This window comes from Flexivirga oryzae (assembly GCF_014190805.1).
GTDB classification, from domain to species: domain Bacteria; phylum Actinomycetota; class Actinomycetes; order Actinomycetales; family Dermatophilaceae; genus Flexivirga; species Flexivirga oryzae.
The window spans coordinates 1-55784 of record NZ_JACHVQ010000006.1 but is presented as its reverse complement, the minus strand read 5'-3'; the positions used below and the strand labels follow the sequence as shown (position 1 = coordinate 55784).

The following is a 55784-nucleotide window of genomic DNA, read 5'->3' as shown; positions in this document are numbered from 1 at the left end:
GTCGGCTTCCGCGCACCGTGCGCCGATGACGAGTTGCTCGATGGTGCCGTACTTCACGCACAACAGCTACGTGCGCACGCACCCGAAGCAGAACGCGACCCACCTCGGGCTCGCGTATGCCGGCGACCGCTTCTACTACAAGAACAAGGCGAAGAACGGCTTCTTCTACGGCCGGGACGGCCGCGCGGGCGGCAAGACCGGTTGGGTGCCCGCCGGCAACGTCCAGTGGCGCAAGATCTGCGGCATCTGATCCCGCTCCGGTCGGCCGTCGCTCCCCGGTGGGTGCGGCGGTCGTTCGGCGCCGCGGTGTCACAGCTCTGGCCTAGCGTGGAGAACACGGCTACCACGGTGGAGGGTGACAGGGATGCACGACGTGCAGGAGTGGCTGATGGAGGGCGATCCGTCGATCAGGTGGCAGGTGATGCGCGACCTGACCGATACCGGTCCCGACGAGGTGGCGGCGGAACGCGCCAAGGTCGCCACGGAGGGTCACGGCGCACGGTTGCTCGATCGGTATGCCGACGGCGCGTGGGCGGGAGGCGCCTGCTTCCCGGGCAAGGACTGGCGGCCACCGGACGGCCCGATCGGCGACCCCGACGGGCAACCGTGGACTGCAACGCTGCCGACATTGCGGCTGTTGCGCGAATTCGGTGTGGATCCTACTGATCCGCGGGTGGTGGCGGCGCTCGACGGGGTGAGGGACAGCTGTCGCTGGGAGTACGACGGCTCGCGGTTCTTCGACGGCGAGGTGGAGCCGTGCATCAACGGCGGCACCGTCTCGGTCGGCGCCTACTTCGGGCAGGACGTCGACCGGCTCGTGCAACGCCTGCTCGGCGAGCAGCTGCAGGACGGCGGCTGGAACTGCGAGGCCGAGAACGGCTCGACGCGGTCCTCGTTCCACACGACGATCTGCGTGCTGGAGGGGCTGCGCGACTACGAGCAGACCGGCGGTGGACCCGACGTCGCCGCCGCCCGTCGGCGCGGCGAGGAGTACCTGCTGCACCGCAAACTGTCCCGGCGGGCGAGCACCGGAGAGGTGGCCGACGCCGACTGGTTGCAGTTCTCGTTCCCGGTGCAGTGGCACTACGACGTGCTGCGCGGGCTCGACTACTTCCGGTCCGTGGGCGGCACACCCGACCCGCGCCTCGCCGAGGCCGTCGACCACGTGCGCTCCAAACAGCAGGCGCTCGGCACCTGGGCACTGGAGAACACCCACCCCGGCCTCGTCCACTTCGAGCTCGAGGACGGCGACGGCACACCGAGCCGCTGGAACACGTTGCGTGCCCTGCGGGTGCTGCGCTGGTACGACGACGCCGCTCGGTGACGCCGCCGGTGGCGTCACTGCGGAGGTAGCACCGACTGCTGGCTCGGCAGCTGGTCCTGACGGAGCAGACCGACCGGGCAGGTCAGCCCGTTGGGCCGGTGGTTTGCATAATGTACCCTAAGAGTTGTGAGCGGGACAACAGATATCTACGCGCGGCTGAGTTTGGACCGCGCCGGCGACGAACTGGGCGTGCAACGACAGGTTGCGGCCTGTCGGAAGTTCGCCGCCGAGCATGGCTGGACCGTGCGGAAAGTGTTGGTGGACAACGACACCAGCGCCACGAGCGGAAAGGTCCGACCTGCGTTCGAGGAGCTGTTGAAGTCAGACCCCGAGCGCATGGTCGTCTGGCACGTCGACCGCCTCGTGCGACTGACCCCCGACTTGGAGCGCATCATCAAGCTGGGCGTCAACGTCCACGCGGTGACCGCCGGACACCTGGACCTGTCCAACCCCGCGGGTCGCGCAGTGGCCCGCACTGTGACCGCGTGGGCCACATATGAGGGCGAGCAGAAGGCGCTGCGGCAGCGCGCGAAGAACGACCAGCTGGCCGAGACTGGCAAGCCCTACAAGTGTCAGCGCGCGTTTGGATTCGAGCGAGACGGCATGACGATCCGCGACACTGAGGCTGCCGAATTGCGCAAGGCCGCTGACGGGGTGCTCGCGGGTCGGTCGCTCAATGCGCTGTCCAAGGATCTGAACCAGCGCGGCATCCGCACGGCAACCGGGAAGACGTGGCGCACAACGACACTCAAGGCCGCGCTGTTGTCCCCACGGAACGCCGGTCTACGCCGCCACCGTGGGCAGGTGATCGGCCCGGCCGCGTGGCCCGCGATCCTCGATGAGACGACGGCGACAGCCTTGAGGGCGATCCTGACCGACCCGTCACGGTCCAAGCGCGGACCTGACCGGCGTTACCTGCTATCAGGTGTGATGACGTGCGGGAAGTGCAGCGGCCCCGTCGTGGGCGCGTTCGTGAAGGACGGCAACAAGGGCGAGACCTACCGGTGCCAGAAGATCCACGTCACGCGCAAGGCGGCACCGATCGATGAGTATGTGCTCGGTCTTGTCGCGCGTCGTCTCGCCGAGCCGGATGCTGCGGACCTGTTCGCCGCCGCAGATCACGGTGACGAGCTGGCCGAGCTGCGGGACGAACTCACCGGCGCTCGGTCACGCCTCGATGGTCTGGCCGAGGCATTCGCGGCCGGGGATATCGACCGGCAGGCGCTCGCCGCCGGAAGCCGCCGCCTACGGGATCGCATCGCCACGCTGGAGGCGATGGTGGGCGCGCTCGCGGTGAATCCTGCAGTGTCAGAAGTTGCCAGTGCCGAGGACGCCGCGGAGGCACTCGCAGCACTGCCGCAGGACCAGCAGCGGCAGGTCATCGACGCGTTGCTGACGATCAAGCTCATGCCGATCGGCCGACGCGGTGCTGACGTATGGGAAGGGCTGGACATCGAGTGGAAGGGGTCGAAGTGAGCCGCCGCCGGTTCGAGCCAGCGCCGCTCGGAAGACTGACGCCGGGCTGGCCGATCATTCGCCTACGGTGCTCGGGGTCTCGCGGCAATGGTCCGGGCCACAAGGCAACGACGATCGCCTACGTCGCCCGGGCGCCAGAGGATGAGCGGGTCGTTTTCCGCGGTGTCGAGTTGGGTGGATTCGATGTCGAATACAGACATGCTGCAGACGATCTGAACGCGTTCCGCGGATCTGACGAGGACAGTTCTCACCTGACCTACGCCTTTTTGTGCGCTCGATGCAAGCTGAGGGTTCCACTGCAGCAGGAGTCCCTTCGGCGCATCGTGGACAACGCGATAGCCCTTGGAATCAAGGATGTTCCGCTCGACCGGGACTGACCGCGTGTCACGTTGGCGCATTGTCGGACTCATCGCGTAGTCTTACTAGCAGTAGCGCAGGTGCGCCGGCCTCCGACTCGATACAGGCCGGGATCAAAGAGTCCGAGGCTGGTACGTCGCCCCGATAAAGAGCCCTCCAGTAGAGGCATGGATTCACTCATGCCCCGGAGGGCTTCCGAATGTCCTGGACTCAAACCCGGTCGCAGATCGCGCACGCCAAGCGCCGCGACCCCAACGCCGATGTCACTGAGCTACGTCGGCAACTGAGAGCCGAGCGTCTCGCCGAGCACATCGAGCGCGTCGTCAACGAAGCGCCGCCACTGACACCCGAGCAGCGCGACCGCCTGGCCGTCCTGCTGAGGGGCGGTGCACGGTGAGCCGCCCCGCGGCCGAGCAGGCCGTTCGCAACATCCGGTCGAACCACGAGGACCGAGCCGCAGAGAAGGTGTCGGTCGAGGCGCTGATCCGTCAGACACACGCGCTGGTCGAGAACAGCAGTGTTCGCCTGTCGCCATCGAAGGTGGTCAGGCTCTGCCGCGACTACGTGAACCTCGTTGCAGACAAGGGTGTTTCGTTCGGTGAGTACCTGGCAAACGTCGTTGCCCTCGACCGTGTGCAGCGTGCGCAGTTCGACGAGGTTTACTACCGGCTGACGTACAGCGACCCGACCGGCGAGGCAGCCTGGCGCAACATCGACGGCGGGCGGGTGAGTGCCCGATGAGGTTCTGGATAGAAGAAGAGGACCGCCCCGGCGAAAAGGCGGCCCTCCCGAAGATTCAGCAGGCGGGCGAATCTGACTCCAGCGTACCGGACTCCGATGGTGCTCGCTGCCGTCGCTGTGGTCGCCGCCTGCGCTCGGAGAAGGCTGTCAAGCGCGGCTACGGCTGGCGATGCGCGGGCCGATCCGGGATGGCAGGTTCCCGATGAGCACCCGCGGCTATGTGACCGTCTACGACGGCACGAGTGAACGTTATGTTGCGCTGCGGGGAAGGATCGCGGACCTGCTGTCCGCGCAACGGATCCCAGCTCAACGTGATCGCGCCACGCGGTGCTCCTGGCTGCGCCGGGAGCGCCTTGACGACGTGCTCGGACTGCTCGAAGCGTCCGGCTACTCAGTGCGCATGATCAAGGGGGACCCGCGATGACGAACGCTCAGACCTGCTCATGCGGGGCGCAGTGCCCGACGCACGGAATCATCTCGATGGACGATCGACAGGCGGCATGGTTGGCCGGGTATCAGCGCGGGATCATCGACGGCCGACTCGGGCAGCTTGAGAACGAACTCGATACGCAAGCGCTGCGCGATGCCGCGGACCTGCTGGCGTGGCTCAAGATTCGGGTACTGGCGCTCGCGACGGGCCCGAATTGGGCGGCCGAGGTCGCCGGCGACAAGCCGGAGGTGACGCGATGACCGAGACCTTCGAGCCGAAGTTCCCTACCGATACCGAGATGGGTGAGGAACACTCCGGACAGGTCCGTATGGCCTACCGGGTCGCCCGCTACTTCAACGGCACGTTGCTGCACGTTCACGGCATCGGCTGGCACCACTGGACCGGCAAACGGTGGGAGGTTGACGACGGCGAGGCGCACGCCCGTCGCGCCGTGCTGCAGATCCTGCGCGACGCGCTGGCCGAGTCGCTCGGTGACAAGCAACTGCGGGCCGACGTGAAGGCGTGCGAGTCCGCGGCCGGCATCTCCGGCGTGCTGCAGATCGCTTCCGCGCTGGTCGAATTCGCGGTGACAGTCCGGGACATGGACGCCGACCCGTACTTGCTGAACTGTGACAACGGAACGTTGGATCTGCGGACCCGGCAGTTGCGCGAGCACGACCCGGCCGACCGGTTGAGCAAGATCACCACGGCCGCGTATCGACCGGATGCCGACCTGGCAGTGTGGTCGGGCTTCCTGCAGACGGTGCTGCCCGACGAGCCAGAGCGAGCGTATCTGCAACGCATCATCGGCCAGGGCGTCGCCGGCCTCGTCCGCGAGCACTTGTTCCCCGTGCTGATCGGCGCGGGTGCGAACGGCAAGGGCACCTGCTATGGGGCGATCTGCTTCGCGATGGGCGACTACGCCACCGTGATCAATCCGGACATCCTTATGGTGAAGGACCGCGGTGGAATCGGCGGCCCGGAACTGATGATGCTGCGCGGTGCTCGCCTGGTCGTCGGTTCGGAGACCGACGAGGGCCGCAAGCTCGACGAAGCCCTGATGAAGCGGTTGACCGGCGGCGACGAGCTGACCGCGCGCAACCTCTACCAGCCACCGGTCACCTGGTCGCCAACGCATCAGCTGCTCTACGTCACCAACCACGAGCCCAAGGTGAAGGGCAACGACCCGGCAACGTGGCGGCGCATCCGCGTCGTGCCGTTTGAGGTCATCGTTCCTGCCGAGCAGCGCGATCCAGGGCTACCGGACCAGCTGAAGCTACACGCTGACGCGGTCCTGTCGTGGGCGATCGAGGGCTACTTCGATTACCTCGACGGCGGTGGGATGCGTGAGCCCGAGACGGTGCTGCGCGCAACGGACGGGTATCAGCGGCGATCCGACCCGGTCGCACGGTTCGTGGCTGATGACGAGTACGTCACCCGGCCGGACGATCACGGCGCGCGAGCGTCGACCCGCGAACTCTATTCGGCGTGGCAAAGATTCGCCCTGGCGGATGGTGCAGAGCCGATGAGTGAGAAGGCATTCAGCGGCGAGCTGGAACGACTCGGATTCGAGAAGAAGACGATCGGCGGACGGCGCGTATGGCCCGGCCTGGGCATCGTGTCGGCCCCGTCTGGTGAGGGCTGGTGAGGGTCGATGACAACTCTTACGCGAGAGAGATATAGGGAAAGTTGCATTCAACCGTCACCTTCCCTCACCAATCCGCGGAATGGCGCGGTTCTTGGTCGGGGGTGTGTGACATGAAACCACGAGCAGCTCGCACAGATCCCGACCCGGTTGCTCTACGGCTACCGCAACACCGCAGAACTCGAGAAGTGGCTTGCCGAGCGCAACATGCCACGGCCGACCCTGGCCGACATCGACGCCGAGCGACGGCGCCGGCAGCAGAGGAAAGACAGGCGACCGTGAACGCGCGCAGAGCCGCTGAGGCAGCGGCGTGGCACGACCTTGACCAGGCTCTCCTGGCGGCCGACGAGCGTGGTCAGCAGATCCCGTGTCGCGGTCACTGGGCATCGTTCACCGCTGACGACACGGAGACCTGTCGTCGCGCCGCACGAGCATGCGCGACCTGTCCAGTGCTGGACACCTGCGCCGGTGTCGTGCCGTTCGTCTGGCACGGCGCGTGGGCAGGTCGGGTCATCAGCTTCGGGAAGGTGCAGAAGGAGGTCGACTCGTGAGCGACCAGCGCGAACCGGAGCCGCTCGACGTCGCAGGGCTATATCTGGATCTCACGGCCGAGGTTCCGCGACCAGGCACCTGCCCGGACTGCGATTCGGTCAACATCGTGCACCGCACTGGTGACCCAAATGAGTTCGTGTTGGAGACCCAGCACGACGCATCCTGCCCCGTCTACCGCGGCGTCGTGGTCTGGCGTCGAGGAGACGGCCAAGGCGGCGATGCGCCATGACCGGGCAGGCGGTCATCCGTCAGGCGTTCCGGCAGGTGCCCAAGCCGCCGGAGGTCGGCAACCTGCCGCAGCTGCAGAGCATGGCTGAGGCCGCGCAGGCACGTGGGCATGTGAGGCGCACGCGGTCGTGATCAGCGTGCAGCCGTCCAGCGCCGGCCCGGTCGTCATCGTCGACGCCGAGGACGCACGCCTTCTCGTTGCCCTAGTCGATCGGGCACACGGGATGCACCGGGCGCGCGGGAATCCGCCTGTCCTACAAGCAGATCAGCTGGTGCGCGCGCTCCGGTACGTGGCCGCCGTGCACGACCTGCTCGCTGCTGTTCCGCACGAGGAACACGAACTGGAGGCAACGCCGCCGACCGGCCACGCTCTAACTGTGAAGCAATGCGCGCAAGCGCTCGGGATCGGTACAAGAGCGGTCCGTCAGCGGATCAGCCGCGGGCAACTGCCCGCCACACGGATCGGCAGGGACTACCTGATCGACCCCCACGACATACCGACAAGGAGAGCATCATGAGCGTCGGAATACTGGAGAAGACCTACCAGCAGGTCAAGACCGAATCGATCGACTACATCGATGGTGCGATCCCGCCGCGGCCGCTGCCGCTGGTCACCATCGACCAAGATGAGCCGGCGTACCTGCCGAAGATCCGAGCCGACTGGGCCACCGCCAAGACAGCGCTCGCGGCCATCGACCAGGTTATGTCCGACATGGCCAACGCGCTGGCAACGGAGCAGGCGACGAACAGCCAGTACACACCGCAGGCGCAGCAGACCCGCAAGGCATCGATCCTCGCGTCCTACACGGCGCAGCTGACCGCGCAGCGCACCACGGCCAGCCGCGTGCTGCAGCAGATGGTCACCACCGCAGCCGACGCAGCTCTACCGCCGCGGCCGCAGCCCGAGGACGTCGTGCAGCTCGCACGGATCGCCGGGCTGAAGGAAGACCTGCAGATGCTGTTGGCCAACTGCACGGAGCCCGACCAGTTCGTGGGCAAGATCCGGGACTACCTGACCGACGCTCTCGCCAACGATGACGCGCTCACCACGTGGTTCGTCGCAGGCGGTGGCTGGCTGTCACTGTGGATCCGCAGCCACTACGACGGGCACGAGGCGACCTACGCGCAAGCCAGCCTCGATCAGGCCATTGGCGCAGTCCTCGACCAGCACGCCACGCAAGGCGGGCTCGGTGAGGCACGCGCCCTCTACCGCAAGCTGGCTGACCCGCAGCGCGGATGCACGTCGCTGCTCACGCTGCTCGGTGGATTCTTCACGCAGGTCGTGGACGACCTGACCTCATGGCCGTGACCGGGAGCGCCGTGGTCGGCTCGGTGGCGTGTGCAGGTCAGCACCTCGTCTGACGGCCCGGCTGAGCAGGCAGGCAAGCACAGGGCAGCAGCACCCGGCGTATGTGTCCGATCGGAAACAACGTACTAGCTCACATTTGATATGAAGGGATGCCTAAGTGTCATGGGGTGGGGCAGTGCCCGCCCCCCACGTAGGGCACTAGGCGACCGCAGTTAACTGCTCGGGCCGTGCATCGGAGACGCCAGAGCTACGGATGGGCCGGCGCTATGCCATATCCGCGATATTCCGCCGATCTACGGCCGTAGACCGGCTCCGAACGTTCCGAAAGGAAACATCAAGATGACCTCAAAGCCACGCAAACCCCGCGGTTTGGGCACCGAAGGCGCTCGTTTGTGGCGCGACGTGACCGCCGAAATGGCGGATGCCGACCTGATCCCGACGTCGCAGGAGGCCCGCTACCTGCTCGATGCGTGTCGAGAAGCGGACCTGGCCGCCGAACTGGATGAGGCCTGGTCGCAGCTGGGTCGCCCCGTGACCGCGACGGGTGCGGCCGGGCAGGTGACGATCCACCCGCTGGTCACCGAGCTACGCCAGCACCGAGAGGCGTGCGGCCGGCTGCTGGCGCGCGTGCGGCTCGACGTCCCCGGCGAGGAAGCCACGGCCCGCGGGTCGCGCACGACGTCGGACAGCGCCCGCCGTGCCGCGATGACCCGGCACCACGGCAACGTCGCCGGTCTGGCGGGCCGCTGATGGCTAAGCGTGTCGGCGGCATCGCCGGGGTGCGCGTGCCGGGCCTGCGGGCACGGCTGATCGCCACATGGGAGCGCAACGACGCCGTATGCCACCGGTGGAACCTCGAGGGCGGCAACCCCGAGTTGAACGCGGCGGACCAGTGCCCGTGGTGCCTGTCGCTGGCTCGGTACCGGCGCGGCGATGACGTCACGATGACCGGGCAGTCAATCGCGGGTGTGCTGTTCGACGAGCGCGACAGCCGGAACGTGTTCGATGACTGGCGACGCGACTTTCAGACCCGCTTCTTGTGTACCGCTGATGACCTGGTGACCGTGCTCGACGACGACGAGGCAAGCTGATGGCCCGCCGTGCTGGTGCCCGCCGAGGTGGTCGCATGGTGCCCGGCCTGGCCGCGGCGCTGGTCGAGGACTACCGGGCCGCTGACAAGTGCTGGCACCTTCCGGGCGGCTGCTGGTGGTGCTCCCAGGTCGCCGAGCTGCAGGCGGGTCGCCCTACCCGTGTCGGCGCGCACGAGCTGCACGGGCTGGTGGACCATGACGCGCTCGGCTGCAGCGGCATCTACTGCCACGACTCCGAGGCGTTGTTCGTCGTGACCGGCGACCGCTGGGAGCGACTCGAAGACGAACAGGAGGTGACCGCGCATGCCCGGTGAAACAGTCGTCGGCTCGATCGTGGCATACCTACGCATGGACGCATCGGACTACAACCGCACGCTCGCGGAGGCTGGTGCTGCAGCACGAGCCCTCGGGCAGTCCGATCCCAATATCGAGGTGACTGCCGACACCGGCGGCGCCGTTGCTGGCCTGGCGGCGGTGCAGGCTGAGGCGGACCACCTTGACGGCGATGACGTCACGGTGGATGTGCGTGCGAATACTGCTAATGCGGTGCAGTCGGTGCAGCGTGTGGCGTCGGCGCAGGCCGTTCTTCAACGTGCGCAGGAGCGTTCGACTCAGTCGAGTAATGCGCTTCGGGCGGCCGAGGCGAGCCTGTCTGCGGTGCAGCAGCGTCACACGCTGGTGGGTCAGCAGTTGGCACAGGCCGAGCAGCGTTTGTCCGATCTGCGTTCGGCGGAATCTCCTGACGCGAATGCGATTCAGGCGGCCGAGCAGCGTTTGGCGCAGGCACGGCAGAGGTCGGCGTCCGCGTCGGCATCGTTGATTGGTGCTGAGAACCGGGTGGAGAATGCCCGGTCTGCGGTTGCGCGTGCGTCGTCGGCGGCATCACGGGCGGAAGAGGATCTGGCGCACTCGAACGATGACCTCGACCGACACCAGCAGAGCGCGCACAAGTCCGCGCTCAGCCTCATCGGTGTGTTGGCGACAATGGCCCCTGCGACAGTCCCAATTGCGGGCGCGGTGGCTGGTCTCGGTGCGGCGTTCGGTGGCCTTGGTGCGGCCGGCGTGCTGGCATTCCTGGGGGTGAAGAAAGCGATGGAGGACGGCACCGCGCAGGGGCAGCAGTTCTCCGGTGCGCTCGACACGCTGAAGGGCAACCTCGGAGCGCTCGAAGTGACCGCCGCGGCCGGGATCTTGACGCCGTTTGTCGACGCGGTCAAGGACTTGCAGCCCAAGATGCCCGCGATCAACAACGGGATCTCGGTGCTGTCCGGCGAGCTGGGGCAGGTCGCACAGCCGGCCGTCGACGGGATCACCACCGCGTTCGTCCAGCTGCTGCCGTTGATGACCGACGTGTCCAGCTACGCCGTCAAGGCCGCGAACGCCTTCGACAAGTGGGCGCAGTCCGACTCGCTGCAACAGTTCGGCGGGTATGCGATGTCGATGCTGCCGCAGGTGGTGTCCACGTTCGGTGAGCTGGTCCAGCTGGCGGGTAACGCGGCCCGTGCGTTCGCCCCGTTCGGCGGGACCGTGCTCAGCGCCTTGCAGACGCTGGCTGGGGTGATCAACTCACTGCCGACCGGGGCCCTGCAGACCCTGGCCACGACCGGCGTGAGCGTCTACCTGGCTTTCAAGTCCTACGGGCTGATCGTCAGGCTGGTGGGGCAACTCGGGTCGTCCCTGGGCACCTTGTCGGCCAACCTCGGCCGGTTGGGTGCCACCCGTGCCGCGAGCAGCCTGCAAGGGGTCGCCTCCGCGATGCGGAACGTGGAGAACGCCGGGTCGCGCGGCAACCTGGTGGCCGCGGGCGCGGCCACCGTGGTCGGTATCGCGACCGTGGCATGGACCCTGTACAAGCAGAAGCAGCAGGAGGCCAAACAGGCTCAGGAGGAGTTGACGCAAGCCATCCAGGCCGACAACGGCGTGCTGGGCGATCAGACCGCGCAGATCATCTCGCAGAGGCTGGCCAGTACGGACGCCATGAAGGTCCTGGGCCAGTACGGGGTGAGCCAGAAGGAGATCCTGACCGCGATCGGCCAGGGCGGCCCGGCATGGGACAAGCTGAATCAGCGAGTGCGGGACAATGCCACGATCAGCCAGGCGGCCGCGGGTGCCGCAGGCGGTCTCGGCAAGTCGGTCAGGGCGCTCGCCCCGGACGCCCAGAAGGCGCTGGCAACGCTCAAGGGTTACCACGACGAGATCGACACCGGCAAGGCCAAGGTCAAGCAGGAGACCGCGTACCAGAAGGCGCTGGGGCAAGCGACCGGCAACACCGCAAAGAAGCTGACAGACGCGCAACTGGCGCAGATGTCGATGGGTGACGCCACCCTGGATTCCACCGGGAAGGTGCAGAAACAGAATCAGGCGATCCAGGCACTCAACCAGGCGTTGGACGCCGAGATCTCCAAGCAGCTGCAGTTGCAGGGCGGTCTCACAGGTATCGGTGCGGCGCGGTTGCAGATGATCGCGGACCTGAAGAAGCAGACCGACTCGACCTCGCTCAACACCAAGGCCGGGATCAGCAACCGGCAGAGCATCGAGCAAGTCGTCTCGCAGCTGCAGGCATACAAACGGACGCAGGAGCAGAACCACGTTCCGACGAAGACAGCAACCGCGGACTACCGCGCGCAGGGCAAACAGCTGCTGGATGTCATCGCGAACCTTGACGGGGCGAAGTCGTCCACCTACAAGTACGCGCAGCAGCTGCTGAAGATCCCGAAGTCGGTATCGACCCGCATCCACGTCTCGGCACCCGGCGCCGCATCCGTGCTGGCCACGATCGACGCCATCTTGCGGGCCGCAGGCAGCGCGAACGCGGGGATCGACCGACTGCGTCGGCACGGTGCACCCTCGGTGCCCGCATACGCCGCAGGCACGGACAACGCACCCGGCGGGCTGGCCCTGGTCGGTGAACGCGGCGCCGAACTCGTCCTCGGCCCCCAGGTGCGCTACCTGCAAGCCGGAACTCGAGTTCTGAACCACCAGCAGACCATGGAAGTGCTCACTCGCGAGACCGTCTCGACAACGACCAGTGGCGGCGGATTGTCCGACGCGGACCGCGCCCTACTCCGACGAGCAATCAACGCGATGGAGAACTCAGCACGAGCATCCGCACAATACGCAGCGACTGTGCCGGCCGCCATGGCCGCGGGTTACCGCCGGAACGCGTCGCAGGCTGCACAGTCGGCGCACCTGGCGAGCCGTGCAGGAGGGGTGTTCTGATGTACGAACTTGAAGGCGCACCAACGAAGGAGAATCCCGTGGAGATGGAATGTTCCGTGCAGAGCCGTCTGCTGTCATTGATCGGGCAGGAAGTTCCGGCCGGTGATTATCGCGACCACATTGGCCCGATCGTCCGTGTTACGGACAACGGCGACGTTCAACTCCTCGCTGAATGACCACGCGGCGAGTTACCGCGTTCAAGTGCATCAACTCGCCGCTCTAGCGTCTCGATGGCTTCCACAACCTTTTCCCACCGGACCTTAGGATCCTCGCCGAGTCCTCCTGTGCGCTTGTTCAAGTGAATGCTGTGCTCGTCGCGCTTTACGGCGGACTGCACTGCCTTGGCGAGCGGCGTATTGGCTACAAATACCATCGGTTCTCCTCCACTGAACGGACACCCATTCGACGGATTGACTGAAGGGGCCGTTGGTGAGCAACCGTAGGCGAGGCAGGCCTGATCGCGGGGCGCTTTGCACACATATTGTGCCGTTCTCTTTGCGCGTCAGCCGCTCAGGCACCGGCCGACCCGTTCCAACGCTTCCGGCACCACCGACCACCGCCACGGACGTGACGACCCCGACGTCCTGCAGCATGTTGAGCTCGTCGTGCCGGGCCGGGAGCTCAGCCGTCAACCGGGGACCGTCCATCAGGATCTGCAGCGTCTCCAGGCGTGACCGGGACCCCAGGACGTGCAGCACAGACGCCAGCGGGGTTGTGTCCTTGGCACGCGACAACGGCACCGTGAGACCTGCGGCGGTAGGACGGACCATGGAGAGCAAGCCTACGGATGTCTGATGCGATCACATGGGGATTCCATTGACGGCAGACCGCAGGCGATCATCTGCAACCTGCGTGTAGATGGCCGTCGTCGCGGGAGACGCGTGCCGAAGGGCGCGTTGCGTCGTTCGGAGATCGCCGCCCGTCGCACGCAGCACCTGCGTCCCGAAGTGATGCCGCAGACTGTGCGGTGTCCCGTTCACGCCGGCGCGTACCATCGCCCGCTTGATAGCTTGCGACACTGAGACACGCGAGACATGACCCGCGCGTTCTGCTGTCGTCGGGAACCACCAACCGCGCGCAGGCATCCGGGATGCCAGCAACTCGACCGACGGATGAAGAGGCACCGTCGAATCAGTGCCACCCTTCCCGTGTATGCGGATCTCACCGTGGGCGATGTCCTCACCGCGGACCTTCGCCACCTCGTGCACCCGCAACCCCTCATACGCCGCCAGTAACACGTAGGCACGTGTCATACGTGCGCGCGGATCCGAGCAGGCCGCGAGTATGCGCGTCACCTCGTCGGGTGTGACCGGGTGCGGCACGGCCCGAGGGACACGGGGTTTCGGCAGCTTCATCGCGGGATTGTCTGTTCTGTGCTCGGTGTCCTGCATCCATCCATAGAAGGCGGCCAGGTGCGCACGATAGGTCGCCCGCGAAGATCGGGCCAAGGGTCTGCCGTCCGCCGCGACGAGTGCCGCCAGCCAACTTGTCAGTTGGTTCTGCGTGGCTGTCGTCAGGTCCAGATCGCGTGCAAGCCGCCCTATCGTTTGCTCCCTGGCCGTGATCGTTCGCTGTGAATGTCCCGCCGCCAACCCGTAGACCCGGAAGTCATCGAGAAGGTCATCCATCAGCGGGCCGCCGTTTGCACTAGCGCGTCGCGCGCGGTGTTGAGTTCATTGATGATCCGATCGAGCAGCGTCGCGTCTCCGGGGATCGAGAAGTCCGAATTCAAGATCTGCACCCCGAATCGGATGCCCGAGTCACGTTCATCTTCCGCATCGGAGTAGATCCAAGCGTCCACGAGTGATCCGCGCTGCACGTAACCCTCGTGCGTGTTCTGCTCTACGATCGGATCTTCGTGGTTGAGGGTGCACCAAGACGGATGCGCGCACGTCGTCTCAGTCATGGTTCGCACCCTTCCCCGTTGCGGTCCGTGCCTGCAGCGCACCCGCCAATGCGGCCACGACGTCGGGACGCTCCCACGGGTAGAGCGGGCGTTCTCCGCGTTCGATGCGGCCGAGCGTTGCCGTGCTGATGCCAGAGCGGTTGGAGATCTCGGTGCGGGGTGCGCCGATGCCTTGCCGGATTGCGGTCATCATGTTCATGTCAGTTCAGTTCCCTTCGATGGTTGTGTTCTCGAGTAGTTCCTCGACCTTTCGTTGCTCAGCTCAGCACGCAGGGTCGGACAAACCCCGCGGCCGAGCGCCAGAGACAGAGCCGCGAGGATGGTTTGGTCAGGTCGTCGCCCTACGCGCGTGGACGCGAGACTCAGGCACGGTCGACCCGGACGCCGAGGAACGCCTCGAGTGAACCGACGTAGTTCCGTGCAGCCCACTGGCGGTGCAGCACGTCACATGCCGCGAGAACTTCCGGGTGCCCCTCAAACATGCCCCGCAGCGTGTCGCCCAGGTCAGCCTCGGTGCACCGCGATGTCTGACCTGTGTTCAGGTCGTGAACGAGTACCTCGTCCGTGTCATTCATCGCAGCGCCTCCGGCAGCTCGCTGGCGGTCTGGCGCAGTAGCTCGGTCACGCGCTCGGAACACCGGTTGCGGCTGAGGGACAGTTGCGCGATGACGTCGCCCCAGGTGTCACCGCCCGAGCAGGGAACGCCCCGCTCGGCTTGCTCGGTGGCCTCTGCGATCAGGTGAGACGCGTAGCGCACATCCGCGAGAGCCGCGTCCAGCTGGTCGAAGGGGTCGGCAGGGGTGAGGTAACACGGATGTACCCCATCGTCGGTGCGGTGAGTTGAACTCACCCCATCGAGCCACCGATTCAGCGCCTCGTGCGTGATGATCCGGTGGTCGCTGGGTTGTAGCGTGTCCATGGCTGGTCCTCGTTTCGGTAGCGGGGCCAGCCGCTTATGGCTTAGCCCTCTGCCTCCGACCGCTCCAGCTGCTCGAGCGTCATACGACGGACATCTAACGAGCACCCGTTGGGTCCGTGGTTGCAGTAGCCGCCGGGGTTCTTGTGCAGGTACTGCTGGTGGTAGTCCTCGGCGTAGTAGAACTGCCCGGCTTCGGACGCCGACCGGATCTCGGTGCTGATCTCGCCGAAACCGGCTGCGTGCAGGACCTGCTGGAACGCATCACGCGTCGTGACCGCTGCCTGCTCCTGCTCCGGGGTGGTCCAGTAGATCGCCGAGCGGTACTGCGTGCCGATGTCGTTGCCCTGCTGGTTCGCGGTGGTGGAGTCGTGGTTCTCCCAGAATGCCTTGAGCAGCTGCTCGGCCGACGTCTGACCCGGGTCGTAGGCGACCAGCACCGCCTCGGTGTGCCCGGTCCGTCCGGTGCACACCTCCTCGTACGTCGGGTTCGGCGTGTAGCCGCCCATGTAACCGGCCGCCGTCGCGACGACACCGGGAAGCTGCCAGAAGATGCGCTCGGTGCCCCAGAAGCACCCCATCGCGACATACAGCACCTGGGTGCCCTCCGGCCAGGGCCCCTGCAGGCGCGAGCCGAGCACTTCGTGCTTGTCGGGTATGCCGGGCAACTGCGCCTGCCGACCGGGCAGTGCTTCGTCGGGGGACACCATCGTGGTCTTGCGGCCGAAGAGGAAGCTCATGCCATTGCCAACGAACGCGGCCGCCGAAGCCTTCCCGGGTCAGCAGTTCTTGTAACCGGTCTTGGCCTTCTTCTGCGCCGGGGTCTGCTTGTAGGTGCAGGTCGTGATCGTCGAGCTGCCCTTCTTCAGGTATGCCGTGTCGGTGGTGTTGTTCCACACCATCGACTTCATGCCCCAGTAGAGGTTGGCGCCGGTGTTCTTGCCCTTGCCGGTGTGCACCGTGACCGTCTTGCCCGCGCCGAGCTTGAAGGTCTTCGGGAAGCGGTAGACGTGGTAGTTCTTCCGGTCGTGGATCAGGTAGCCGGACAGGCTGATCGTCTTCTTCGTGACGTTCTTGACCTGGATGTACTCGCGGTTGAGCCGAGCCGTCGTGTAGGGCGTGTCCGCACCCGGCTGGTCCGCGTAGAAACGGGCGAACTTCAACGTGGTGGCCGCGTGGGCCGGGGCGGCGAGAGGCAGCGTCATACCGGTGGCGATGGCAGCAGCGATGATGACGGAAGGGGCGCGACGCATGGGCGGAGGGTCTTTCGGCGAGTAGGTTGTACGGCGTGCTCGCCGGGTAAAGAAATAGTAAATGATGGAGCCCGGCGGCGCTCGGCCAACCCGCGGAATGCGGTTCGATGGGGTGATGGACATCGCCGTGGCGGACTTCGCCGATCCGGGACTGGTGCGCTTCCTGCAGGACCACCTCGACGACCTCGCGCCGACCGCCCCGGCGCAGAGCCAGCACGCGCTGGACCTGGACGGCCTGCGCCGGCCCGGCGTGCGGGTGTGGGTGGGGCGCGAGGGCGAGCAGATCGTCGGCACGGTCGCGCTCGCGGAGCTGGCCGCCGGTCACGACGAGCTGAAGAGCATGCGCACCGCTCCCGCGCGACGTGGCAGCGGCGTTGCGCGCCAACTGCTGGACCATGCGCTGGCCGACGCCCGCCGGCGCGGGATCACCAGGGTCTCCCTGGAGACCGGCAGCATGGAGTTCTTCGCCGCCGCGCGTGCGTTCTACCGCAAGGCCGGCTTCGTGGAGTGCCCGCCGTTCGGGGCCTACGAGGAGGACCCGAACAGTGTCTTCATGACACTGACGCAGTGACCCGCTCGGATGCAAGGTGAGCGGGAGGCCCGGCGCTGGATAACCTGTCCCGGTGCTGACAGTGCAAGACGCCCTCATCCGCCTCCAGAAGTTCTGGACCGACCGCGGCTGCATGATCGTGCAGCCCTACAACACCGAGGTCGGGGCGGGGACCATGAACCCGGCGACCCTGATGCGGGTGCTGGGGCCGGAGCCGTGGCGGGTTGCGTACGTCGAGCCGTCGGTGCGCCCGGACGACAGCCGGTACGGCGAGAACCCCAACCGGCTGCAGACGCACACGCAGTTCCAGGTCATCCTCAAGCCCGAGCCGGGCAACCCGCAGGAGCTCTACCTGGAGTCGCTCGAGGCGCTGGACATCGACATACACGCCCATGACATCCGCTTCGTCGAGGACAACTGGCAGCAGCCGGCGATCGGCGCGTGGGGCCTGGGCTGGGAGGTGTGGCTGGACGGCATGGAGATCACCCAGTTCACCTACTTCCAACAGGTGGGCGGGCAGAACCTCGACCCGATCCCCGTCGAGCTGACCTACGGCATCGAGCGGATCATGATGGCGCAGCAGGGCGTCTCGCACTTCAAGGACATGCAGTACGCACCCGGCATCACGTACGGCGAGGCCTTCGGCCAGCAGGAGTACGAGATGTCCCGCTACTACCTGGACGACGCCGACGTCGCCGCCAACCAGGAGTTCTTCGACCACTACGTGGCCGAGGCGAAGCGGATGATCGAGCAGCGGTTGCCGGTGCCGGCATACAACTACGTGCTGAAGTCCTCGCACGCGTTCAACGTGCTGGACGCGCGTGGCGCGATCTCCACGACCGAGCGGGCCAAGGCGTTCTCCACGATGCGCGGGCTCGCCCGGGAGGTGTCCCAGCTGTGGATCGAACGACGCAGCGAGCTGGACTTCCCGCTGCTGAAGACCGAGGCACCCAAGGTGCTCGCCGGCACGGCGGTGCAGCACCCGGCCGACGACCCCGAGGACGTCGACCTCGCGGCGCTGCCGACGGACGACCAGACGCTTGCGGTCGAGATCGGCGTCGAAGAGCTGCCGCCGCACGTCGTGGAGCAGGCGATCGACTTCGTGCGCACCTCCCTGACCGAGCGACTGGACGCCAGCCGGCTCACGCACGGAGCCGTCGACGTCGTCGGCACACCGCGCCGCATCGTCGCCACGGTGGCGTCGGTGTCGGCCCACGAGCCCGACGCCGAAAGTCTGCGCAAGGGGCCGAAGGTCGCTGCGGCGTATGACGATTCGGGGGAGCCGACGAAGGCTGCGCAGGGTTTCGCCCGCGGGCAGCAGGTCGACGTGTCCGAGCTCATCCGGGCCGATTTCGACGGCGCCGAGCACGTCGCCGTCAAGATCACCGAGACCGGCCGGGACGTCCTGACCGTCGCCGGCGAGATCATCGGCGACATCGTCGAGGCCTTGCGCGCCGACAAGAACATGCGCTGGTGCGACCCCCAGCTGTCCTACAGCCGGCCCGTGCGCTGGATCGTCGCGCTCTGGGGCGACACCGTGGTCCCGGTGCACGCCTCCGAGCTCACCTCGGGCCGCACGACCTACGTGCACCGCACCGATCCGACACCGCTGGTGCGGGTCGGCTCCGCGGACCAGCTGCGCACGGTGCTCGAGACGCACGGCCTGGTCATCGACACGGCAACGCGTCGGACGCAGGTCATCGAGCAATCGCGCGCACTCGCCGAATCCATCGGTGGGACAATCGATTTCGAGGGTGAGTCGGCCCTTGTCGACGAGATCACCAACCTGGTCGAGCAGCCGCACGCGATCCTCGGCGGCTACGGCGAGAAGTACCTCAAAGTGCCCGAGCAGATCCTGACCACGGTGATGCGCAAGCACCAGCGGTACCTGCCGGTCCGTGGCGCCGACGGCGCACTGCTGCCCTACTTCGTGACGGTCGCCAACGGCGAGTGCGACGACGAGTTGGTCCGCATCGGCAACGAGACCGTGCTGCGTGCCCGCTACGAGGACGCCGCGTTCTTCTACGACGCCGACCTGAAGCTGTCGGTCGACGACCTGCGGCGGGGCATCGACAAGCTGACCTTCGAGAACCGGCTCGGCTCGGTCGCCCAGCGCGCCGACCGGATCAACGATGTCGCAGGCGCGATCGCCTCTGCCGTCGAGCTTTCCGCCGACGAGCAGCAGACCCTCGCGCGCGCCGGTCAGCTGGCGAAGTTCGACCTCTCGTCGCAGATGGTCATCGAGCTGTCGTCCCTCGCCGGCTTCATGGCCCGCGAATACGCGACCAGGGCCGGGGAGAGCCCGCAGGTCGCGCAGGCGTTGTGGGAGATGGAGCTGCCGCGCACCACCGGTGACGCGCTGCCCGAGTCGAACCCGGGTGCGCTCCTCGCGCTCGCCGACCGGTTCGACCTGCTGGCCGCGATGTTCGCCATCGGCGCCAAGCCGTCGGGTTCGTCGGACCCCTTCGCGCTGCGTCGTGCGGCGCTCGGCCTGCTGTCGATCCTGCGTGAGCACCAGGAGTTGGGCGCGATCACCGTCGATGCCGGGCTCGCCGCGGCGGGTGCTCGACTGCGCGAGCAGGGGATCGAGGTGTCGGACGAATCGATCGCATCCGCAAAGGATTTCGTCATCGGACGATTCGCGCAGCAACTGCGCGACGAGGGAGTGCCGGTCGGTCTGGTCGCCGCAGTCACGCCGCTGGCGGATGCACCCGGCATCGCGACGCGTGCACTCGCGGACATCGATGAGGCCCGCGAGGACGATCGGTTCGCCGGACTCGTCGAGGCGGTGCAGCGGATCACCCGGATCGTCCCGGAGGGAACGCCCGCGTCATACGATCGGGCGCTGCTGGCGGGTGACGCCGAGCGGGCGCTCGTCACGTATGTCGAAGAGCTCCCTGATCACGCGGATGACGCTCTGCCGCAATGGATCCCGGACGCGCTGCCGCTCGTCGCGCCGCTGACCACCTTCTTCGACGACGTCATGCTGATGGCCGACGACGAGCAGCTGCGCGCGTCCCGGCTCGGCCTGGTGCAGACGGTCGTGGCGCGTGCGCCGCGCGGTATCGACTGGCGGGCGCTCAACTCGGCGCTGTGACGGGCCGTAGACTCCCTGGCATGACAGGTTTCTCCACTCGCGCCATCCATGCGGGTCAGGAGCCCGACCCGCGCACCGGTGCGGTCGTGCCCGCGATCTACCAAACCTCCACCTACAAACAGGACGGGGTCGGCGGCCTGCGCGAGGGGTACGAATACTCGCGCTCCGGCAACCCCACCCGCGCGGCGCTCGAGGAGTGCATCGCCGCATTGGAAGGCGGCGCAAAGGGATTCGCGTTCTCGTCGGGCCTTGCGGCCGAGGACTGCATCATGCGTGCGGTGCTGCGGCCGGGTCAACACATGATCATCCCGACCGACGCGTACGGCGGCACGTTCCGCCTGGTCGACAAGGTGCAGAAGGTCTGGGGTGTCGACTACAGCCTCGCCAAGGTGTCGCAGGCCGACGCCATACGAGGTGAGATCCGGCCCGGCGTGACCAAGCTGGTCTGGCTGGAGACGCCGACCAATCCGCTGCTCGGCATCGCGGACATCGCGGCGATCGCGTCCATCGCGCACGAGGCGGGTGCGCTGCTGGTCGTGGACAACACGTTCGCGTCGGCATACCTGCAGCAGCCGATCAGTCTCGGCGCCGACATCGTGGTCCACTCGACGACGAAGTACTCCGGCGGCCACAGCGACGTCGTCGGTGGTGCCGTCGTTGTCGCGGAGAACGTCGGCGTCCCGGAGTTCGCGGACGCGGCCGAACGCATCGGCTTCCATCAGAACTCCATGGGCGCCATCGCCGGACCGTTCGACTCCTGGCTGGTGCTGCGCGGTCTCAAGACGCTCGCGGTCCGCATGGAGCGGCACAGCGACAACGCCGAGAAGGTCGTGGAGTTCCTGCGCGGACGCCAGGATGTCACGCACATCTACTACCCGGGTCTGGACAGCCACCCGGGTCACGACGTCGCGGCCAGGCAGATGCGGCGCTTCGGCGGCATGGCCAGCTTCCAATTGGCCGGCGGCGAGCAGCACGCGGTCGACGTCATCGGCCGCACCACGATCTGGACCCTCGGGGAGTCGCTCGGCGGCGTCGAGTCGCTGATCGAACACCCGGGCCGGATGACGCACGCCAGCGTCGCCGGCACCGAGCTGGAGGTCCCGGCCGACCTGATCCGGCTCTCGGTCGGCCTGGAGGACCCGGACGACCTGATCGCCGACCTGGCACAGGCCCTCGACGGCTGACACGGCGTACCGGGGTCGCCCCAGTGTCGACGTATGACCGGTAAACCGGCCTGCGGCGTACCGGAGTCCCCACTGGGGTGACCTGTGCACGGTTGTGCCGCCGTGCGGCGTACCGGAGTCCCCACTGGGGTGACCTGTGCACACCCGTTGACTCCGACCCGAAACGCGATATATCGTCATTCTCGAACTCGCGATATGTCGTGAAAAACCAGAGGCTGACTGTCGGTGGTCCGTGAGACCTTTGAACTGGGCAGCTGGGACAAGGGAGACGAGATGACCGACGCGGTCACAGCCGACGGGCTGGTCAAGCATTACAAGGACGTGAAGGCGGTCGACGGCGTGAGCCTGCGGGTGCCGGAGGGCAGCGTGCTGGGTGTGCTGGGGCCGAACGGCGCCGGCAAGACCACGACCGTGCGCATGCTGACCACCCTGATCCGCCCCGACGCGGGGGCCGCCACGGTGGCGGGAGCCGACGTGCTGCGCGATCCGCAGTCGGTGCGGCGGCGCATCGGGGTGTCGGGACAGTACGCCGCGGTCGACGAATACCTCACCGGCCGGGAGAACCTCGAGATGGTGGGCCGGCTCTACCACCTGCCGGTCAAGGAGGCCAAGGCCCGCGCGGACGAGTTGCTGCAGCAGTTCCGGCTCGGCGACGCAGCCGGCCGGCCGGCCAAGACCTACTCCGGCGGGATGCGCCGCCGGCTCGACCTGGCCGGTGCGCTGGTGGCTCGGCCGCCGGTGATCTTCCTGGACGAGCCGACGACCGGGCTCGACCCGCGCGGTCGCGGCGACATGTGGGACGTCATCACCGACCTGGTCGGTCAGGGCACCTCGGTCCTGCTCACCACGCAATACCTCGAGGAGGCGGACCGGCTCGCCGACAACATCGTGGTCATCGACCACGGGCGGATCATCGCCGAAGGGACCGCCGACGAGCTGAAGGCGCAGGTCGGTGGGGAGCGGCTGGAGGTCACCGTCGCCGACGCCCAACGCATCGTCGAGGCGGCCGACGTGATGGCGATCGTCGGCTCCGGGCCGGTCGAGCGCGACGAGCACGCCCGCCGCCTCATCGTGCCCGTCACCGGCGGCACGCAGTCCTTGCTGCAGGCCGTCCGGTCCTTCGACGAGCAGTCGATCACGGTCCAGGACATCGGGATTCGTCGTCCGACGCTCGATGACGCGTTCCTGAGCCTCACCGGCCACAAGGCCGAGGCCGACGAGCTCGAGGAGCTGACGGCATGACCGCCGTGGGGACGGCGACGACGGAGGCCGACGCGCAGCGCGACGAGGTCCGGGACGGCAGCCTGATCGGCGACGGTCTGACGATCGCCAAACGCAACCTGATCAAGATCCGGCGGGTGCCGGACCTGCTGATCTTCACGACCCTGCAGCCGATCATGTTCGTGCTGCTCTTCGGCTACGTCTTCGGAGCGCTGGCCGGTGCGAGCGGGTCGGCACAGGCGGGCTACCGCGAGTTCATGATGGCCGGCATCTTCACCCAGACCATCATCTTCGGCGCCACCATCACCGGCTACATGATGGCCGAGGACATGCAGAAGGGCGTGATCGACCGGTTCCGCACGTTGCCGATGCACCCCAGTGCGGTGCTGCTCGGCCGCACGCTCACCGACGTGATCAACAACGTCGTCGTGCTCGTGGTCATGTCGGTGACCGGGCTGGTCATCGGTTGGCGCCTGCACAACGGCGCGCTGCACGCCCTGTGGGCGTATCTGCTGATGCTGCTGTTCGCCTACGCGCTGTCCTGGGTGTTCGCCTACGTCGGCCTGCGGGTGCGTTCGCCCGAAGTGGTCAACAACGCGTCGTTCATGATCATCTTCCCGGTGACGTTCATCGCCAACACGTTCGTCCCGTCCCAGAACATGCCGACCGTGCTGAAGCAGATCGCCGGCTGGAACCCCGTGTCGACCATCACCCAGTCGGCGCGGGAGAACTTCGGCAACCTCTACGCGCTGCGAGCTCCGGGCCAGACGCACGCCGACGTCGACAAGCAGACGGCATACACCTGGGCGTTGCAGCACCCGGACCTCTACACGCTCATCTGGACCGTGGTGCTGCTCGCGATCTTCCTGCCGTTCGCCACGGCGGCCTACAAGAAGGCCGTCGCGAAATAGCTCGGGGGAGCGGAAGGGCGCCCTGCGGCAACTGCCGCAGGGCGCCCTTTCCCGGTATGACGGGGAACGTCAGCCGGTGTATGCCGTGGCGTCCAGCACCAACACGTCGATCGTCTTGCCGTTCGGCGCCTGGTAGGAGACCTGGTCGCCGACCTTCGCACCGTTGATGGCACCGCCGAGCGGGGACTTCTCGCTGTAGACGTCGAGGTCGGAGTCGCCGGCGATCTCCCGGCTGCCGAGCAGGAACTTCTCCTGCTCGCCGAACATCTCGACCGTCACCACCATGCCGGGGCTCACCGTGCCCTCGGTGGCGCTGGACTGGCCGACGACCGCATTGCGCAGCAGCTCCTCCAGCTGGCGGATGCGGGCCTCCATCTTGCCCTGCTCCTCCTTGGCCGCGTGGTAGCCGCCGTTCTCCTTCAGGTCGCCCTCCTCCCGGGCTTCCTCGATCTTGGCCGCGATGTCGCTGCGGCCCTCGCCGGAGAGATGGTCCAGCTCGGCCTTCAGGCGGTCGTAGGCCTCCTGGGTCAGGAAGCTGGCCGATGCATCAGCGGTGCTCATGACGATGTCTCCTTAGGTCGTCGGGACCTTGGTCAAACAATTAGGTCCGGGGCCGCTCCGGCTCGTGGCTCGGAGGCTGGTCCCAGACCTTGGGTATAGCGAACAACCATAGCATCGGAAAGCGGGTGTCCCGAATCGCCGCGGCCGGGCGCGCGCCGCGCCGGGGGTCAGCGGTATGCGCAGTGGTCGACGATGCCGGTCACAGCCTTGGCGACCGTGGGGATGGTGCGGGTGTACTCGGTGGTGGTGTAGTGGCTCGCCGGCAGGTCGACGGTGAGTACGCCGACCCGGTTGTGGGTGATGTCCTGCGCCTCCAGCGTGCAGCGGACCGGCTTGCCGTCCTGGTTGGTCACGTAGAAGGTGACCTTGACGCTGCGGGAATCGTTGACCGTGAACGGTCCGTTGTCCCAACTGACACCGCGGGTGGCCGAAATGCCCCACCAGGTCGCGAGGCCGATCCCGATGAGCACCCCGACGATGCCGATGACCCACCACTTGCGCTGTTCGGGTGCGGGTCGGGGGATCGCCATGAAGTGAGAGGATAGATGTCGACCTTGATGCGGTCCCCGGTCGCCCCACGCGCAGACCACGACGGGACCATGATCCGAGTTCCACCGACGAGGAGTTGCAGCACGTGACAGAGTCACCGACTGACGGCCTGCGCCTGATGGCGGTCCACGCCCACCCCGACGACGAGTCCAGCAAGGGGTCGGCCACCATGGCCCGCTACGTCGACGAGGGACACCCGGTGCTGGTCGTGACGTGCACCGGCGGGGAGCGGGGCGACATACTCAACCCGCGGCTGAAGGGCAACGCCGACATCCAGCGTGATCTGCCGCAGGTGCGTCGCGCCGAGATGGCCAAGGCCCGCGAGATCCTGGGGGTCGACCAACTCTGGCTCGGGTTCGTGGACTCCGGTCTGCCCGAAGGCGATCCGTTGCCTCCGCTGCCCGAGGGCTGCTTCGCGTTGGAGCCGCTCGACATCACCACCGAGGCGCTGGTCCGGGCGATCCGTGCCTTCCGGCCGCACGTCGTCACGACGTATGACGAGAACGGTGGCTACCCGCACCCGGACCACATCATGACCCACGACGTGACCGTCGCCGCGTTCGAGGCGGCCGCGGACCCGGCGGCGTTCCCGCACGCCGGCGCGCCCTGGCAGGCGTTGAAGCTCTACTACGACCGCGGGTTCTCCCGGGCCAAGATGATGGCCTTCCACGAGGCGCTGCAGGAGGAGGGTCTGGAGTCGCCGTACGCGGAGTGGCTGGAGCACCGCCGGGATCGCCCCGAGGGTCGCGTGACGACGCGGGTCGAGTGCTCCAAGTACTTCCCGGTGCGGGAGCAGGCGCTGCTCGCGCACGCGACGCAGATCGACCCCGACGGCACCTTCTTCGCGCTGTCGCCCGCCGGGCAGGCGCGGGTCTGGCCGACCGAGGAGTTCGACATCGCACGGTCCTACGTCCCGGTCGCCGAAGGCGAGGACGACCTCTTCGCCGGTCTGCCGCAGGATGTGGCGGCGGCCGATGCGCTGGCGACGGGCCCGCTCGGCGAACCGGTCGTCGACGATGTGAAGCAGCGAGTGACAAAGGAGACCGCCGATGTTGACTGATGCCTTGAACGACGGCGGCAACGAGAGCGTCGCCGTCACCGCGGGGATCTGGGGATTCCTGGTGCTGTTCGGTCTGGCGATCGCCTGCTGGCTGCTCTTCCGCAGCATGAACAACCACCTGCGCAAGGCGAAGTGGCAGGACGAGCAGGACCACCCGGTCCGGCAGCGCATCCCCAACCGTCCGCGTCCGACGCCGCCGGCCGAGGATGAGGCGGCCGCGCCCGACGTGACCGCCGACAGCGCCGACGGCAAGAGCGGCACGGGCTCCTGAGCGGGCGCGGGTCAGGCGGTCGCGTGCCCGTAGATCGCCAGTGACGCCGCGACGTAGTGCGTGATGAACGCCACCACGGTGAACGAGTGGAAGATCTCGTGGAAACCGAACCAGCGCGGTGACGGGTCGGGGCGTTTGGTGCCGTAGACGATGGCGCCGAGGGTGTAGAGCCCACCACCGACCGCGATGAGGGTGATGATCGCCGGCCCGCCGGAACGCATCAGCGGCCCGAAGTAGAAGATCGCCACCCAGCCCAGGGCGACGTAGATCGGCGTGTAGAGCCACCGCGGTGCGGTCACCCAGAAGATCCGGAAGATCACCCCGAGCCCCGCACCGCTCCAGACCAGGACCAGCAGGCTGATCGCGGCGCGGCCGTGCAGCAGCGTCAGCGCGAACGGCGTGTAGGTGCCGGCGATGATCAGGAAGATGTTCGAGTGGTCCATCCGCTTGAGCGCACGCTCGACCCGCGGACTCCAGGTGCCCCGGTGGTAGACCGCCGAGGTGCCGAACAGCACCGCCGCCGTCAGCGCGAACACCGCTGCGCCGATCCGGCTGCGCGCGGTCGGCGCCAGGCAGACCAGCACCACCCCGGCGGCAACCGCGGCCGGGGTCATCCCGGCGTGCAACCAGCCGCGCAGCTTGGGTTTGACTGCTCTCATCAGGTCCGTGGCGTCCTGCTGCAGCGAACGCGCGGACGGGCGGGTCGGCTCGGTCATGCAGCCAGGATAAGTGGGGGAGTTGTGAGCCAACCGTGGTCCTTCGACGCTGTGACTCATCTCTCGGCATAGTCTGGAGCGCGGGTCGTCGAGTGACAAGGAAAGCGGGGCCGGCTGATGCGGGTGACTGATCTGCTGTATGCCGCGTACGAGCGACACGTACGCAAGTCACTCCCGGAACAGAACCTGCCGCGTCACGTCGGCGTCATGCTCGACGGCAACCGGCGCTGGGCGAAGGCCCGCGGGGCGCAGACGGCCGACGGCCACCAGGCGGGTGCCGACAACATCAAGCCGTTGCTCGGCTGGTGCGAGGAGGCCGGTGTCGAGGTCGTCACCCTCTGGCTGCTGTCCACCGACAACCTGTCGCGCTCGCCGGTGGAGCTGACGCCGCTGCTGGGCATCATCGAGGGGGCCGTGGAGAGCCTCGCCGCCGAGCAGCGCTGGCGGCTGCACCCGGTCGGCGCGCTCGACCTGCTGCCCGACTCCACCTCGCAGGTGCTGAAGCAGGCCGCCGACGACACGGCCGGCGTCGACGGGATGATCGTCAACGTGGCCGTCGGGTATGGCGGCCGCCGCGAGATCGCGGACGCCGTGCGGGCGATGCTGCAGGAGCACGCGGCACGCGGCACGTCCATCGAGGAACTCGCCGAGACCCTCGACGTGGAGCACATCGCGCAGCACCTCTACACCAAGGGGCAGCCGGATCCCGACCTCGTCATACGCACCTCCGGCGAGCAGCGCCTCGGCGGTTTCCTGCTGTGGCAGAGCGCGCACTCGGAGTTCTACTTCTGCGAGGCCTACTGGCCCGACTTCCGCCGCGTCGACTTCCTGCGGGCACTGCGCGCGTACGCCGAGCGGGACCGCCGCCTCGGCAAGTAGGACCGCCGATCACTCGCGAACGTCAGCCGAAGTGCGCTGTGATCGTTCGGGATTCGCCGTCGACGGTGACCTTGCCGCCGTACGGCAGGAGCAGCTGCGGGCAGGTGTGGCCGTAGTCGACGTCGAGCGCGACGACGAGGTCCGGGGCGTACTCGTCGACCGCGCGCAGCACGGCGTCGCGCTGCTCCGCCCGGATCGCTGACGCGTCGTCCACCGACACCTGGTGCTCGTGGTCACCGACCGGTGGCCGGCCCCAGAGCAGCGCCGACGCGGCGCCGAGCAACCCACGCTCGCCCAGATTGCGCAGCATCCGGTAGTTCTCGGTCGGCGTCTTCGGCTCCTCGTGCGCCTCGAGGAGCAGCACCATTCCCTCGTACGACGACACGGGCCGCATCCACCGATCGGCCGCGAGGGTCCACTCGACGATCTCCAGGCAGCCGCCCCAGGTCGGTCCGGTGACGCGTCGTGCCGGCCCGCTCCAGGTCCACGGCTCGGCGGGCAGGTCCGGCGCCGCGTCGGTCAGCGCGCGCGGGTCGTCCCAGCGCAGGCCGACGTCGCGGGTGCGCTGCTGCGGGGCGAGTTCGACCGCACCACCGAAGAGGGCGGCACGCAACGACTCCAGGTGCGCGTCGTCCGGCACCGGGCCGAGGTGCACCTGGGTGGAACCGCCGTGGACGGCCGCGATCCCGTGGAACCACAGGTAGTTGAGCAGATTGGTGTTGTCGCTGTAGCCGAGGAAACGCTTCGGGTGGGCGCGGATGACCTCCGCGTCGAGGTGCTTGAGCACGGTGATCTGGTCGTCCCCGCCGATGGTCGACAGGACCGCCCGGATGCCGGGGTCGGCGAACGCCGCGTTCAGGTCCGCCGCTCGCTCCGCCGGCGTCGCGTCGCGGCGCGTCGTGGGGAATTCGACCGGCTCCACCCCGATCACGTCGCGCAACCGGCGCAGCGCCTGCTCGTGGACGGTGGGGAAGTGCGCCGGAGCCGCCCAGCTCGGAGAGACCACGGCGACGCGATCCCCCGGGTGCAGAGGCGGCGGCAGGACGGGTGTCGGCATACGACCATCCAACGGTGCGTCCCGAGCGTCCGGCAAGCGAATTCCGCGCCACCGTTCGGTGTGTCGCACCGGAATCCACCGCGTCATCCGTAGTGTCGGACCTGACGCAGCGCGATCCCCGCGATGCGTTCGGGAGGCCCACGATGGAGCGATCTTTGCTCCGGACGGAGGGCCGGCACCGGTCCTTCAGGGCTCGGTCCCGGCACCTGGTCCGAGAGTAGGTCACACGGCGCGACATGCCGCGTGACCGGAGGAGATCGTCATGGCCACCAGCTCCAAGCCATCCCCTTCGTCCACCACGGCCACGCCGCGCGGCATCCGCACCTACGTGCTCGACACGTCGGTGCTGCTGTCGGACCCGCGCGCCATACGTCGCTTCGCCGAGCACGAAGTCGTCCTGCCGGTCGTGGTCGTGACCGAGTTGGAGGCCAAACGGCACCACCCGGAGCTGGGCTACTTCGCCCGCACCGCGCTGCGCGCGCTGGACGATCTGCGGGTGGAGCACGGGCGGCTCGACGCGCCAGTGCCGATCGGGGACGGCGGCACCCTGCGGGTCGAGCTCAACCACACCGACCCGCAGTCGTTGCCCAGCGGGTTCCGGCTCGGCGACAACGACTCCCGGATCCTGGCCGTCGCGCGCAACCTGGCCGACGAGGGCCACGACGTCACCATCGTCAGCAAGGACCTGCCGATGCGGGTCAAGGCGTCCGCGGTCGGGTTGCGGGCCGAGGAGTACCGCGCCGAGCTGGCGGTCGAGTCCGGCTGGACCGGCACCACCGAGTTGGACGTCTCCCAGCAGCAGCTCGACACGTTGTACGACGAGGGCCGCGTCGAGCTGCCGGAGGCGGCCGACCTGCCGTGCAACACCGGGGTCGTGCTGATCGGTGCCGGGAGCAGCAGCGCCCTCGGCCGGGTCATGGCCGACAAGTCGGTGCGGCTCGTCCGTGGCGACCGCGACGCCTTCGGCCTGCACGGCCGCTCCGCGGAGCAACGCATCGCCCTGGACCTGCTGCTCGACCCCGACGTCGGCATCGTCAGCCTCGGCGGGCGGGCCGGCACCGGCAAGTCGGCGCTCGCGATGTGCGCGGGGCTGGAGGCCGTGATGGAGCGGCGCCAGCACAGCAAGGTCATCGTCTTCCGGCCGCTCTACGCCGTCGGCGGTCAGGAACTGGGCTACCTGCCCGGCACCGAGAACGAGAAGATGGGCCCCTGGGCACAGGCGGTCTTCGACACCCTGGGCGCGGTCGTCTCCCGTGAGGTGACCGAGGAGGTCATCGACCGCGGCCTGCTCGAGGTGCTGCCGCTGACGCACATCCGGGGCCGGTCGCTGCACGACGCGTTCGTGATCGTCGACGAGGCGCAGTCACTCGAACGCGGGGTGCTGCTCACCGTGCTGTCGCGGATCGGCCAGAACTCCCGCATCGTCCTCACCCACGACGTCGCCCAGCGCGACAACCTGCGGGTCGGCCGGCACGACGGCGTCGCCGCCGTGATCGAGAAGCTCAAGGGACACCCGCTGTTCGGGCACGTCACCCTGCACCGCAGCGAGCGCAGCCCGATCGCCGCTCTGGTCACGGACCTGCTGGAAGGAACCGACGCCTGATTCCGCCGATCGGGGCGCAACATTCCGCCAGGAGTCGTCTCGCACCGCAAAATTTCCCATACGAATATCTCGGTTCGGTAACGCTGGGGTCCGAACTTCGGGTAACGTACGTGCCGACGCGCTCGACGAAGGTGGCTCGCAGGAGCCGCGTGAGCGCGGCGGTGCATGCGACAGGACCCCGAAATCCTGTCGCATCAGTCTGCCGGGGCCCACTTGGGCGCGTCAGCCATGTCTTCCCCCGAAAGGCTGCTGCTCCATGTCTCGTCCCATGGGACGTCACCGCGCCCGTCGCGACACCGGTATCCACGCACTTCGTCGGCCAGCGGTAGCAGCAACAGCCGCGATCTCCTCGGTCTCGGTCGCTGCGGCGGCATACTCGACCGCGGCCAGCGCGAGTGCCAGCGTCGCCGGCACCGCCCGGGCCAACATCGCGCTCGGCGCGCCCGCTCAGACCTCGACCGCGTTGCAGGCCGCGAACGCGGCCGTCGCCACCAACTCGCAGGCACAGGTCGCCGCCGCCAACCGAGCGGTCAACGCGCGAGCGGCCGCCGACGCCAGGACGAAGTCGGCCGTCGCGGCCCGTGCGACCTCGGCCGCGAAGTTGCGTTCGAAGGCGGCGGCCAGCGCCAAGGCGGCGGTCAAGGCCGACGCGGCCAAGAAGGCCGCCGCGAAGAAGGCAGCCGCGAAGGCCGCTGCGGCCAAGGCGGCCGCTGCCAAGCGCGCGACCCCGCCGGCCACGTCACGCAGCAGCGCCCCGAGCTACGGCGGCAGCCCGCAGACGATCGCCTCGGCGATGCTCGGCTCCTACGGCTGGGGCCAGGACCAGATGGGCTGCCTGATCAGCCTCTGGAATCGCGAGTCCGGCTGGAACGTCTACGCCGCCAACCCGTCCTCCGGCGCCTACGGCATCCCGCAGTCGCTGCCCGGTTACAAGATGGCCAGCGCCGGCGCCGACTGGCGCACCAACCCGGCGACGCAGATCCGCTGGGGTCTGGGCTACATCCGGTCGACCTACGGGTCGCCGTGCGGTGCGTGGGGCCACTCCCAGGCCACCGGCTGGTACTAGACGGATCGAATCGCCGACGCCGGGGCTGCACGGTCCCCGGCCGACCGACGGGCTATTTTGGGCACCATGCTCCTGCACAAGCGCTGGTTCGTGGCGGCCTACTGGGTCGTCGCGGTGGTGCTCATCGGTGTCGGTGGGGCACTCGGCGCCGCCTGGGGAGACTCCCAGGCGCCGACCTTCAACAACGAGGACAAGGGTTCGGTCCCGGCCAACGGTGTCTCGCACCTGCTCTACCAGGTGTTCGGCGGCATCCTGCTGGCACTGGTCGTCGCCGCCGTCTTCGCCGGCCTCTGGCTGCTGCTGTGGGCGCGCGCTCGCCGCACCGAGGCCGAGTACGACGACCCCGACGTCGACGACGAGGACACCATGTCGGTCGACGACGTGGAGCACATGTTCGACGAGGACGACGAGGACCCGGACGAGGTCGAGGACGCGGGTCCGCCGAAACACCGGCGCTGAGCCCGCGTCATACCTTCCGTAGCCGCACCCGCGTCACGTGGTGGCTGGAATCCTTGCGCAGCACCAGCGTCGCCCGGCTACGGGTCGGTGCGACGTTCTGCTCCAGGTTCGGGCCGTTGATCGTGTCCCAGATCTGCCCGGCCCGGGCGACGGCCTGCTCGTCGGTGAGCTCCGCGTAGCGGTGGAAGTAGGCGTCCGGGTCGGCGAACGCCGTCTCCCGCCAGCGCAGGAAGCGTTCGACATACCACTGCTTGATGTGGTCCTCGCGGGCGTCCACGTAGACCGAGAAGTCGAAGAAGTCCGACACCGCCAGGGTGCCGCGCTGGTCAGCGGTGTGCGCCGACGGTTGCAGCACGTTCAGGCCCTCGACGATCAGCACGTCCGGCTGGTGCAGCTCGATCCGCCCACCCGGCACGATGTCGTAGGTGAGGTGCGAGTAGACCGGCGCGCTGACGACCTCCGACCCCGACTTCACCTCGGTGAGGAAGCGCAGCAGCTTGCGGCGGTCGTACGACTCCGGGAACCCCTTGCGCTCCAGCAGGTCGCGGCGCTCCAGCTCCGCGTTGGGGAAGAGGAACCCGTCGGTGGTGACCAGTTCGACACGCGGCGTCCCCGGCCAGCGCCCGAGCAACTCCCGCAGGATGCGGGCGGTCGTCGACTTGCCGACCGCGACCGAGCCGGCGATACCGATCACGAACGGGGTCCGTGCCGGCCGCTCGCCGAGGAAGTCGGTGGTGACGCGGTGCAGCCGGCCGGTGGCCCCGACGTAGATGTTGAGCAGCCGGGACAGCGGCAGATAGATCTCCTCGACCTCCGGTATGTCGAGCCGGTCGCCGGTGCTGCGCAGTCGCCGGATGTCGTCGGCCGTGAGGCTCATCGGGTGCGAGTCCCGCAGGCCCGACCATGCCGTGCGGTCGAACTCGAGGTAGGGCGAGAGGACGGACGTGCGGCTGCGAGTCACCGGGCCATTGTCCACGACCCGCGCCGCGACGTGCTCCGGGTGCCGGTTCGGCGGGTCGGGTCCGGCCCGGCGGGGGCCGATCGGGTTGAATTGCCTGCATGTGCGGAATCGTCGGGTATGTCGGCCCCACCGTGAGCTCCCGGGCCCAGGGCGTCGTGATGGAGGGCCTCGCCAGGCTCGAATACCGCGGGTACGACTCCGCGGGCATCGCGCTCGTCGCCGACGACGCGATCGCGATCCGCAAGCGCGCCGGCAAGCTGGCGAACCTGCTGGCGGACATCGACGCGCACCCGCTGCCGGCGTCGCGCACGGCGATCGGGCACACCCGCTGGGCCACGCACGGCGGGCCGACCGACACCAACGCGCACCCGCACCTGGGCGGCCCGGACGGCAAGCTGGCGCTGATCCACAACGGCATCATCGAGAACTTCCACGCGCTGCGCACCGAACTGTCGGCGGACGGTGTCGCCTTCGCCTCCGAGACGGACACCGAGGTGGTCGCGCACCTGCTGGCGCGGGCCTACGACGGCGACCTGACCGCCGCCATGCGGACCGTCGTGGCCCGGTTGGAGGGTGCCTTCACCCTGCTCGCCGTGCACGCCGACCAGCCCGGTGTCGTCGTCGGCGCGCGCCGCAACAGCCCCCTCGTCGTCGGGCTCGGCGACGGTGAGAACTTCCTCGGGTCCGACGTGGCGGCCTTCATCGGCTACACCCGCGAGGCGCTGGAGCTGGAGCAGGACCAGATCGTGACGATCACGCCGGACCGGGTGGACGTCATCGGTTTCGACGGCGATCCCGCGCAGGGGAAGGCCTTCCACGTCGACTGGGACGCCGCGGCCGCCGAGAAGGGCGGCTTCGACTGGTTCATGGAGAAGGAGATCAACGAGCAGCCGCAGGCCGTCGCGGACACGCTGCTCGGGCGCACGGACGAGACGGGTGCGCTGGTCCTGGACGAGTTGCGCATCTCCGAGGAGCAGTTGCGCAGCGTCGACCGGATCACGTTCGTCGCGTGCGGCACGTCGGCATACGCGGCGATGATCGCGAAATACGCGCTCGAGCGCTGGACCCGGATCCCGGTGGAGGTGTCGCTCGCCCACGAGTTCCGCTACTGCGACCCCATCGCGAACGACCACACCCTGGTCGTCTCGATCAGCCAGTCGGGCGAGACCATGGACACGCTGATGGCGGTCAAGCACGCGCACGACCTCGGCGCGCTCACCCTGTCGATCTGCAACACCCACGGCTCGACGATCCCGCGGGAGTCCGACGGCGTCCTCTACACGCACGCCGGGCCGGAGATCGGCGTCGCATCGACCAAGGGCTTCCTCTCCCAGATCACCGCGTGCTACCTGCTGGGCCTCTACCTGGCCCAACTGCGTGGCGAGGCGTATGCGGACGACACCCGCGTCGTCCTCACCGAGTTGCAGGAGACGCCCGACCGCATCGCCGAGGTGCTCGATCGCCTCGAACGGGTGCGGGAGATCGCGCGGTTCATGGCCGACACCCGGTCGGTGCTCTTCCTCGGCCGGCACGTGGGCTTCCCCGTCGCGCTGGAGGGTGCGCTCAAACTCAAGGAGCTCGCCTACATCCACGCCGAGGGTTTCGCGGCCGGCGAGCTCAAGCACGGCCCGATCGCCCTGATCGAGCCCGGTCAGCCGGTGTTCATCGTGGTGCCCGGCCCGGACACCCCGCACGGCCTGCACGGCAAGGTCGTCTCCAACATCCAGGAGATCCGCGCCCGCGGGGCGCGCACGATCGTCCTCGCGCAGGACGGGGACACGGCGGTCGAGCCGTTCGCGGACGAGGTCATCCGGGTGCCGCGCACCTCGCCGATGCTGCAGCCGCTGGTGACGGCGGTGCCGTTGCAGGTGTTCGCGATGGAGCTGGCCAACGCCAAGGGTCTGGACGTCGACCAGCCGCGCAACCTGGCCAAGTCGGTGACGGTGGAATGAGCACCCCACGAAGTTTCTCCTCCGCTTCGCTCCCCCGAATACTTCGCGGGGACCCCGCTCTTCGCACTGCATCGTGACCGGAGTGGAACAGTGAGTATCGTCGGGGTCGGCATCGACGTGGTCGACGTGGCACGCTTCACGGCCAAGCTGGAGGCGACACCGCGGCTGGCCGAGCGACTGTTCGTCGAGGCCGAGCGGTCGTTGCCGCCCAACTCGCTGGCCGGCCGGTTCGCGGCGAAGGAGGCGCTCGCCAAGGCGCTGGGTGCGCCGGTCGGGCTGCACTGGCGCGACGCCGTGGTCGTCAAGGACGGGGTGGGTAAACCGTCCTGGGAACTGCAGGGGTCGGTGCGGGCGAGGGTGGAGGAGCTCGGCATCCGCTCGTTGCACCTATCGATCTCGCACGACGCCGGCATCGCATCGGCCATCGTGGTGGCCGAGAACTAGGAGACACAGCGTGATTCGTGCGTATGACGTGCCGGCTGTCCGAGCGGCCGAGGACGCCGTCCGGGCACAGCTGCCCGACGGTGAGCTGATGCAGCGGGCGGCGGACGGGCTCGCGGCCGTCGTCGCAGCGCGGCTCTCCGAGGAGGGCACCGATCAGGTGGTGGTCCTCGCGGGTGGGGGAGATAACGGCGGCGACGCGCTCTACGCCGCGGCGGCACTGGCGTCCGAGGCGGCAGAGGTCGTCGCGGTGCTGGTGGGTCCGCGGACCCACGAGGAGGCGCTGGCGGCGGCCGAGTCGGCCGGGGTGGCGGTGGAGGAGTGGCGCGCGGGCGCGGCACCCGACGGGGTGGTGGCGGCGCTGGCGGAGGCCGACGTGGTCGTCGACGGGATCCTCGGCATCGGCGGGCGGCCCGGGCTGCCGGAGCATCTGGCCGGGCTGCCCGACCTGATCAGCGAGGCCGCGCTGGTGGTCGCCGTCGACCTGCCGTCCGGATGTGACCCGGCGGGCGAGGTGCGCAGCGACGCGATCTACGCCGACGAGACCGTCACCTTCAGCCTGGCGAAACCGGTGCACCTCATGCCGGCGACCGAGGAGGCTGTTGGACTGCTGACCGTTGTCGACATCGGTGTCCCCGATCCGGAAACGCCTGCGGTACAACGGTTCTCGCACACGGACGTCACCGGGCTGTGGCCGGTGCCCGCGCCGGGCGACGACAAGTACTCCCGTGGTGTGCTCGGGGTCGTCACCGGAGGGGAGCACTACACCGGTGCCGCGGTGCTGTCGGTCACGGCGGCGATGACCGCGGGCGTCGGGATGGTCCGGTATGTCGGGCCCGAAGCGCCGACCGACCTGCTGCGGCAGGCCGTGCCCGAGACCGTCTTCGGGGTCGGCCGCGTGCAGGCCTGGCTGATCGGGTCCGGACTGGACGTCGAGGCTGCGTCCGAGGAGCAGCTGCGTGCCGCGCGGGAGGCGCTCGCCTCGGAGCTGCCGGTGCTGCTCGACGCCGGCGGGCTCGACCTGCTGGACGCGCCACGACCGGCGCCGACCCTGTTGACGCCGCATCTCGGTGAATTGCTGCGGTTGGCAACACGTCTCGGCATACCCGGTCCGGACGGCGGCGAGCTGTCGCAGGAAACCGTGCAGCAGGCGCCGACGGTCGTCGCCCGGCAGGTGGCCGACCGGCTGCACTGCACCGTGCTCGTCAAGGGGGCTGTCACCGCGGTCGTGTCACCGAGCGGGTCGGGTGTCCCGACGTTCACGCAGGCCGACGGTCCGTCGTGGTTGGCCACGGCCGGCGCGGGCGACGTGCTGGGCGGCATCTGCGGTGCGCTGCTGGCCGCCGGGCAGGACCCGGCGACGGCCGGAGCGCTCGGCGCCCTGGTGCACGGAGTCGCCGCCGACCGGGCCAACCCGGGTGGTCCGGTCCGTGCCCTGGACGTCGCCCACGAGCTCGGCCGGACGGTCGCACACCTGCTCCGCCTCCCCGCATAACGCCGGTCCCCGGAAGTGCCACACTTGCCTCGTGACTGAGCAAGCGAATCTCCTGACCGGCGCCGCCGCCACCGCGCGGGTGACCGTCGACCTCGACGCCATCGTGCACAACGTCGAAGTGCTGCAGCGCCACGCCGGCAACGCTGCCGTGATGGCGGTCGTCAAGGGCGACGCCTACGGACACGGACTCGTCCCCAGCGCCCGGGCCGCACTGCGTGGTGGTGCGCACTGGCTCGGCGTGGCGCAACTGCAGGAGGCGCTCGCGCTCCGGGAGGCAGGCGTGACCGCCCCACTGCTGACCTGGCTGCACGCGCCGGGGGTCGACTTCGCTGCCGCCATCCGGAACCGCATCGACGTCGGGGTGCCGGCGATCTGGGAGCTGGATGCCGTCGCCGCGGCCGCGCGGGAGGTCGGTGAGACCGCACGCGTCCAGCTGAAGGTCGACACCGGTCTTGCACGGAACGGGGCCTACGGCCCCGACTGGCCCGCGCTCGTGGACGCCGCCGCGCGTCACGTGGCAGACGGAACCATCAGTGTCACAGGTGTTTTCACGCACTTCGCGTTTGCTGACGCACCGCACCACCCGACGGTCCAGGCGCAGCAGGTCAGGTTCGCCGATGCGGTGCGCGACTGCGAGCGGGCCGGCTTCGCGCTCGAGGTGCGGCACATGTCCAACTCGGCCGCGACCCTGACCACCCCGCAGGCCGCCTTCGACATGGTTCGTCCCGGGCTGGCGGTCTACGGGCTGTCCCCGGTCCCCGACATCGGTGGACCGTCGCGCTTCGATCTGATCCCGGCGATGACCGTGTCCGCGAACGTCACTGTCATCAAAAGGGTTCCGCAAGGGCAAGGCGTCAGCTACGGGCTCACCTATGTCACTCCGCGTGAGACGACACTGATCGACGTGCCGTGCGGGTACGCCGACGGGGTGCCGCGCGCCGCATCCTCGGTGGGGCCCGTCCTCGTGGGCGGGCAACGCTGCACCGTGGCCGGCCGGGTCTGCATGGACCAGTTCGTCGTCGACGTCGGCGACCTGCCGGTGCAGGCCGGCGACGAGGTCGTCCTCTTCGGCACCGGCGCCCATGGCGAGCCGACGGCACAGGACTGGGCGGAGGCCACCGGCACGATCAGCTATGAGATCGTGACGCGGATGAGCACCCGCCTGCCCCGCATCTACCTCGGCGAACCCGACGCATGAGGTCACGTGGCCTGATCGGGCTCGGCATCGGACTGGCCGCCGCCGGTGCCGCCACCGCAGCGGGCGTCGCGACCGACCGCGTGCTGCGAGCACGCCGTGCGGAGGCGGCAGCCCTGGAGGCGGGCGGCGAGGATCCGCAGGTCGTGGCGGACGGCACGGTCGTGGTGGCCGATGACGGTGTGCCGCTGTACGTCGAGGTCGACGAGTGCGACGGTGCCGCCAGCACCGTCGTGCTGGTGCACGGCTACGCCCACAACGGCAGGCTCTGGGCACAGCACCGCGCCGCGATCCACGAGGCGGGCTATCGGGTGGTCGTCCCCGACCTGCGCGGTCATGGGCGCTCCGGGGAGGGCGACGACGCGTCATACACCATCGCCCAGCTGGGGCGGGACCTCGCCGCCGTCGTCGAGCAGACCACGCCGAAAGGCCCCGTCGTGCTGGTCGGGCACTCGATGGGCGGTATGGCGATCATGGCGCTCGCCGAGGAACGCCCGCAGCTGTTCCGCGAGCGCATCGTCGGTGTCGCACTGGTCAGCACCAGCGCCGGTGGCCTGGGCGAGGTCAACTTCGGGCTCGGCAAGCAGCTGGGATCCGTCGTGCACCGGCTCGGGCCGGCCGCCGTGACGCGGGCGGGTCGGAGTCCGGAGCTGGTCAACAACGCACGACTGCTCGGTCGCAACGTGGAGTCGGCTCTGGTGCACCGCTATTCGTTCGGTGGACCGGTGCCGCGGGAGGTGATCCGCGAGGTCGCCGAGATGATCTTCGCGACCAAGCTGCACGTGATCGGCGCGTTCCTGCCGGCGCTGATGGAGCACGACCGGCGGGCGATCGTGGCCAAGTTCGCGGGGATCGAGGTGCTCATCCTGCACGGCACCCGTGACCGCATCACGCCGATCAGTCACGGCGAGGAGCTGGCGCAGGCGCTGCCGGGTGCGGAACTCGTGGTCGTCAAGCGGGCCGGCCACGTGCTGCCGCTGGAGGACCCGGCGCTGGTCACCCGGGAGCTGCTCGCGTTCCTGGGCCGTGCCACGCGCGGTGTTACTGGTGGTCATCGGCGAACGAAACGAGCTGACCAGCAAGGGGATTCGGCCGCATCATGACGTCCGCGATAGCCCGGCTGGACAGTGCGGACGAGACACACGTCTGGGGTGCGCGACTCGGCGCACTGCTGGCGGCAGGTGATGTGGTGGTCCTCACCGGCGGTCTCGGCGCGGGCAAGACGACGTTGACGCAGGGCATCGCGGAGGGGCTCGGCGTGCGCGGCCCCATCACGTCGCCGACCTTCGTGATCGCGCGGATCCACCCGTCGCTGGTCGGCGGCCCGGCACTCGTGCACGTCGACGCCTACCGGCTCGGCGGCCCGGACGAGCTCGACGACCTCGATCTGGATGCGGACATCGCGGTGTCGGTCACGGTCGTCGAGTGGGGTGCCGGAATGGCTGAGGCGCTGGCCACGGAGCACCTGGAGATCGTCCTGGAGCCGGACGCCACCGGCGAGGCCCGGCGAGCGACCCTGCTGCCGACCGGCGACCGTTTCGAGACGCTCGTCGGGGAGCTCTCGCAGGACGCCTGACGGTGCGCCGTACCCTTGTGCGGTGCTGCTGCTCGCCCTCGATACCGCCACCTCGGCCGTCACCGTTGCGCTCCACGACGGGGCGCGCGTCGTCGCCGAGGAGTCACTGGCCGACGCGCGGCGTCACGCCGAGACCCTGACGCCGATGATTGCGTCGGTCGTGGCGTCGGCGGGCCACCGTCCGGGCGAGCTGACCGACGTTGCCGTCGGTGTCGGGCCGGGGCCGTTCACCGGCCTGCGGGTCGGTCTGGCCACGGCGGTGACGCTCGGCCTGACCCTCGGCATCCCGGTGCACGGAGTGTGCAGCCTCGATGCCCTCGCGCACGCCGTCGCCGGCTCCGGCGGAGCACCGGAGGACTTCCTGGTGGCGACCGACGCACGTCGCAAGGAGGTCTACTGGGCCAGCTACCGCTGCTCCGCCGGTATGCCGCAACGGATCTCGGGTGATCCGCAGGTCTCCCGCCCCGGCGAACTGCCCGACCAGATCCGGGCGCTGCCCGCGGCCGGTCGCGGGCCGGTGCTCTACCCGGACTGCTTCGCCGGTGCTCTCGAACCGCTCGACGTCCCGGCCGGGGCGCTCGCGTCATACGTCGTGGCCCGGCTCGCCCGCGGCCACGAGCTGCTCGCCGCACAGCCGCTCTACCTGCGTCAACCGGACGCCAAGCCGTCGGCCGGAATGAAATCGGTGCTGCCGCGATGAGCGCCGACCGACGTGAGGCGACGGTCGAGTTCCGCGAGCTGGAGTGGCCCGACCTGCCGGCGGTCGGTGCGATGGACGAGCAGATCTTCGGCCACGATGCGTGGTCGGCGCAGTCGTGGTGGTCCGAACTGGCCGGCCGCCCTCGGCGCCGGTACACGGTGGTGACCGCCAGCGACCGGATCGTCGGCTACGGGGGAGTGGACTGCGCCGGCGCGACGGCCGACGTGATGACGATCGCGGTCGACCCCGCCCGGCAGGGTCATGGGCTGGGGCGCCGCCTGCTGGAGCGGCTGACGGCCGAGGCCCGCGGGTCCGGCGCTGAGGCGCTGCTCCTCGAGGTGCGAGCGGACAATGAGCCAGCCCGAAACCTTTATCTACGAGCAGGTTTCGAGCACATCCGGACCCGCCGCAACTACTACCGGCCGGACAACGTCGATGCGCACATCATGCGCGCGAACCTCGAGGTGATCTCGAATGACTGAACCACTCGTCCTCGGCGTCGAGAGCTCGTGTGACGAGACCGGCGTGGCGTTCGTGCGCGGCAACACGCTGCTCGGTGACGTCGTCGCGAGCAGTGTCGAGCAGCACGCGCGTTTCGGCGGCGTCGTGCCCGAGGTCGCCAGCCGGGCCCACCTGGAAGAGCTGGTCCCGACGATCCGGGGCGCGTGCCGGGAGGCCGGGCACGAGCTGGCGGACATCGATGCCGTCGCCGTGACCTCCGGTCCGGGACTCGCTGGTGCTCTGATGGTCGGCGTCGCCTCGGCGAAGGCGCTCGCCTGGGCGCTCGACAAGCCGTTGTACGGCGTCAATCATCTCGCCGCGCACGTCTGTGCGGACGTTCTCGATCACGGGCCACTGCCGGAACCCACTGTGGCACTGCTGGTTTCGGGTGGTCATACCAATCTGCTGCTGGTGCGCGACATCGCGTCCGACGTTGTCGAGCTGGGCAGCACCATCGACGACGCCGCGGGGGAGGCCTTCGACAAGGTCGCCCGGGTACTGGGTCTGCCGTACCCGGGAGGTCCGCACATCGAGCGCGCGGCCGCCGACGGCGACCCCTCTGCCATACGCTTCCCGCGCGGCCTCACCTCCCGGAAGGATCTGAAGCGGCACCGCTTCGACTACTCGTTCTCGGGGTTGAAGACCGCAGTCGTGCGCTGGGTGCAGGAGCGAGAGTTCGCGGGCGAGCCGGTGCCGGTGGCCGACGTGGCGGCGAGCTTCAACGAAGCGGTCGCGGATGTGTTGACCCGCAAGGCGATCGACGCCTGTCACGAGTACGGCGTGCACGACCTGCAGATCGGTGGCGGTGTCACCGCGAACAGCCGCCTGCGCGCGATGGCGCAGGAGCGGTGTGACGCTGCGGGGATCAGCCTGCGGGTGCCCCGTGTGCGGCTGTGCACCGACAACGGTGCGATGGTCGCGGCTCTCGGTTCGCAGATGGTGCAGCGTGGCCTGCGACCGAGTTCGCTCGACCTACCTGCGGATTCGTCGATGCCGGTGAGCCAGGTCAAGGCCGACTGACCCGGCCGAGGGCGAGCGGTGCGGGCGCCGCGGGTCAGCAGTGCAGGAGGCCGAGGCGCCGCTTGAGGGTCAGTACCCGCTGCACCGACGCCGTGACCTTGGCCGCGAACGCGGCGTCGGAGCCGGCCCGGGCAAGGATCGCGCCGATCATCGGGGACGCATTGGCGGCTCGCCCGGTCAGCACGATGTCGCCGCCCGCGGCGACGAACCGCACCGCGCGCTCACCCACTGGGATCCCAGACACCGCAACGGCGTTCATGTCATCGGTGACGACCACGCCATGCCACCCCAGCGTGCCGCGGAGCAGCCCGGTGATGACCTTGCCGGAGAAGGTCGCCTGGGTGGACGGGTCGAGCTTCGCGTAGTGAGCCGACGCGATCATCACCGCGGCGGCGCCGGCCTTCATGCCCGCGGAGAACGGCCGCAGGTACGGATCGGTTGCCGTGGTGACGGTGTCGGTGGTGCCGACGCTGGTGTAGTCGGTGTTGCCGGTGATCCGGCCGAGCCCGGGGAAGTGCTTCACGGTGGCGCCGACGCCGCCGGCGTCCAGACCGCGCACGACGTCCCCGACAGCAGCGGCGACGGTCGCCGGGGCATGGCCGTACTCCCTGGCGTACTTGCCGATCGGAGCATTGGATGCAGCCATCGAGGCCGGCACCGTGTCGGAGACCGGCGCCAGATCGAGATTGACGCCCGCTGCCTTCAGCTGCCGCCCGATGGTCGTCGCATAGGCGGTGCGCGCCGAACTGCTCATCGTGCCCTGCTGCAACGCCGAGACCAGGGTGCTGAAACCCGGACCGCGCAGTTGCTGCACCGCGCCGCCCTCCTGGTCGGCTGCGATCAGCATGCCGACTCCACCTGTTGCCGACGAACTTGCTTCGGACTGCAGATGATTCGACGTCGACTGGATCTTGGACCGACCCGTCCAGCCGCCGAGGTAGATGACATTGCCCACGTGCTGCTCAGCGATCAGCGAGTCGTCGGCAGTGGACGCGGCATTCGCGTCCAGCCCGATCATCAGCAGCTGGCCGGCCCGCTGTGCCGGGGACAGCCGCTCGTAGGTCCGCTGGACGCAACTGTTCGCCGGTGCGGGGGTGGTCGTGGGGCGCGCGGAAGAACTCGAAGCGTGCGACGGTGTGTTCGACGACGGTGCGCCACCGGTCGACGTCGCGACCGACTCACGGGTCGTGGCCGCCGACGAGGCGTCATCCGACCCGCCGGACGAGCAGGCGGTCACCGCGACGGCGGTCACGGCGGCGAGGGCAGCGGCGGCTACGGGCCGTCGGGCGAAAGACACGGCTCGACGGTAACTCACGGCGAACTTCGGGCTGCGCCGGCTCACGGTGCGGGCACGAGCATCAACACCGCCTGCGCCCCGCCGATGCGGGTCAGCAGGATGGTTGCCTCACCGTCACCCTTGAGCCGGAGCTGGCGCCGCAAGGTGTCCGGGTCCGTTGACGCGCCCTTCTTCTTGATGGTGAGGCGGCCGATCCGGTGGTCCCGGATCCAGGACCGTAACGCCTTGAGGTTGAACGGCATCGCCTCCGTCACGGCATACTTCTTCGCCCACGGGACGAGGACGTCGCGCGGCGAGCTGACCATCCCGAGCCCGGCATCCAGCTCGACACCGTCGACACGCCGCACGAGGGCGCCGGTCAGTCCGGCGCGGATGATCGCCCGGTCCGCCTCGTAGAGGTAGCCCTGCAGCCGGTCCAGTCGTGCGGTCCCCGGGTCGGTGTCCGCGGCATCCCGCTCGAGCACCTCGTAGGCGAACTGGTCGCTGACGACCAGCGCCGACCGGCCGCGGTCCCATGCCGCGGCGTTCCACCACAGCACGCACTCCACGACCTCGCCGTCGTACGACGTCCACTGCGCCTGCGTGCCGAGCGGCACATCGGTGTGGGCGAGCGACGGGGAGAGTTTCACCCCGGCGGCGGCAGCACCGGCGGCGGTCTCCAGGGCGAAGTCCCAGGACGGTGCCAGCTGGTCGAGGCGGAACGTTCGCCGGGTGCGTCCGTTGATGTCGCTCACCCCGGGAGTGCGGCGTGCCGGATCCAGCCAGACCGCCGCGTCCGGGGCGCTGAGCCGGTCCGGCGCGCCCGCCCGCTCGGCGAAGTCGTGCTGGGCGCTCGCGTGGTCCCAGTGCCGCAGGTTGTGATCGGCGACCCCGGCGGTGACCTCGTCGGCGTCCACCGCGGTGACCCGCAGGCCCTCCGCCGCGAACGCGCGGGCGTCCGCCCCGATGCCGCAGCCCAGGTCGTGGACCTGGCGGGCGCCGGAGTCGGCGAGCCGCCGTGCGTGCAGGCGGGCGACCTGCTGCCGGGTCGCCTGCTCCAGGCCGTCAGGGGTGAACAGCATCTCGCGCGCCGCCCGCCCGAACTTGCGTTCGGCCCGCGAACGCAGGCGTGACTGGGTCAGCGCGGCCGCGATCAGCTCGGGGTCGAACCCTTCCATCCGGAGGCGATCGCCCAGCACGAACGCCTCCGCCTCGTCGTACGGCGGGAGCGATGCCAGCAGTGCCGCGCCCTCCCCGCTGATCAACTTGGCCAGAAGTGCGGGCGTCATACGGTTAAGTGTTGCGTATGAGAACAACCCCACGAAGTTCTCCCCCGCTGCGCTCCTCCGATACTTCGCGGGGACCCCGATGAGAGCGAGATTCGGCCCGGCACGCATCGTTGTCGGGTTCTACGCGATCACGGTGAGTGCGGGCACGGCGCTGCTCGCCCTGCCGATCTCCAGCACGCACCACGGGCACGCCGAGTTCAGCACCGCACTGTTCACCGCCGCCAGCGCCACCTGCATCACCGGCATGTCGCCGGTCGACGTCGCGACGTATTGGACGCCGTTCGGGCACGTGGTCATGCTGCTGCTGGTGCAGGCGGGAGGGCTCGGCATCGTCACCCTGTCGGCGCGCCTGTTGCAGCTGGTGCGGGGGCGGATCGGCATCGAGGGCACCCTGGCCGCCCAGGCCGACGCGCACACCGACACGCCCGCGCATGCGCGGTCGATGATCCGGGTGATCGTGCGCTTCTACCTGATGCTCGAGGCCACCCTCGCCGTCCTGCTCGCGCTGCGCCTGCACTTCGCGTACGGCGAGGGCATCGGGCGCGCGGCCTGGGAGGGCCTGTTCAACTCGATCTCGGCGATCAACAACGCCGGTTTCACCCTCTACTCCGAGGGAGCGGTGAAGTTCGCCGGCGATCCGTGGGTGCTGGCACTGTTGTGCTGTGGCGTCTTCATCGGCGGTCTGGGCTACCCGGTGTGGTTCGAGCTGATGCGCCGCCGCCGGCCGCACCAGTGGTCCATGCACACCCGGCTCACGCTCTACGGGTCCGTCATCCTCTTCTTCGCCGGGTTGGTCACCTTCCTGGTCTTCGAATGGCGCAACCCCGCGACGCTCGCGCACATGGGTGTCACCGACAAGATCTGGAACTCCGTCGGGGGTGCCGTCTTCCCGCGCACCGCCGGGTTCAACACCGTCGACTACGCGCAGGTGCGCCCGGAGACGATGGCCGTCAACTATGTGCTGATGTTCATCGGCGGTGGCAGTGCCGGCACGTCCGGGGGCATCAAGGTGTCGACCTTCTTCCTGCTCGGTGCGGTGATCATCTCCGAGATCCGCGGTGAGCCGCAGGCGCGGGTCGGGCCCCGCGCCATACCTGCGGCCGTGCAGCGGCAGGCGCTCACCGTGGCACTGCTCGGGGTCGGGTGCGTGATGGCCGGGATGATCGCCGTCATCACGATCAGCGAGCAACCCATGCAGCTGGTGCTCTTCGAGACGATCTCGGCCTTCTCCACCACCGGCCTGAGCGCGAACCTGACCTCGCAGCTGCCCGTTGCCGCGCAGATCGTCCTCATCGCATTGATGTTCATCGGCCGAGTCGGCACGATGACCGTCGGTACCGCACTCGCCATGCGACGCAACAAGCGGCGCTATCGACTACCGGAGGAGTGGCCCATTGTCGGTTAAACGGCACCACGCGACGCTCGACCCCCACACGGTGCTGGTCGTCGGGCTCGGCAGGTTCGGGACGTCGGTCGCGAGCACCCTGACCGAACAGGGCTGGGACGTCCTCGCCGTCGACCAGTCGGTCGAGCTCGTCCAGAAGTGGGCCGACGTCCTGACCCACGTGGTGCAGGCCGACAGCACCGACCCCGACGCACTCCGGCAGATCGGGGCGGGCGACTTCGAGCGGGCGGTCGTCGCGATCGGCTCGCACCTGGAGGCGTCCATCCTCACCACCGCGAACCTCGCGGACCTCGGCGTGCCGAGCATCTGGGCGAAGGCGATGACCAAGCAGCACGCCCGCATCCTGGAGCGCATCGGAGCACACCACGTGGTGCTCCCGGAGCGCGAGATGGGCGCTCGCATCGGCCGGTTGCTGGTCGGCTCGCTCACCGACTACTACGAGCTGGAGAGCGGCTTCGGCATCGGCCGGATGGCAGCACCGGCCAAGTTCTCCGGCAAGAACCTGACCGAGCTCAACCTGCGTGGCCTGCACGGCGTCACCGTCGTGGCGGTCAAGCACAAGGGTGGCGCCACGTTCGAGGACGCCCGGCCGGAGACCGTCATCGACAAGGGCGATCAGTTGGTCATCACCGGATCCACCGAGCGGTTGCAGCAGTTCTCCGGGCGCGCCTAGCTCGGCGACCCGGGGCTGTCCCCGGGGCCGCGCGAGACAGTACAGTCGAGCTGCACCCGAGTCCGCCGCCTTGGAAGGGTCCGTCGCCAGTGCGCGAGATCGTCGTCTTCTCCGGATCAGCCCACCCGGCCTTCGCCGACAGCATCTGCGAGCATCTGAAGGTTCCTCGCTCGTATGTCGACCTCAAGCGGTTCAGCAACGACTGCCTGCAGGCGCAACTGCTCGCCAACTGCCGACAGCGTGACGTCTACCTGGTCCAGCCGCTGGTGCCGCCGACGCAGGACCACCTGATGGAGCTGCTGCTGATGATCGACGCGGCACGGGGTGCGTCGGCCGAGCGCATCACGGCGGTGATCCCCTACTTCGCCTACGCGCGTTCGGACAAGAAGGACGCGTCACGGATCTCGATCGGGGGCAAACTGGTCGCCAACCTGCTCGAGACGGCCGGGGCCGACCGGGTGATCACCATGGCGCTGCACGCGCCGCAGGTGCACGGCTTCTTCTCGATGCCGGTCGACCACCTGACCGCCATCGGCGTGCTGGCCGACCACTTCCGCGCCGTCGGCGGCCTCACCGACTCGGTGGTGGTGTCGCCCGACTTCGGCAACGCCAAGACCGCGACCCAGTTCTCCCGGCTGCTCGGGCTGCCCGTCGCCGCGGGCTCCAAGAAGCGGATCTCCGACGAGAAGGTCGTCATCGACACCATCGTCGGCGACGTCGACGGCAAACGCGCGATCGTGCTCGACGACGAGATCTCGACCGGCGGATCCGTCGTCGAGCTGCTCGACCGGCTGGCCGAGCGCGGCTGCACCTCCGCCGACATCGCCTGCACGCACGGCCTGTTCGTCGGGCGTGCTGTCGAGCGGCTCTCGAGCCACCCGCTCATCGGGCATGTCGTCACCACCGACACGGTGCCCCGGCCACCCGACTGGCCCAAGTTGCAGGTGCGCTCGGTGTCCGCGTTGTTCGCGGAGGCGATCGCCCGGATCCACGCGGGGGAGTCGGTCAGCAGCCTCTTCGACGGCGTCGACCCCTCGCATGCGCCACCACAGGCGACGCTGCCGCTGGGTTGACCGGCGGTCCGCGGGCCGGAACCACCGGTGGCCCGCGCGAGTCGAAGCGTCGTGACTGAGGAGCGCGAAGCGGCACACCGTCCCCACCGTTGGTGGCTGATCGGTGGGATCGTCATACTCGTGCTCGCCGCCACCGGAGGCGTCGCGGCCGTGGCCGTGCTGCACAACCGGGCGCACGTGGGGCAGCGGTTCGGAGCATCCGGCTACGTCTACGGCGACCGGCACACCGTCGACATCAGGGTGCCGTCCGGGCTGGTGCAGGTGGAGGTCACCGGGCCGGCGGGTGAGGCGTCCGTCGGGTCACCCGGCTCGCGGGAGGTGCGCGCGCCGCTGGGCGGCCGGTTCGTCGAGGTGGAGTGGGACAGCGGGTCGAACGCGAGCGCGCAGACCGTCGGCGCGGTCGACATCGGCGGCAATCACCCCGTGACGCTCACGCTGGTCGCCGGCGGGCACCGGTATCGGCTCGACACGTTCCGCACCGACGCTCTCGTGGACGGCTCCGCGGTGATCGCGGTCGACGGCGACGGTGACGACCTGCGGATCGAGGCCACGTATGCCGGCGTGACGCAGTCCGTGGACCCGACGACCGGCACGCGGCGCGCCGGACGCGCCGATCTGCTCTACAACAGCGGCGGCTGGAGCCCGGTCGTCGGCGACGGGGCGCCCAGCGCGAAGCCCAGGGCGAAACTGCAATGGCAGACCAGTGACAACGGTGGCAGCGCGATCCGGCTGGCCTATGTCGACGGGCTCGGCTGGGCACCGAAAGGCAGCGACTGGGTGGTCGTCGACAGCGGCTACATCCGGTTGTCCAACGATGTGCGCTGGCGGCCGTCGCGGGACTCGTCGGCGTACGTCGACTATTTCAAGCAGATCGCGAAGATCACCGGCAGCCAGCGGGTCGACGGCAGACCGGCGGTGAAAGTGCTGAAGAAGGGGCGCGTCGAACTCGGCACCTGGTGGACGCCCGTAGCGGTGTTCAAGGTGCCACACTCCGCCGGCACGGTGCACGTCCGGCGCTCCACGACGTTCGTCGCGCCGGTCGACTACGTGCAGGGCCACGTCAGTGGTTACCCGAAACACGCGAAGATCACGGTGGTCTGGTGATGCGTCGCAGCGTCCTGATCGGCGCGGCCGTCGTCGTCGCGCTCGCGCTGGTGACCGGCCTCGTCATACGCCACTCGAACAAGGACCGCCTCGCTGCCGGGGCGACCCGCAGCGGCGACTACTCGATCTCGGCCGGCTCCAGCAACGACGACGACTTCATGGTGCCGAACGCCCAGATCCGGGTGAGTGTCGACATCGGGCAACGGGGGTACCGACACAACTCCGACGACGACTCGGACGTCACGATCCGCGCGCCGAAGGGCGGCGTACTGGTCGACCTGTCGTGGACCTCGACCAGTATCCCGACGAACTACCAGGGAACGGAACCGACGCGTCTGTCGGTCCGGTCGGGTGGCCGGACCGTCGTGCTGGATCCGTCGCTGCGGCCGCGGCCGGCGTCCGCCGAGGACGACAGCGACGCGCCGGAGCAGGTCGTCGCGCTCCCGGGCCGGCCGTCGGATGTGGAGCTGGTTGCTGATTTCGCCGGTCGCAGCCAGGTGGTGCGAGTGGTGAGTGGCAGGCGCACGATGGGCGATTTCGCACCGCTGTACCTGTCGGCAGCACCCGGCCTGCTGACTTCGCGACCGATCGGGCAGGACCAGCCGGTGGACCCCAGGTCACCGTTCCGCTGGACCGGACAGGCCAACGGCGGCCAGGTGGTCCGGGTGCCCTACCTCTCGGGTCAGGGCTGGGCACCGACGGGGCGTGACTGGATCCTCGTCCAGGGAGCCGGTTACAGCATCGACGCACTCGACCCGGTCGTCTGGACCGTCGGCGACGAATACGCCAGGTACTCGACCGTCGGAACGCCGAAGGTGACGGTCACCATGGACGGGCGCCCGCCCGAGAAGAAGGTGGGTGCAGAGCACCCGGGCACGGTGACGAACTTCTACCTGCACGGCTCACGCGATTACGTCTTCTCCGTCGCCCGCGGCAACGGCTTCACGATCGACACGGTCGTCCACGTCACGACCAAGCGCACCAGCGGTGACACGCGCGCCCCGGCGACCGCCCGAATGCTCCTGCGCACCAGCAGCCAGTTCCCGGCCGCGGTCGACGCGACGGTCGGAGGCACCCGATGAACAGCTCCATGACGACCACGCACCGCACGCGGTGGCTGGTCACGGCACTGGTCGTGGTGCTGGCGGCCGCGGCGATCGCCTGGTGGGTGCATGAGAGTTCCGGTGTTCGCGTGGGTGACCGGTTCGCCGACCCCACCGTGATGACCGGCGAATTGGCCGACAACGACGCCACGGTGGACGCCCCGTTCGGTCCGCTGGACCTGACGATCAGCATCGGCCCGGAAGCGGGTGCCAGCGGCCACACGATCACGGCACCGCACGGCGCGGCCCTCGTCGAGGTGTCCTGGCACGGTGAAACGCTCTACCCGGCGCCGATCGTGTGGCCGACCGCGACACCTCGACGGCGCCGCGACCCCGGCACCGACCTGACTCTGGTGTCCGGCGGCAGGCGCTACCCGATCGCCAGGTCCGTCGGGTACGCCGACGACGGCGGCTCGGTGCTGGTGGTGGTGCAGGGCGACGGCACCGATGCCCACGTGGAGGCGCGCTTCGCCGGGCGCACGGTCCGATCGGTGCGTGGCAGGCCGCAGCGGAGGGACACGGCCCAACCTCCCGCGGACCTCGCGTGCCTGGACGACTCGCACCTGCGGTTCTCCTGGGTGCACTGCGACTTCGACATGACCCGCAGCATCTATGTCGCAGGTCTGGGTGCGGCCCCCGCCGGCAAGGAGTGGCTGGTCGTCGACGGCGCCACGGTCACCCGCTCGCGACACCAGGTGTCGACCTTCCAACCCGCCGACCACAGCAAGGAAGCGCGATACCTGCCGTCCGGTCCGCCGACCGCGACGCTCTCCGTGGCGGGTCTGGGGAAGCCGGCACGGGTCGCCGGTTCGGACCAGATCACCGGTGACGCCGTCCGCCTTGCCGCGCGGGCCTGGCTGATCCCCGCCACCCGGGATGCGCGGATCCGGCTGAGCTATCAGCTGCCGACCACGCTCGATCGGCGGGACAGCGACTGGAAGAGCGCGCCCGCGACCTACCGGGTCAACGTCTCCATGGTCGCGACCTACCCGGGCGTCGCGGGCTGATGACGAGGGCGGAACGGTATGCCGTGACGACACGTCCATCGTGATGTGAACACCCACGAACTGCGCTGGTGGCGCCGCCGCCCCGCACTCTGGGTGGCGTTGCTCCTCGTCGTCGCGGTCGCGCTGAGCACGGTGCTGTTCGTGCGGCACCAGGGGGACAAGGGCCGGATGGCGGCGGGGACCTCCCGGCCGGGCGACTACGCGGTGTCCGACACCTCGCTCTACCGGACCTTCCAGCTCGTGGTGCCCGGTGCCAGCGTGATGATCAACGCAGAGGTGGGGCAGCGGGCAGCGCTGGTCGACGACAAGACGTATGACGTCACGCGGGTCAAGGCACCGCACGGCGGGCAGCTGGTGCACCTCGAATGGTCGGTTTCCGGGCCGTGGCTCGGCGGCGCCCCTCACACGGGCGACCACACCAGCAGCCTTGCGGTGCGGTCGAGGACGACCTCGGTCGTGCTGGACCGGGCGATCACGGCGCCCGTGGTGGGCTCGGCCGGCTCCGGCGACGACGACCGCCACGAGGCGCTGGTCGCGGTCCCCGGCGAACTCGCGGACCTGCAGGTGACCGTGACGTTCCAGGGGCGCACCCAGTCGATCTCCCTCGCCAGCGGCGAGCGGCGGCTGGGCGCCTTCGCGTCCCTCTACCGACCGCGGGCGGCGGGGGCGCAGGTGTCCCTCACCCGGGACCAGCCGACCGACGGGCAGTCCCCGTACCGGTGGTTCTGTCACGCGGAGGTCAACGGTCTGACGCGTACGCCCTACGTCGACGCCCTGGGCTGGGCCCCGGCCGGACACGAGTGGGTGGTGGTCAGCGGGGCGGGGGTCCGGGCGTCCGACCGTCCGGCGGAGTGGATCGAGGGTGGCCGGCTGGCGGGCTACGAGCGGGACGGGAAGCCGCAGGTGACGGTGACCGTCAACGGCGAGCACCCGGAGACGTCCGTGAGCGCCGCACAACCGACCAAGGACAGACTCCTCACGGCACGCGACTACGTCTTCTCGATCCACACCGGTGACGCGGCGACGGTCGAGGTCGAGGCCGTGGTGCCCGCGAAACGCGGGAAGGGCGAGGACCGGCACGCCCCGGCCAGGACCACCGTCCGGGTCGGCAAGACCCTGAGCGCGCCGGCAGTGGTCGACCCTGCGCCGCGGGTGAGCCGATGAGCGGGCAGCAGGCCGGTGCGTTCCGCCGGCACCGCGGGCGGTGGTTCGCGGCAGCGGCCGCGGCGGTCGTGGCGGTCGCCCTGGTCGTGGGCGGTATCGCCCGGTCCTCGCACGAACGGCATCACCTCGCGGCGGGGGAGCACCTCGACGGTGTCATGGTCTTCGTCGACCAGTTGACCGAACACCGGGCCGAGGTGCAGACGGCGTTCGGGTCGTTGCCCGTCACCATCGGCACCGGGCGCGAGATCGGCAGCCGTGACGACCGGGTGCGCGCGCCGGACGGCGCCAGCCTGGTCAGGGTGACCTGGTCACCGGGGCTCATCTACGACGGGCCTCCTGTATGGCCGACGAGCACTCCGCGCGACCGGCGCGACCCGGGGACGACACTGACCCTGGTCACCGGGGGTCACCGCTACCTGCTCGCCGATGCGGTGGTGATGTCGGACGGCGGGTCATCGGCGATCATCGTCGTCGCCGGTGACGGATCGGACGCCCGGGTGGAGAGCAGGTTCGGCGGCCGCACGTTCACCTCGGCCCCCGGCCCGAACACGCCCCGGACGGTGCGCAGCCAGGGTTACGCAGGGTGCCAGGACACCTCGAAGAGGACGTACTCCTGGGTCGACTGCACGCTGCCGGTCCACCGGGGCGTCTACGTGGCAGGCCTGGGCGTGGCACCCGCAGGCAAGGAATGGCTGGTCGTCCAGGGCGCGAGCGCGACGCGGTACGACCAGAACGTCCGCGTGCGGGACGCCCACGACGACTCGAAGCGCGCCGAATACGCCCCGAGCGGCCCGCCGGCCGTCACCGTCACGGTCGACGGTGTGTCCGCGAAACCGCGTGTCGCGGGTTCGGACACGGTGATCGGGGATTCGGTGCGGGTGGCGACCCGGGCCTGGCTGGTCCCGGCGCAGAAGTCGGCCACTGTGCGGCTGCGTTACCGGTTGCCCACCAGGATCGTGCCGGCACACAGTTACTGGCACGGCGCCCCGTCGACACACCTGGTCGACGTGTCCACGACCACGACGTACCCAGGGGTGTGAGCGTGATGCCCGACCTAGCAGCATCCGGTGGACACCGTCGCCGGTGGATCGTCGCCGTCGTCCTCACCGTGGCGCTCGCGGCGGTGGTGACCGGCCTCGTCATACGCCATTCGAACAAGGACCGCCTCGCTGCCGGGGCGACCCGCAGCGGGGGCTACTCCATCTCGGACGGCGAGGTCGACACCAGCGCCGACCTCGTCGTGCCGAACGCGCAGATCGACGTGCGCGTCGAGATCGGGCAGCGCGGTCAGCAGGAGGACTCCGACGACGGCTCGGACGGCACGATCCGCGCGCCGAAGGGCGGTCTGCTGGTCGACCTGTCCTGGACCTCGACGGGCGCTCCGAGGCGAACCCAGGGCAAGCAGCCCACCCGGTTGTCGATCAGGTCAGCCGGCAGAACCGTCGTCGTCGACGCGGACCTGCGGCCGAAACCGGCGTCCTCGGACGACGACGGTGGGCCGGAGAAGGTCGTCGCACTCCCGGGCCGGCCGTCCGACGTGGAACTGGTCGCCGAGTTCGCCGGTCGCACGCAGACCGTGCGACTGATCGGCGGCCGACGCACGATGGGCTCCTTCGCGTCGTTGTACCCGCCGGCGGGGAGCGGCTCGCTCAGCGCGTTGCCGATCGACCAGCACCAGCCGAAGGACCCGGACTCACCGTTCAGCTGGTCCGGGCGCGCCGACCGTGGCACCGTCCTGCGGACGCCCTACGTCTCGGGCCTGGGCTGGGCGCCCGCGGGCCGGGAATGGGTCGTGGTCCTGGGAGCCGGTTACGACATCGACACGCACGACCCGGTGACCTGGAGCGCAGGCAAGGGCTACGCCGAGTACTCCACCAGTGGGACTCCGAGGGCGGTGACCACCGTGAACGGTCATGCTCCACGCAAGACGCTCGGCGCGGAGCAGGTGCGTACGGTCAGCAACCGCAGGTACGTCTCCCGCGACTACGTGTTCTCCGTCGTCCGTGGCGCCGGGTTCACCGTCGACACGGTCGTCCGGGCGACCACCAGGCGCACCGGCGGCGACGCCCACGCCCCGAAGACCGCCACCATGGTTCTGAGCACGAGCAGCGCCTATCCGCCCGCGGTCGACCCGACGGTCGGAGGTGCCCGATGAACTCCGCAACCCCAACCCGGCACCGCGGCAGGTGGCTGGTCCTGGCGCTGATCGTGGTGCTGGCCGCCGCGACGATCGGCTGGTGGGTGCACGAGCGGGCCGGCGTCCACGTCGGTGACCGCTTCGACCACCCCACGGTGTTCGCCGACCAGTTGGCCGACAATCGGGCCACGGTGCAGACCCCGTTCGGTCCACTGGACCTGACGATCGGCATCGGTCCGGAGGTCGGTGGCTACGGCCACAAGATCACCGCACCGCACGGGGCGGCGCTCGTCGAGGTGTCGTGGAGTGGCGACCAGTTCTACACACCGCCGTCGGTGTGGCCGGCCGCGACCGCTCTCCAGCGCCGCGATCCCGGCACCGACCTGACCCTGGTGTCCGGCGGTCGGCGCTACCCGATCGCGACCTCGGTGGGGTTCGCTGACGACGGCGGGTCGGTGCTGTTCGTGGTGAAAGGTGACGGCACCGACTCCTACGTGGAGGCACGCTTCGCCGGGCGCACCGTCCGGTCCGTGCATGGCGGGCCGTCGCCGCGCACCGTGAAGAGTTCCGAGGAGTTCCCGTGCCGGGACGACTCGGACAAGCGGTTCTCCTGGGTGCACTGCGACTTCTACGTGACCCGCAGCATCTACGTCGCAGGTCTGGGTGCGGCGCCGGCGGGGAAGGAGTGGCTGATCGTGCACGGTGCCACCGTCACCCGGTCCGAACGCGACGTCTCGATCTACCCGAAGAACCTCCACGAGGGGGCCCGCTACGTGCCGTCCGGTCGGCCGAGTGCCACCCTCTCGGTGGCGGGTATGGCGAAACCGGCGCGTGTCGCAGGTCCGGACCAGGTCATCGGCGACGCGGTCCGCCTCGCCGCGCGCGCCTGGCTCGTCCCGGCCACCAAGGATGCGCGGGTCCGGCTGGACTACCAGCTGCCGACCACGCTCGATCGGCGGGCCAGCGAGTGGAAGAGCGCACCCGCGACCTACCGGGTCGACGTGTCCACGGTCGTCACCTACCCGGGCGTCTGACGGCGTCGGATGGCGGAACGGTGGGCCGCGACACGACGTCCATGGTGTTGTGAACACCCACGAACTGCGCTGGTGGCGCCGCCGCTCGGTGATCGCGGTCGCGCTGCTGCTGGTCGTCGCGGTCGCGCTGAGCGCGCTGCTGCTCGGGCGGCACGAGGACGACAGGGGCCGGATGGCGGTGGGCGATTCGCTGCAGGGCGACTACTCGCTGTCGGACGCGACCTACGAGCACGACCTCAGCTTCCAGCTGCCCGGCAGCGTCCTGTCGGTCAGCGTGGCGGTGGGGCAGCGGGCGTCGAGCGACGAAACCGGTGGCTCGGTCGAGGCGAAGGCTCCGCGTGACGGGCAACTGGTTCACGTCACGTGGTCGGCCACCCGGTCGTCGTCCGACGGTGCACCCGACACAGGTGACCACGCGAGTCGCCTTGCCGTGCGGTCGAAGACGACCTCGGTCGTCGTCGACCGGGCGGTCAAGGCACCCGCGCAGGGCTCGTCCACGGCCGGTGACGACGACCGCAACCAGGCACTGGTCGCGGTGCCTGGCGACGCCGCGGACGTGCAGTTGACCGTGACGTTCGAGGGACGGACCCAGTCGGTCTCGTTGGTCAGTGGTGAGCGCCGGCTGGGCGCCTTCGCCTCGCTCTACCGGCCGCGGCCGGCGAGCGCGCAGGTGTCTCAGACGCAGGATCAGCCGGCCGACGAGAGGTCCGGGTACTGGTGGTTCTGCACCGCCGAGGCCCGCCTGATGACCCGGGCGCCGTACGTCGACGGGCTGGGCTGGGCCCCCGCGGGTCGCGAGTGGGTCGTGGTCACCGGCGCGGGCGTCCACGTGGCCGACACACCGGCCGTGCGGCGTGCCGACGGACGGGTCGCGGAGTACGAGCTGGACGGGACACCGAAGGTTGCGGTGACGATCGACGGCGATCACGCGGTGAAGTCCACCAGGGCGGTGCGGACCCACCAGGACGGAACCGGCACGACACGCGACTACGTCTTCTCGATCCGCACCGGCGCCGCGGCGACCGTCGACGTCAGGGCCGTGGTGCG

At 69.1% G+C, this 55784-nt stretch carries 61 protein-coding genes (1 of these 61 running past the window's edge); 48 read left to right on the top strand and 13 right to left on the bottom strand.

Annotated features, from left to right (window positions below):
* From FHU39_RS22735 to FHU39_RS22655, 17 genes are all read left to right on the top strand, one after another.
* Window positions 1-250 carry the 3' portion of a hypothetical protein gene (locus FHU39_RS22735; RefSeq protein ID WP_183323018.1) on the top strand. It extends 86 nt beyond the left edge of the window, so 250 of the gene's 336 nt are visible here — the last part of the coding sequence; its start codon lies off the left edge, out of view; its stop codon occupies window positions 248-250.
* 114 nt (window positions 251-364) lie between these two features.
* Window positions 365-1324 (top strand): hypothetical protein, encoded by a 960-nt coding sequence (locus FHU39_RS22730; RefSeq protein WP_183323017.1) that lies wholly within the window; start codon window positions 365-367, stop codon window positions 1322-1324.
* A gap of 126 nt (window positions 1325-1450) precedes the next feature.
* Complete coding sequence (locus FHU39_RS22725; protein ID WP_183323016.1) at window positions 1451-2800, top strand: recombinase family protein; 1350 nt, start codon at window positions 1451-1453, stop codon at window positions 2798-2800.
* Window positions 2801-3356: 556 nt separating this feature from the next.
* Window positions 3357-3554: a hypothetical protein gene (locus FHU39_RS22720; protein ID WP_183323125.1), complete on the top strand. Its 198-nt coding sequence runs from the start codon at window positions 3357-3359 to the stop codon at window positions 3552-3554.
* The gene (locus FHU39_RS22715) at window positions 3551-3898 is read left to right on the top strand and encodes a hypothetical protein (protein WP_183323015.1); all 348 of its coding nucleotides are present in this window, start codon (window positions 3551-3553) and stop codon (window positions 3896-3898) included. Before FHU39_RS22720 ends, FHU39_RS22715 begins: the two co-directional genes overlap by 4 nt.
* A gap of 202 nt (window positions 3899-4100) precedes the next feature.
* Complete coding sequence (locus tag FHU39_RS22710; RefSeq protein WP_183323014.1) at window positions 4101-4322, top strand: hypothetical protein; 222 nt, start codon at window positions 4101-4103, stop codon at window positions 4320-4322.
* Between the two features lie 56 nt (window positions 4323-4378).
* Window positions 4379-4588, top strand: coding sequence for a hypothetical protein (locus FHU39_RS22705; protein WP_183323013.1), 210 nt, complete (start codon window positions 4379-4381; stop codon window positions 4586-4588).
* Window positions 4585-5976 (top strand): DNA primase family protein, encoded by a 1392-nt coding sequence (locus FHU39_RS22700; protein WP_183323012.1) that lies wholly within the window; start codon window positions 4585-4587, stop codon window positions 5974-5976. The genes FHU39_RS22705 and FHU39_RS22700 overlap by 4 nt, the downstream gene beginning before the upstream one ends.
* 275 nt (window positions 5977-6251) lie before the next feature.
* Window positions 6252-6524, top strand: a complete 273-nt coding sequence (locus tag FHU39_RS22695) for a hypothetical protein (protein WP_183323011.1) — start codon at window positions 6252-6254, stop codon at window positions 6522-6524.
* Entirely contained in the window at window positions 6521-6754 is a 234-nt protein-coding gene (locus FHU39_RS22690) for a hypothetical protein (RefSeq protein ID WP_183323010.1), read from the top strand. Before FHU39_RS22695 ends, FHU39_RS22690 begins: the two co-directional genes overlap by 4 nt.
* A 127-nt stretch (window positions 6755-6881) precedes the next feature.
* Window positions 6882-7271 (top strand): excisionase family DNA-binding protein, encoded by a 390-nt coding sequence (locus FHU39_RS22685; protein ID WP_183323009.1) that lies wholly within the window; start codon window positions 6882-6884, stop codon window positions 7269-7271.
* Window positions 7268-8062, top strand: coding sequence for a hypothetical protein (locus FHU39_RS22680; RefSeq protein ID WP_183323008.1), 795 nt, complete (start codon window positions 7268-7270; stop codon window positions 8060-8062). The genes FHU39_RS22685 and FHU39_RS22680 overlap by 4 nt, the downstream gene beginning before the upstream one ends.
* 339 nt (window positions 8063-8401) lie before the next feature.
* Complete coding sequence (locus tag FHU39_RS22675) at window positions 8402-8812, top strand: hypothetical protein (protein WP_183323007.1); 411 nt, start codon at window positions 8402-8404, stop codon at window positions 8810-8812.
* Window positions 8812-9153, top strand: coding sequence for a hypothetical protein (locus FHU39_RS22670; protein WP_183323006.1), 342 nt, complete (start codon window positions 8812-8814; stop codon window positions 9151-9153). The genes FHU39_RS22675 and FHU39_RS22670 overlap by 1 nt, the downstream gene beginning before the upstream one ends.
* A gap of 35 nt (window positions 9154-9188) precedes the next feature.
* Window positions 9189-9467, top strand: coding sequence for a hypothetical protein (locus FHU39_RS22665; RefSeq protein ID WP_183323005.1), 279 nt, complete (start codon window positions 9189-9191; stop codon window positions 9465-9467).
* The gene (locus FHU39_RS22660; RefSeq protein WP_183323004.1) at window positions 9457-12372 is read left to right on the top strand and encodes a hypothetical protein; all 2916 of its coding nucleotides are present in this window, start codon (window positions 9457-9459) and stop codon (window positions 12370-12372) included. The genes FHU39_RS22665 and FHU39_RS22660 overlap by 11 nt, the downstream gene beginning before the upstream one ends.
* Entirely contained in the window at window positions 12372-12548 is a 177-nt protein-coding gene (locus tag FHU39_RS22655) for a hypothetical protein (protein WP_183323003.1), read from the top strand. Before FHU39_RS22660 ends, FHU39_RS22655 begins: the two co-directional genes overlap by 1 nt.
* 624 nt (window positions 12549-13172) lie before the next feature.
* Here the strand turns inward: FHU39_RS22655 and FHU39_RS22650 are convergent.
* The 6 genes from FHU39_RS22650 to FHU39_RS22625 all read right to left on the bottom strand — a co-directional run bounded on the left by FHU39_RS22650 (window position 13173) and on the right by FHU39_RS22625 (window position 16447).
* A complete protein-coding gene (locus FHU39_RS22650) occupies window positions 13173-14000 on the bottom strand; it encodes a tyrosine-type recombinase/integrase (RefSeq protein WP_221185842.1) in 828 nt (275 codons plus the stop codon).
* Window positions 14000-14278, bottom strand: coding sequence for a hypothetical protein (locus tag FHU39_RS22645; RefSeq protein ID WP_183323002.1), 279 nt, complete (start codon window positions 14276-14278; stop codon window positions 14000-14002). The genes FHU39_RS22650 and FHU39_RS22645 overlap by 1 nt, the downstream gene beginning before the upstream one ends.
* On the bottom strand, window positions 14271-14471 hold the full coding sequence (locus FHU39_RS22640; protein WP_183323001.1) for a helix-turn-helix domain-containing protein: 201 nt from the start codon (window positions 14469-14471) through the stop codon (window positions 14271-14273). Before FHU39_RS22640 ends, FHU39_RS22645 begins: the two co-directional genes overlap by 8 nt.
* 378 nt (window positions 14472-14849) lie before the next feature.
* Window positions 14850-15197 (bottom strand): hypothetical protein, encoded by a 348-nt coding sequence (locus tag FHU39_RS22635; protein WP_183323000.1) that lies wholly within the window; start codon window positions 15195-15197, stop codon window positions 14850-14852.
* A gap of 41 nt (window positions 15198-15238) precedes the next feature.
* On the bottom strand, window positions 15239-15934 hold the full coding sequence (gene msrA / locus FHU39_RS22630; protein ID WP_183322999.1) for a peptide-methionine (S)-S-oxide reductase MsrA: 696 nt from the start codon (window positions 15932-15934) through the stop codon (window positions 15239-15241).
* 39 nt (window positions 15935-15973) lie between these two features.
* Complete coding sequence (locus tag FHU39_RS22625; RefSeq protein ID WP_183322998.1) at window positions 15974-16447, bottom strand: lamin tail domain-containing protein; 474 nt, start codon at window positions 16445-16447, stop codon at window positions 15974-15976.
* 115 nt (window positions 16448-16562) lie between these two features.
* Between FHU39_RS22625 and FHU39_RS22620 the strand changes: the two genes are divergently transcribed.
* The 5 genes from FHU39_RS22620 (at window position 16563) to FHU39_RS22600 (ending at window position 23410) form a co-directional block, all read left to right on the top strand.
* Entirely contained in the window at window positions 16563-17018 is a 456-nt protein-coding gene (locus FHU39_RS22620) for a GNAT family N-acetyltransferase (RefSeq protein WP_183322997.1), read from the top strand.
* Between the two features lie 52 nt (window positions 17019-17070).
* Entirely contained in the window at window positions 17071-20094 is a 3024-nt protein-coding gene (locus FHU39_RS22615) for a glycine--tRNA ligase (RefSeq protein ID WP_183322996.1), read from the top strand.
* A gap of 20 nt (window positions 20095-20114) precedes the next feature.
* Window positions 20115-21278: a cystathionine gamma-synthase gene (locus tag FHU39_RS22610; RefSeq protein WP_183322995.1), complete on the top strand. Its 1164-nt coding sequence runs from the start codon at window positions 20115-20117 to the stop codon at window positions 21276-21278.
* Window positions 21279-21551: 273 nt separating this feature from the next.
* Window positions 21552-22520, top strand: a complete 969-nt coding sequence (locus FHU39_RS22605; RefSeq protein ID WP_183322994.1) for an ATP-binding cassette domain-containing protein — start codon at window positions 21552-21554, stop codon at window positions 22518-22520.
* A complete protein-coding gene (locus FHU39_RS22600) occupies window positions 22517-23410 on the top strand; it encodes an ABC transporter permease (protein WP_183322993.1) in 894 nt (297 codons plus the stop codon). The genes FHU39_RS22605 and FHU39_RS22600 overlap by 4 nt, the downstream gene beginning before the upstream one ends.
* A gap of 69 nt (window positions 23411-23479) precedes the next feature.
* On the opposite strand, the gene greA is transcribed toward FHU39_RS22600, so the two are convergent.
* Both greA and FHU39_RS22590 read right to left on the bottom strand, forming a co-directional pair.
* Window positions 23480-23971 carry a transcription elongation factor GreA gene (gene greA / locus FHU39_RS22595; RefSeq protein WP_183322992.1) on the bottom strand — a complete coding sequence of 164 codons (492 nt, stop codon included), beginning with the start codon at window positions 23969-23971 and terminating at the stop codon, window positions 23480-23482.
* Between the two features lie 167 nt (window positions 23972-24138).
* Window positions 24139-24501 carry a DUF4307 domain-containing protein gene (locus FHU39_RS22590; protein ID WP_183322991.1) on the bottom strand — a complete coding sequence of 121 codons (363 nt, stop codon included), beginning with the start codon at window positions 24499-24501 and terminating at the stop codon, window positions 24139-24141.
* Between the two features lie 137 nt (window positions 24502-24638).
* Between FHU39_RS22590 and mca the strand changes: the two genes are divergently transcribed.
* Both mca and FHU39_RS22580 read left to right on the top strand, forming a co-directional pair.
* The gene (gene mca / locus FHU39_RS22585) at window positions 24639-25580 is read left to right on the top strand and encodes a mycothiol conjugate amidase Mca (RefSeq protein ID WP_183323107.1); all 942 of its coding nucleotides are present in this window, start codon (window positions 24639-24641) and stop codon (window positions 25578-25580) included.
* Complete coding sequence (locus FHU39_RS22580) at window positions 25570-25851, top strand: hypothetical protein (protein WP_183322990.1); 282 nt, start codon at window positions 25570-25572, stop codon at window positions 25849-25851. Before mca ends, FHU39_RS22580 begins: the two co-directional genes overlap by 11 nt.
* Before the next feature lie 11 nt (window positions 25852-25862).
* Here FHU39_RS22580 and trhA read toward each other — a convergent pair whose 3' ends face one another.
* Window positions 25863-26567, bottom strand: coding sequence for a PAQR family membrane homeostasis protein TrhA (gene trhA / locus FHU39_RS22575; protein ID WP_183322989.1), 705 nt, complete (start codon window positions 26565-26567; stop codon window positions 25863-25865).
* A gap of 117 nt (window positions 26568-26684) precedes the next feature.
* Here trhA and FHU39_RS22570 point away from each other — a divergent pair, with 117 nt between their 5' ends.
* Entirely contained in the window at window positions 26685-27446 is a 762-nt protein-coding gene (locus FHU39_RS22570; RefSeq protein ID WP_183322988.1) for an isoprenyl transferase, read from the top strand.
* 22 nt (window positions 27447-27468) lie between these two features.
* Here FHU39_RS22570 and FHU39_RS22565 read toward each other — a convergent pair whose 3' ends face one another.
* The gene (locus FHU39_RS22565) at window positions 27469-28503 is read right to left on the bottom strand and encodes a S66 peptidase family protein (protein WP_183322987.1); all 1035 of its coding nucleotides are present in this window, start codon (window positions 28501-28503) and stop codon (window positions 27469-27471) included.
* A 262-nt stretch (window positions 28504-28765) separates the two neighbouring features.
* Between FHU39_RS22565 and phoH2 the strand changes: the two genes are divergently transcribed.
* From phoH2 to FHU39_RS22550, 3 genes are all read left to right on the top strand, one after another.
* Window positions 28766-30106 (top strand): RNA 5'-3' helicase PhoH2, encoded by a 1341-nt coding sequence (gene phoH2 / locus FHU39_RS22560; protein ID WP_183322986.1) that lies wholly within the window; start codon window positions 28766-28768, stop codon window positions 30104-30106.
* A 256-nt stretch (window positions 30107-30362) separates the two neighbouring features.
* Complete coding sequence (locus FHU39_RS23885; protein WP_221185841.1) at window positions 30363-31172, top strand: aggregation-promoting factor C-terminal-like domain-containing protein; 810 nt, start codon at window positions 30363-30365, stop codon at window positions 31170-31172.
* Between the two features lie 66 nt (window positions 31173-31238).
* Window positions 31239-31631 (top strand): hypothetical protein, encoded by a 393-nt coding sequence (locus tag FHU39_RS22550; RefSeq protein ID WP_183322985.1) that lies wholly within the window; start codon window positions 31239-31241, stop codon window positions 31629-31631.
* Window positions 31632-31638: 7 nt separating this feature from the next.
* On the opposite strand, the gene coaA is transcribed toward FHU39_RS22550, so the two are convergent.
* Window positions 31639-32592, bottom strand: coding sequence for a type I pantothenate kinase (gene coaA / locus FHU39_RS22545; RefSeq protein WP_183322984.1), 954 nt, complete (start codon window positions 32590-32592; stop codon window positions 31639-31641).
* A gap of 98 nt (window positions 32593-32690) precedes the next feature.
* On the opposite strand from coaA, the gene glmS reads away from it, so the two are divergent.
* From glmS to tsaD, 9 genes are all read left to right on the top strand, one after another.
* On the top strand, window positions 32691-34544 hold the full coding sequence (glmS, locus tag FHU39_RS22540) for a glutamine--fructose-6-phosphate transaminase (isomerizing) (RefSeq protein WP_183322983.1): 1854 nt from the start codon (window positions 32691-32693) through the stop codon (window positions 34542-34544).
* 90 nt (window positions 34545-34634) lie between these two features.
* Window positions 34635-34988, top strand: a complete 354-nt coding sequence (locus FHU39_RS22535; RefSeq protein WP_183322982.1) for a holo-ACP synthase — start codon at window positions 34635-34637, stop codon at window positions 34986-34988.
* Window positions 34989-34998: 10 nt separating this feature from the next.
* The gene (locus tag FHU39_RS22530; RefSeq protein WP_183322981.1) at window positions 34999-36480 is read left to right on the top strand and encodes an NAD(P)H-hydrate epimerase; all 1482 of its coding nucleotides are present in this window, start codon (window positions 34999-35001) and stop codon (window positions 36478-36480) included.
* A 31-nt stretch (window positions 36481-36511) separates the two neighbouring features.
* Complete coding sequence (alr, locus tag FHU39_RS22525; protein WP_183322980.1) at window positions 36512-37678, top strand: alanine racemase; 1167 nt, start codon at window positions 36512-36514, stop codon at window positions 37676-37678.
* The gene (locus FHU39_RS22520; RefSeq protein ID WP_183322979.1) at window positions 37675-38778 is read left to right on the top strand and encodes an alpha/beta fold hydrolase; all 1104 of its coding nucleotides are present in this window, start codon (window positions 37675-37677) and stop codon (window positions 38776-38778) included. The genes alr and FHU39_RS22520 overlap by 4 nt, the downstream gene beginning before the upstream one ends.
* Entirely contained in the window at window positions 38775-39251 is a 477-nt protein-coding gene (gene tsaE, locus FHU39_RS22515; RefSeq protein ID WP_183322978.1) for a tRNA (adenosine(37)-N6)-threonylcarbamoyltransferase complex ATPase subunit type 1 TsaE, read from the top strand. The genes FHU39_RS22520 and tsaE overlap by 4 nt, the downstream gene beginning before the upstream one ends.
* A gap of 22 nt (window positions 39252-39273) precedes the next feature.
* Window positions 39274-39951 carry a tRNA (adenosine(37)-N6)-threonylcarbamoyltransferase complex dimerization subunit type 1 TsaB gene (gene tsaB, locus FHU39_RS22510; RefSeq protein WP_183322977.1) on the top strand — a complete coding sequence of 226 codons (678 nt, stop codon included), beginning with the start codon at window positions 39274-39276 and terminating at the stop codon, window positions 39949-39951.
* Window positions 39948-40433 carry a ribosomal protein S18-alanine N-acetyltransferase gene (gene rimI, locus FHU39_RS22505; RefSeq protein ID WP_183322976.1) on the top strand — a complete coding sequence of 162 codons (486 nt, stop codon included), beginning with the start codon at window positions 39948-39950 and terminating at the stop codon, window positions 40431-40433. The genes tsaB and rimI overlap by 4 nt, the downstream gene beginning before the upstream one ends.
* A complete protein-coding gene (gene tsaD / locus FHU39_RS22500; RefSeq protein ID WP_183322975.1) occupies window positions 40426-41472 on the top strand; it encodes a tRNA (adenosine(37)-N6)-threonylcarbamoyltransferase complex transferase subunit TsaD in 1047 nt (348 codons plus the stop codon). The genes rimI and tsaD overlap by 8 nt, the downstream gene beginning before the upstream one ends.
* A gap of 34 nt (window positions 41473-41506) precedes the next feature.
* Here the strand turns inward: tsaD and FHU39_RS22495 are convergent, their stop codons facing one another.
* Together FHU39_RS22495 and FHU39_RS22490 are read right to left on the bottom strand one after the other, a co-directional pair.
* Complete coding sequence (locus tag FHU39_RS22495) at window positions 41507-42769, bottom strand: glycoside hydrolase family 3 N-terminal domain-containing protein (RefSeq protein ID WP_343066081.1); 1263 nt, start codon at window positions 42767-42769, stop codon at window positions 41507-41509.
* A gap of 41 nt (window positions 42770-42810) precedes the next feature.
* Complete coding sequence (locus FHU39_RS22490) at window positions 42811-44037, bottom strand: class I SAM-dependent methyltransferase (RefSeq protein ID WP_183322974.1); 1227 nt, start codon at window positions 44035-44037, stop codon at window positions 42811-42813.
* A gap of 79 nt (window positions 44038-44116) precedes the next feature.
* Here FHU39_RS22490 and FHU39_RS22485 point away from each other — a divergent pair, with 79 nt between their 5' ends.
* The 11 genes from FHU39_RS22485 to FHU39_RS22435 all read left to right on the top strand — a co-directional run.
* Window positions 44117-45442: a TrkH family potassium uptake protein gene (locus FHU39_RS22485; RefSeq protein ID WP_183322973.1), complete on the top strand. Its 1326-nt coding sequence runs from the start codon at window positions 44117-44119 to the stop codon at window positions 45440-45442.
* Entirely contained in the window at window positions 45432-46115 is a 684-nt protein-coding gene (locus FHU39_RS22480; protein ID WP_221185840.1) for a potassium channel family protein, read from the top strand. The genes FHU39_RS22485 and FHU39_RS22480 overlap by 11 nt, the downstream gene beginning before the upstream one ends.
* A gap of 89 nt (window positions 46116-46204) precedes the next feature.
* Window positions 46205-47188 carry a ribose-phosphate diphosphokinase gene (locus FHU39_RS22475; protein WP_183322972.1) on the top strand — a complete coding sequence of 328 codons (984 nt, stop codon included), beginning with the start codon at window positions 46205-46207 and terminating at the stop codon, window positions 47186-47188.
* 51 nt (window positions 47189-47239) lie between these two features.
* Window positions 47240-48292, top strand: coding sequence for a hypothetical protein (locus FHU39_RS22470; RefSeq protein ID WP_183322971.1), 1053 nt, complete (start codon window positions 47240-47242; stop codon window positions 48290-48292).
* Window positions 48292-49374: a hypothetical protein gene (locus FHU39_RS22465; RefSeq protein ID WP_183320777.1), complete on the top strand. Its 1083-nt coding sequence runs from the start codon at window positions 48292-48294 to the stop codon at window positions 49372-49374. The genes FHU39_RS22470 and FHU39_RS22465 overlap by 1 nt, the downstream gene beginning before the upstream one ends.
* A gap of 8 nt (window positions 49375-49382) precedes the next feature.
* Entirely contained in the window at window positions 49383-50402 is a 1020-nt protein-coding gene (locus FHU39_RS22460) for a hypothetical protein (protein ID WP_221185258.1), read from the top strand.
* Between the two features lie 45 nt (window positions 50403-50447).
* Window positions 50448-51566, top strand: coding sequence for a hypothetical protein (locus tag FHU39_RS22455; RefSeq protein ID WP_183320775.1), 1119 nt, complete (start codon window positions 50448-50450; stop codon window positions 51564-51566).
* The gene (locus FHU39_RS22450; protein ID WP_183320774.1) at window positions 51563-52606 is read left to right on the top strand and encodes a hypothetical protein; all 1044 of its coding nucleotides are present in this window, start codon (window positions 51563-51565) and stop codon (window positions 52604-52606) included. Before FHU39_RS22455 ends, FHU39_RS22450 begins: the two co-directional genes overlap by 4 nt.
* 5 nt (window positions 52607-52611) lie before the next feature.
* Complete coding sequence (locus tag FHU39_RS22445; protein WP_183320773.1) at window positions 52612-53721, top strand: hypothetical protein; 1110 nt, start codon at window positions 52612-52614, stop codon at window positions 53719-53721.
* Complete coding sequence (locus FHU39_RS22440; protein WP_183320772.1) at window positions 53718-54737, top strand: hypothetical protein; 1020 nt, start codon at window positions 53718-53720, stop codon at window positions 54735-54737. The genes FHU39_RS22445 and FHU39_RS22440 overlap by 4 nt, the downstream gene beginning before the upstream one ends.
* A 49-nt stretch (window positions 54738-54786) precedes the next feature.
* On the top strand, window positions 54787-55784 hold a 998-nt coding region (locus FHU39_RS22435; RefSeq protein ID WP_183322970.1), incomplete at its 3' end, for a hypothetical protein.

Coding starts and splice junctions, on each gene's coding strand:
- FHU39_RS22440 (WP_183320772.1), top strand. CDS start 53,718: ATGAACTCCGCAACCCCAACCCGGCACCGCGGCAGGTGGCTGGTCCTG.
- FHU39_RS22660 (WP_183323004.1), top strand. CDS start 9,457: ATGCCCGGTGAAACAGTCGTCGGCTCGATCGTGGCATACCTACGCATG.
- FHU39_RS22550 (WP_183322985.1), top strand. CDS start 31,239: ATGCTCCTGCACAAGCGCTGGTTCGTGGCGGCCTACTGGGTCGTCGCG.
- FHU39_RS22700 (WP_183323012.1), top strand. CDS start 4,585: ATGACCGAGACCTTCGAGCCGAAGTTCCCTACCGATACCGAGATGGGT.
- phoH2 (WP_183322986.1), top strand. CDS start 28,766: ATGGCCACCAGCTCCAAGCCATCCCCTTCGTCCACCACGGCCACGCCG.
- FHU39_RS23885 (WP_221185841.1), top strand. CDS start 30,363: ATGTCTCGTCCCATGGGACGTCACCGCGCCCGTCGCGACACCGGTATC.
- msrA (WP_183322999.1), bottom strand. CDS start 15,934: ATGAGCTTCCTCTTCGGCCGCAAGACCACGATGGTGTCCCCCGACGAA.
- FHU39_RS22445 (WP_183320773.1), top strand. CDS start 52,612: ATGCCCGACCTAGCAGCATCCGGTGGACACCGTCGCCGGTGGATCGTC.
- FHU39_RS22590 (WP_183322991.1), bottom strand. CDS start 24,501: ATGGCGATCCCCCGACCCGCACCCGAACAGCGCAAGTGGTGGGTCATC.
- FHU39_RS22720 (WP_183323125.1), top strand. CDS start 3,357: ATGTCCTGGACTCAAACCCGGTCGCAGATCGCGCACGCCAAGCGCCGC.
- rimI (WP_183322976.1), top strand. CDS start 39,948: ATGAGCGCCGACCGACGTGAGGCGACGGTCGAGTTCCGCGAGCTGGAG.
- FHU39_RS22600 (WP_183322993.1), top strand. CDS start 22,517: ATGACCGCCGTGGGGACGGCGACGACGGAGGCCGACGCGCAGCGCGAC.
- greA (WP_183322992.1), bottom strand. CDS start 23,971: ATGAGCACCGCTGATGCATCGGCCAGCTTCCTGACCCAGGAGGCCTAC.
- glmS (WP_183322983.1), top strand. CDS start 32,691: ATGTGCGGAATCGTCGGGTATGTCGGCCCCACCGTGAGCTCCCGGGCC.
- FHU39_RS22485 (WP_183322973.1), top strand. CDS start 44,117: ATGAGAGCGAGATTCGGCCCGGCACGCATCGTTGTCGGGTTCTACGCG.
- FHU39_RS22650 (WP_221185842.1), bottom strand. CDS start 14,000: ATGGATGACCTTCTCGATGACTTCCGGGTCTACGGGTTGGCGGCGGGA.
- FHU39_RS22520 (WP_183322979.1), top strand. CDS start 37,675: ATGAGGTCACGTGGCCTGATCGGGCTCGGCATCGGACTGGCCGCCGCC.
- trhA (WP_183322989.1), bottom strand. CDS start 26,567: ATGACCGAGCCGACCCGCCCGTCCGCGCGTTCGCTGCAGCAGGACGCC.
- FHU39_RS22730 (WP_183323017.1), top strand. CDS start 365: ATGCACGACGTGCAGGAGTGGCTGATGGAGGGCGATCCGTCGATCAGG.
- FHU39_RS22655 (WP_183323003.1), top strand. CDS start 12,372: ATGTACGAACTTGAAGGCGCACCAACGAAGGAGAATCCCGTGGAGATG.
- FHU39_RS22670 (WP_183323006.1), top strand. CDS start 8,812: ATGGCTAAGCGTGTCGGCGGCATCGCCGGGGTGCGCGTGCCGGGCCTG.
- FHU39_RS22450 (WP_183320774.1), top strand. CDS start 51,563: ATGAGCGGGCAGCAGGCCGGTGCGTTCCGCCGGCACCGCGGGCGGTGG.
- mca (WP_183323107.1), top strand. CDS start 24,639: ATGGCGGTCCACGCCCACCCCGACGACGAGTCCAGCAAGGGGTCGGCC.
- FHU39_RS22580 (WP_183322990.1), top strand. CDS start 25,570: ATGTTGACTGATGCCTTGAACGACGGCGGCAACGAGAGCGTCGCCGTC.
- tsaE (WP_183322978.1), top strand. CDS start 38,775: ATGACGTCCGCGATAGCCCGGCTGGACAGTGCGGACGAGACACACGTC.
- FHU39_RS22620 (WP_183322997.1), top strand. CDS start 16,563: ATGGACATCGCCGTGGCGGACTTCGCCGATCCGGGACTGGTGCGCTTC.
- FHU39_RS22680 (WP_183323008.1), top strand. CDS start 7,268: ATGAGCGTCGGAATACTGGAGAAGACCTACCAGCAGGTCAAGACCGAA.
- FHU39_RS22605 (WP_183322994.1), top strand. CDS start 21,552: ATGACCGACGCGGTCACAGCCGACGGGCTGGTCAAGCATTACAAGGAC.
- FHU39_RS22565 (WP_183322987.1), bottom strand. CDS start 28,503: ATGCCGACACCCGTCCTGCCGCCGCCTCTGCACCCGGGGGATCGCGTC.
- FHU39_RS22665 (WP_183323005.1), top strand. CDS start 9,189: ATGGTGCCCGGCCTGGCCGCGGCGCTGGTCGAGGACTACCGGGCCGCT.
- FHU39_RS22705 (WP_183323013.1), top strand. CDS start 4,379: ATGGACGATCGACAGGCGGCATGGTTGGCCGGGTATCAGCGCGGGATC.
- FHU39_RS22675 (WP_183323007.1), top strand. CDS start 8,402: ATGACCTCAAAGCCACGCAAACCCCGCGGTTTGGGCACCGAAGGCGCT.
- FHU39_RS22625 (WP_183322998.1), bottom strand. CDS start 16,447: ATGCGTCGCGCCCCTTCCGTCATCATCGCTGCTGCCATCGCCACCGGT.
- FHU39_RS22490 (WP_183322974.1), bottom strand. CDS start 44,037: ATGACGCCCGCACTTCTGGCCAAGTTGATCAGCGGGGAGGGCGCGGCA.
- FHU39_RS22640 (WP_183323001.1), bottom strand. CDS start 14,471: ATGATGACCGCAATCCGGCAAGGCATCGGCGCACCCCGCACCGAGATC.
- FHU39_RS22610 (WP_183322995.1), top strand. CDS start 20,115: ATGACAGGTTTCTCCACTCGCGCCATCCATGCGGGTCAGGAGCCCGAC.
- FHU39_RS22465 (WP_183320777.1), top strand. CDS start 48,292: ATGCGTCGCAGCGTCCTGATCGGCGCGGCCGTCGTCGTCGCGCTCGCG.
- FHU39_RS22460 (WP_221185258.1), top strand. CDS start 49,383: ATGACGACCACGCACCGCACGCGGTGGCTGGTCACGGCACTGGTCGTG.
- FHU39_RS22570 (WP_183322988.1), top strand. CDS start 26,685: ATGCGGGTGACTGATCTGCTGTATGCCGCGTACGAGCGACACGTACGC.
- FHU39_RS22635 (WP_183323000.1), bottom strand. CDS start 15,197: ATGGACACGCTACAACCCAGCGACCACCGGATCATCACGCACGAGGCG.
- FHU39_RS22645 (WP_183323002.1), bottom strand. CDS start 14,278: ATGACTGAGACGACGTGCGCGCATCCGTCTTGGTGCACCCTCAACCAC.
- FHU39_RS22710 (WP_183323014.1), top strand. CDS start 4,101: ATGAGCACCCGCGGCTATGTGACCGTCTACGACGGCACGAGTGAACGT.
- tsaD (WP_183322975.1), top strand. CDS start 40,426: ATGACTGAACCACTCGTCCTCGGCGTCGAGAGCTCGTGTGACGAGACC.